Origin of the sequence: Kamptonema animale CS-326 (genome assembly GCF_028330895.1) — a bacterium.
Lineage (GTDB): Bacteria > Cyanobacteriota > Cyanobacteriia > Cyanobacteriales > Microcoleaceae > Kamptonema > Kamptonema formosum.
Map to the genome: position 1 here is coordinate 1 of NZ_JAQMUA010000250.1, position 57,671 is coordinate 57,671.

Sequence of the window (57,671 nt, forward strand, 5' to 3'; positions counted from 1 at the left end):
ATCGCAGAGACTAGGCGATTGCTTCGCGGAGCTCGCAACTGCGCTGCGCTTGGCTCGCAATGACAATAAAGGGGGTAGTAAAGCCGGATTTGGTATAATTAGCCATTAGCCATTAGCTATTACCAATTACCAATTACCAATTACCCTGTTCTGATGGAAATTAAAATTACTATAGCTGCATTTGTTAATGTTGTTCTGTTTCTAATTGCAATTGGGCTTTTACTTCCGATTGCAGTTCTTTTTCTAGAATGCAGTGCAGCCTTTTTGCGGAGCTTCCGCAAAACAGCAGAGACTGCAATTGTGCGTCCTCCTGTAGCGGTTTTAGTTCCTGCTCACAATGAAGCTATCGGAATTGGTGCCACTCTTTCGGCATTATTGCCACAGTTAACAACTCAAGATCGCCTGATAGTAATTGCGGATAATTGTACTGACGGAACAGCCCAGATCGCACGCAGTTTCGGTGCAACTGCAATCGAACGCTGCGATCTCGATCGCTTAGGAAAGGGATATGCTTTAGACTATGGACTGCGGTTTCTGGAAGCCGATCCGCCGACAGTGGTTGTCATCGTTGATGCAGACTGTATTTGCCAACAGGATACAATCGAGCGACTGGTTAGTGTTGCAGTTACTTCATCACAACCAGTTCAGGCAATTTATTTGATGGAAAAACCGCCCTTACCAAGTCCGAAAGATTCAATTTCTGCCTTAGCTTTTACGGTTAAGAATTTAGTCCGGCCGAGTGGATTAGCTCAGTTAGGCTTCCCCTGTTTGTTAACAGGTACGGGGATGGCTTTTCCCTGGTCAGTAATTCAGGAAATTTCCCTGGCTAGCGGTAATATTGTGGAAGATATGCAGCTTAGTGTCGATTTAGCGATCGCGGGACATACGACTATATTTTGCCCAGAGGCAAAAGTAATAGGTTGTCTCCCCCAGCAGCAGCAAGCAGCAACAAGCCAAAGGACTAGGTGGGAACACGGACACTTACAGACTTTGCTTACTCAAACTCCGAGACTGCTAAAAGCTGCGATCGCTCAAAGGCGCTTTGACTTATTCGCGATCGCTCTCGACTTATCCGTACCTCCCCTCTCCCTCTTAGTAGCGATTTGGGTTACAGCTTTGGGTGGAGCGTTATTAGCCGCAATGCTAGGAGCCTCTTGGCTTCCCGCCCTGATATTAGCAATCGAAGGACTTTTGATTTTAATTTCGATTGTCGCAGCTTGGGCTAAGTTTGCACGTAATGATATCTCAGCGAGAACTCTTTTAGCTGTACCTTTTTACATTCTTTGGAAAATCCCTCTTTATCTGAGTTTTCTGGTGCAGCGTCAGACAAAGTGGATTCGCACAGAGCGAGATGCAAGCTAGCCGCGTCTTCCCCTAGTCCCTAGCTATATGTTTGAGAAACGAGAGATCCACAGTACCAAAATTAACAACTAAAGCTACATTGAGATTTTCCAGAGATTTGACCAACCACCGCATATCATCTAGAGCTTTACCTTCATAGTGATTAAACAAAATAGAAAATCTCTTTTCTAACTCAGGTTTAACTTTGCGCGAAAGCAACGCAATTTTGAGCAAAAGGCTTGTTGCTCTCACGGGGCCCAGGTTAGAAACCAGATCGTAAAATACATAGTGGTTGGGACGTTCAGGGCTTTCTACTACTAGAAAGTCGAACAGATAGCGGCAAGTCTCAATTAGTAATAAGTTATTCAGCTTCTCAGAATCGCTCTCAGGAAAAGTGCTTTTTAGCTGCTTATATAAACGGTCATTAAATTGGCGTTTCCCGTAAGTAGGCTTAATAGAAGATATCAAATACTCATATAAATCTTCCTTAAAAGCTGCGTAGGATTGAGTCTTTCTCGTGCGGACGAGGAAAAACTGAGCTGATTCTCGGTAAGTCTGAGAACCTTCAACTTTTCCTGCAAATTCCTTGACAGCAAAGTTCAGTTCAGCATCGGTCAAAAGGGTAGGGTTCAACACTGACTGCATTTGGCTAGCTGTATTTTGCGATTGCCTGACTAAATAAGTTAAATATTGGGACAACTCCATTTCAAATTGCCACTGTTTTTGAGATTGAATGTGTCGGATAGTTTGCTGATCTTCGTAAGAGCTATCTCTACTTAGCAAACAATGACTGTACAAATAGGGATAGCGATAAATTAATTGACCTACAGAAGAATTAATCTCTGGTTTATTTACCTCTGCGTCGGGGTCTACTACTTTAACTAACCGCTCTAGAGCTAGATATTCTTCACTTTTTGTAAATAATTTTACCTGTTCTTGTAAGCGTTTAACTATATAAAATTCTACCCCATTGCGGGGTATATTATTCTTAAATAAAGCTATTAAATCTGCAATCGCTACTTTATTTCGGGCGTGCAATTGCCAGCGGTTAATTAGGATGTGGCAGCAGCGGTAAAGGATATATTTAAACTGTAGATCCTCGCGTTTCACAGAAATAATACTATATAAAGCTGCTTCTACTTTCCGATCGGGATATCCTCTGCCGTCTATAAACAACTTGCGAAAGCGCTCTATTATTTCCGGTGGCGACTCTGTTTGTACGCAGTAAACTAGATGATCGTACAACATTTGCTCATCGCTAGAACCAGATTCGGATTCATACAAACTTGGAGCCATAATCGGCTTAAATTCTCTCGGTGGCTCAAGTTGTGTCGGTTCTTCAACAATTTCTGTGGGGATTACATCTCCGCTACTTTCGGAGATTTCAGAATCAATAAATTGACCCATTGAAACGTCATCATTAGGAGAATTATCTTGAGGTTTTGCTGCCACATTTTGACTGGAGATCAAAAACTTATAGTGTTCTCCACTTAATTTTTTATCTGCTGTCCAGACTAAGGCCTTCTGTAATTCTTGCCCTCTCAAGAGCCGCGAATCATCCACACAGTCTGAAGCTAACCACCCTACAAATGCTTCCCGATAGGGAGCTAGGTTTTCCAGTTCTTTTTCAACCCAGTTAGAATTAAAAACAGACTCATAAATGGGATTATAAACTTTTAATTTATTCTGATGCTTAACTACTAATCCTGACAGGCGCAATTCTATTTGTTCGGGAGAGTCATCAGCAACTACCCCCCCTTGCCCCCCCTTACTAAGGGGGGGTATATTGAGCCCCCCCTTAGTAAGGGGGGGTTGGGGGGGTAGCAAAACTTGCTGGTATAAAACCAGTAGCCGACAAGTATTATGGCGACTCCGCAAAATGCGATCGCGAATTGTCTTTAAATGTTCTGGTTCATCTTGTGCTTCCCAGTTGTTAATAATACGCTCTTTTACCAAGTCCTCAATGTATTGTGCTTCACCACCTTTGGGAATAAATGATGAAGAGGCTAGTACAAATTTGCAAAGTTTTTGGGTGAGAAATGGTTTCCCGCCTGTCCAAGTTAATATTTCTTTAAGCACTATTCGTGGCTGAAAGGCTTTCAGAGCTAATCCTTTGGTTAAGGCCAGACTTTCCTCTAGTTGAAAACCACTTAAGTGTATTGCTCGACCAATATTAAAAGGGGTACGGTTTTTGTCTTGAATTAATTCAGATGGAGTAGCTACTCCCAAGAGAGCGAAGGTCAGACGATTATATTCCGGCTGATCTGCTCGCTGATTGTAGCAAGCGCGAATCAAAGCAAAAAAATCGTCTACATTAAAGTTTAAACTGAGTATACTGTCGATTTCATCTATAAAAATTACCAGATTTTTAGTAATTTCTGTGAGTAATACTTTGCGAATGAATACATCTAATCGCTTGACGGGAGCAAGCATTTCATGGTCGCTCCACCAGCTCACGACATCAAATCGATCTAATAGATTAAAACTACTGGCGATGCTGTAGATTAGTCCTGCATACCACTGTTCAGGCTTGATGTCTTGACAGCCAATTGTGGTCAAGTCAATTGAGGCACAAACAAGACCTGAATCTTGCAGCCTTTTCATAGTTTGCACCCGCAAACTAGATTTGCCCATTTGTCGGGAATTGAGGACATAGCAGAATTGTCCAGCCTTTAGGCCTTCGTAGAGTTCATCATCTGCTTGTCGCCTTACATAAGTAGGAGCGTCTATTGGTAGACTTCCCCCGACTTGATATTGATAGGTTAAGTTTAGTTCTGTCTTCATCGATTGAGTCTCTAAAAAACTCCCGTATCATTTCCCCAAGTTTTTGTCAAGGTATGTTTAGTTTGATGAAGGGCGATGCCTGCGGACTTCGGCGTGAGCGCTCAGTCGAACGCTGGCGTAGCTGCGGCGCGGCAGCTAAATTTTTTTATGTAATGCCCGCTCTGTACAGTTCTTTTACCGCCCAGAGAGCGGGGTTACAAACAATAAACAAAGTAATAAACTAAGTATAGTTAAACTGTTCGACTTTAGCTGTAATATTGTAAACATCAAACCCACAATACTTCAGTTTGGTAACAATATTCGCTCGGTGTACTAAAAGCAGCCAATAAAAAACCTCAGCAAGTTGCTGAGGGCAGCGAGTATGCGAAAAATCGTTAATGACTGCGTTCTTCAATTTACGTAGGATTGCATGGCTCCCTATGTTTTTTGAAGATACACCCTGATATATTAACTACCCGATGGATTAACACCCTGATGGTTTAACTCCCTGATAGATGACCGCCCTGATGGCTTTCACTCCACTACCCAAAAAAGCAGGGTGGGTGGAAGATCGTGGACACTACTAACACTTCACTTCCGGCTTTTCTGGTCGCTCAGGTGTGCCTGTCTGGATTAATTATTGCAGACAGCATTTCCTGGATACAAGAGGTCTATTGCACAGACCCACTTTACCCGACCGACCTGCCAAAAAGTGATTTGTTAGGTTCATCAGGGTCATCATCATGAAAAAGAGTATCTTAGTTTTAGGGTTCATAGCCTCCGCAGGCTTCTCCTTTTTCACTTTCCCTAGCCTCCGAGCATCTGCATCCGAGCCATCAGCGAGCGTCACGACTGTACAGAAGAGTTGGACTCAGGTCAACTACACTGGAACGAATGAGGACGGCGATAAAGAGGACGTAAAGACAGGTAAAAAAGGGAAATAGTTCCTGCTCTCCTGCGTTCTGACAACCGCCTCAATCGGTCGAAGGGTACAACTCCTGCCCATTCAAAAAGTGATGCAGAGCCGCACCCTGCGTTCGTGAAGGGGATGAGAGGATAGGATAATGGGATGGACGAGAAAATTTATTAACAGGGCTAGTTTGGGGACGTTTCTACATCCCTTGCTCCCTCCATCCCCACCCTCCTACCTTTTTGGCCTCTGAAGTTCCTGACCTTCTTTTATGCCCCAATCGTAATTCCTCCAAAAACTCCAATGGAAAACTCTCTCATCACTACCCGCAGACAGCGGAACTCGACAAAAACCCAGGAAAGGCGGCAGGCGACACCGAAAGAAAAAAAGTTAATTCACCTGTTGGCGAATCTGGGATGTAGTTTGGTTCGCTATGACTACAAGCACTCAACTACCAAAGGAGTGATTCCGCCCGATGAACGGAAGCATTTAGCTGAGTGGCACTATCTCCGACTTCAGCAAATTCGCAGGGTTGAGCGCAGTTTAGAACCTGTAGCCACTCTCAAGCGCGTTTACTACAAGAGCATTCTCAGCCCTAGAGACCTCAAGTCGCTGAAACTGCTTTGGGTTGATGAGGAGGGCAAAAATAGGGTTAAGCGCGTCGATCCAGATTTGGATGTGGTGCTTACGGAAGCTCTCGATCGCGGAGATACTTTGAAGCAAATTTTTCACACTATTGAAGCAAAAGAACGCCTTTTTTCGCCGACTCCCGCTGGCGGCCCAGTGCCTTTTTGGGTGCAAGAATGGGAAAGTTCAGGCTACGATATAAACTTTTTCCCTCCTTCATTCCCTGCATGGGCTTCTATTGTTGATGATTAAGCTAATAGTTAACTGTTAACTGTTAACTGTTAACTGTTAACTGTTAATTCTTGCGAAGATAGGGGATGTTAATGATGTTTGGCGTAAGCAATTAGCAATTAGCCATTAGCAATTAGCCATTAGCAATTAGCCATTAGCAATTAGCAGTTACCGCTGCCGCACTGGCATTTCAATTACAAAATCTGCGCCGTTTCCAGGTGTAGAAATGCAGGTAATTTGACCGCCGTGCTGCTCGACTACGATTGAATGAGCGATTGACAGTCCTAGTCCAGTTCCCTTACCTACGGGTTTAGTGGTAAAGAAGGGGTCAAAGAGTTTTTGGCAAACAGATTCTGGTATGCCTGGCCCATTGTCAGCAATCGATATTCCTACGCGATCGCGCTCTGCAAGATAAGTACGAATGGTGATAGTAGGAGTGCGATCGCCTGCAATCGCTGCTTCTCTTTTACTCTGCTCTTCTAAAGCATCGATCGCATTCGCCAAAATATTCATCACTACCTGATTCAACTGACCGCCGCAGCATTCTACTTTGGGCAGTTTGGCGTAATTTTTAACTACCATTATTTGCGAAGTGCTGCCTTGAAAGTTCAGGCGGCTTTGCAAAATTAGCAGCGTACTCTCGATGCCTTCATGGATGTTAACCAACTTCATCTCTGCTTCGTCTAGGCGAGAGAAAGTCCGTAGGGATTTGACAATTTCTCTGATCCTTTCTGCTCCCACTTTCATGGAATTAAAAAGTTTGGGTAAATCGGTAGAAATATATTCCAAATCTATATTCTGTATTTTTTCCGATATTTCTGCGGTTGTTTCTGGATATTGGTGCTGATAGAGGTGAACCAGTTCCAACAGCTCAAAACTGTAATCTTTGGCAGGACTGAGATTGCCGTAAATAAAGTTGACAGGGTTATTAATTTCGTGAGCTACACCAGCAACTAACTGCCCCAAACTCACCATTTTTTCGTTTTGAATTAACTGAGATTGAGTGTTTTTCAACTTCTGCATAGCAACTTCTAGCTGCACGGCTTTTGAGCGCTCTCGTGCTTCCGAATCTCGCAAGGCTGCAAGAGCTTGTTTGCGCTCGGCAATTTCAGTTTGCGCCTGTTCAAACAGTGTTGATTGCTGGATCGCGATCGCTAATTGCCAGCTAATTTGTTTGAGACATTCGATCTCAGGTTCTTGCCATACACGGGGGCCACTACACTGATGGGCAATCAGTAAACCCCACAGCTTTTGACCTTGCAAAATAGGAGCCACTAAATTAGCTCTAACCTGCAAGCTAGCAAGTAAATCCACATAACATTTATTGCGATCGCTATTGAGAATGTCGCAGTTTACATTAACCAGACCTTCTAGGTAGAGTGGGATATATTGTTCGATAAAGCAGTTATCTTGAATATCAAGACCTAAGATCGGCATATATCCTGACTGCACTGATTCCACCACGACTACTCCCGTCCAGTCGGGGTGAAAGCGGTAAATTACTGTACGCTCAGTTTGCAAAAATTGCCGCACTTGTTCTACAGTAGTCTTCAGGATTTCCTCTAAGTTGAGAGAGGAGCGCATTCGCTCTAAAATTGTCCCTACTAGCCTTTCCCGCTTTAATTGCTGCTGTAAGGCAAATTCGGCCTGTTTGCGGTCAGTAATATCCATTGCTGTCCCGAATAGCCGCACGACCTGACCGGATTCATTTTTAAATGCTTTTCCCTTACTATTAATATGCCTGATTTCTCCGTCGAGGCGATAGATGCGGTGGTCTAAATCATAAGAGATACCTTCAGTTATTGCTCTTTCAACTAATTGTTGAAATTCGGTTCTGTCTTCTGGATAAATTTGTTCTAAAAGTTGGGCCCAAGTTGGTGTTTGCCCTAGCTTGTGCCCGTAAATTCGGAAGACCTCCTCAGACAAACTAATTGTTCCCGCTGCGATTTCAAATTCCCAATTGCCGATGTGGGCAATTCTCTGAGCTTGCTGCAACTCTTGCGCTAATTGAAAGGCAGCTTCTTCTGCTGCTTTGCGATCGCTAATGTCTTTGTGCGTACCCGACATCCGCAGGGGTGAACCCCACTGATCGCGCTCTACCACTTTACCCCCAGCTAAAATCCATTTCCAAGGGCCTGCTTTACTCAGCATCCGAAATTCAATTTCATAGGCGGTAGTGCGACCTTCCACATAAGCTTTTAAAGCCGCTCTCACTTTCGGTAAATCTTCAGGGTGTATGAGATTTTCCCAGGCTTGATAATTGTTTTCAACCTCATCTATTTCATAGCCCAACATTTTCTTCCACTGGGGATCGAAATAAGTTTCTGCCGTCGCTATATTCCAATCCCATAACCCCAAAGCGCTACCCTCTATTGCTAACTGCAACCGCTGTTCGCTGATCCGCAAGGCAGACTCTTTTTGTTTGAGTTCAGTGATGTCGGCAATAACTGCTATCATCCCTACTTTATTGCCTGCATTGTCTACTATACAATCAGCTCGTAATTGAGTTTGTACAATCTCACCCTGCTTAGTTTTGAGTTCAACTTCGCCGCTCCAAGAACAGCCTTTACGAAGGCTTTTAAATATCTCTCTCAATACGCTTGATTTAGCGTGAATTAAGGCTGGCCCCCCAGCTTCATTTAGTTCCTCAACGGTGTAACCATAGCGGTGAATAAAGGCTTGGTTGTGGTAAATTGAGTTGCCGTCCAAGTCAGCGATCGCAACTGCATCGCTAGCGCTTTCTACAGCAGCTCTAACTTGCAGTAGAGCAAGTTCTGCCTGTTTGCCAGGAGTGATGTCAAAAATGAGTCCATCTAGCCACAAAATCTCGCCATTTTGAGATAATTTTGCCCTGCCTTTTTCAGCAATCCACCGCACTGAACCGTTACAATGAATAATTCGGTATTCCAAATTATAGGACTCTCTGGCTGCCCTTGCCACTGCAACTTCACGACTGACCATTTCTCTATCGTCAGGATGAATAATGCTGGCAAAACTTAAGCGGTGATTTTGAATGAAATCGACCGCTGGATAACCACTAATTGCCTCAATTTCATCACTGATAAATTCCATTGTCCAATCCGCGTCGCATAAGCCTCGATAAATTGCGCCGGGAAGGTTTTCTACCAGAGAGCGAAATCTTTCCTCACTCTCGCGCAAAGCTACTTCTGTTTGTTTGCGCTGAATGTGAACGCCTAACTGAGTCGCCGCCGCATTTACGAGTTCAACTAAACGTGATTCTTTTGTTGTTTGAGTTTTCTTAAAGAAAACCAAAACTGCTAATACCTCAGAACTACTACAAATTGGCACACCAAAGCTGGTTTTTAATCCCATTCCCAGGGCAATTTGCGTCCTCAGAAAAACCGGTTCTTTAACCTCAGAAACATCTTCTATCCATTCGGACTCGCCAGACAACCAAATTCGCCCTGGTAGTCCAACTCCAGGCGCAAATGTTAAATTTCGACTTTGGTATCCGAATTCATCTAAATTTTTATCGCTAGCATACCAAATTTCGCTGTATTCTAAAACTTTACCGTTAGTATCAGGAATCCATGCTTCCCCAAAATTCCAGCCAATTGTCCTGCACAATAACCGCAGGACATCTGCTAAGGCACTTTGAAAGTCTTCAGATTGACTAATTGCTTGAGTTGCTGTTAGCAACAAGCGAATTTCTTCTTCGGCTTGTTTGCGTTCTGTAATATCAGTTGCCGTTCCTAAAATCTGGGTGAGTTGACCTTCTGAGTTCCTAGAAAAGGCAGTATCTCTGCTAATTAACCAGCGCCAAGAGCCATCTTTGTGTCGCATCCGATATTCGATTTCAAAGATCTCGCCATCGAGTCCATTTTCTATTTGTTGCCAATATTCAGGAATAATAGCAAAATCTTCAGGGTGGATCGTTGTTTGTAATATTGGCTTTCCCCTTTCTGCAACTTCTTCTAATGTATAACCCATAAGTTCGCCTAGACAGCAATTCGCATAGATATTCCGGTTTTCGCGGATGTCATAAACGTACAGAATATTGGGGCTGGAACTGGCTATTTTTTCAATGAAACGTTGGCTTTCTTCTAGTTTGGCTTGCTGCTGTTTGTAGCTAGTAACATCTCTAATTGTGCCGACCAGCATTTTACTACCATCTGTATTTTTAAAGATAGTTTTCTTGGTGGAAATCACCCTTTCTGTGCCATCCACACCGATCAATATTTCCTCATTTTCTTCAGCACTACCCGCTGTAAATACTTGGTCATCTTTGCCCCAAGCAAGATCGGCTTTTTCTGGGGTAAAGATATCATAGTCTGATTTGCATAAGAGTTCTTCGCGGGGCTTGCCTAATAACTGACAAAAAGCGTTATTAAAGACGATTAAGCGGCGATCCTCGTCTTTAACAAATATGGGGTCAGCAATTGCATTCAGAGTATGTTTGAGGAAGTCTTGGGATGCCTGCAATTGCTCTTGGGCTAATATTTGGTGAGTAATATCGTTCAGGGTACCCGCAGTACCGGAGATAGTGCCATTGGGGGCAAAGGTTAGACGCGCTTGCACTTCAATCCAGCGAAATTTTTCTTCTTTAGTTAGGTAGCGAATTTTATAGCGACAGGCTTCTTTTTGGCCTTCAACTAATGGTTGTAAATACTCTATATTCCTTTGCCTATCTTCAGGATAAATATAGTTTAAAAATGGAGTACCCAAACTTTCGGGTATCCCAAATCCTGTAATTTCTGTCCAAGCGGCATTCAAAAATACCCAATTGCCGGCGGTATCTACTTGGAAAATTACTTCTTTGATATTATCTACTAGAGAGCGATATTTTTCTTCGTTTTGCCGCCAAACTGCTTGTCTATTCTGACGGGAAATCGCGTTGCGTAAGGAACGCATCAGCAGTTTACTGTTAACTTCTCTTTTTACCAGATATTCCTGAGCTCCAGCTTGAATTGACTGGGTAGCTACTTCTTCATCGCTGTTGGCTGTGAGTACAATAATCGGAATATTTAAACCATATTCTTGCAGTCTAGCAACTGTCTGAAATCCTTTGCTATCAGGAAGTGAAAGGTCTAGTAATATTGCGTCAAAAGTTTCGTGGCGCAAATGTTCTAGAGCTTGACTGAGCCGAACTACTGAAGTCAACAAAAGTGATTGTGTACTCCTATTTTCTAATAGTAATTCTTGAATCAGTTCAGCATCATCTGCGTTATCTTCGACTAGGAGAACTTTTAAGGATGTGTGGGTGGAAGTCGGTTTAAGAGCTGATGTCATGGGTGCAAGTTACCAAGAAAAATCTCAAAATCTGCGATCGCTACAGTTAGCTTGCCTGCTGTAATTAATACTAAGTTGCATTCAAATTGGCTATCACATTTTGCACCCTCATCACTAAGCCGCTAATTTTGACTGGAATTTAGAGGGGCAAAAGCAGTGCACTTGTCAAAACTTATCTCTATTATATCAAAAAAAATCTCAATGTAAACTATACCTCTTACCAAAATATTTTAGAGGTTGGGCACAGCCTGCCGTTAGCTTAATATTTGACCAGCAAATTTTAAATTTTATCAATAATGGACTTCGGCAGAATTACGGTAAAGATACTGCCCTTACCAAGCTCAGATTTAATTGTAATTTCGCCTTGGAAAGGTTTTAAAAGTTCTAGACACGTATAAAGCCCTAATCCTGTTCCTGTAGGTGCTCCCTCTTTTTCTTCCTCGCCTTTAGCTGGTTTGGATGTGTAGAAAAAGTCAAACACATTTGGCAGGTGTTCTGGTGCTATACCGCAGCCAGAATCTTCTATATCCATGTAGATCCTATCTTCATCTTGTCTGGTAATAATAGTCAAGTTTTGGTTTTTCATGTTCCACATAGCATGGAGTGCATTATCTATTAAATTGTGGAATACCTGGGAAAAATAAGAATAAATTAAAGGCAAGCTGGGAAGGCTGGGATCAAATAAATATTTTTTATTAACCTTGTGCTTAAAATGTAAATTTGACTCTAAAAGTTGCAGTTCTCGCTGCAATAAATCATTCAAATTCACAGGCTGCAACTCTCCCTTTTGATCTTTAATACTTTTGAACATTAAAGTTTCCATGATTTCATTAATTGCAGCTACTGAACGATTAATATATTTGCTATAGTTAAAAAGTGACTTGTCATCCAATTGTGCCGCCTTAGCTTCAATCAAATCAACGCTAGTCTGGATGATTTGTAATGGGCTTCTCAAGTTGTGTACCATTCCTTGGGTTAATCGCCCGACGATCGCAGTTTTTTGCTGCTCTATTAGCTGTTTGGTTTTTTGTTCTACTAGCTTTTCTAGATTACCGTTAAGTGCAGCGAGTTGTTCATTCTTCTCTTGGAGTTTTTTTTGCAATTTGCAGATAGTCAAATGGGTTTGAATGCGGCTCAATACTTCTTCATGCTGAAACGGCTTAGTAATGTAATCAACAGCTCCCGCTTGAAAACCCCTGACTTTATTTACTGTATCAGAAAGGGCAGTCATAAAAATCACTGGAATGTCTTTGGTAGCTGGAATTGCTTTCAGCCGAATGCAAGTTTCAAACCCGTCAATTCCTGGCATCATTACATCTAAAAGTATCAAGTCTGGTCGAATATATTCAAGTTGCTCGATCGCACTTTCACCATCGAGTGCTACTAATACTTTAAAGTTGCAACTCCTTAAAAAGTCGAAAAGTACATCGAGATTAGTTTGATTATCATCAACGATAAGAATGATACTTCTTTCTGAATTTTTGATGTTCATATTTTTAGATTAACTTCAGTTTTATAAGTCGATAATTAACAGCAGATTCCAGGTTGATTAATTCCAGTAACAGTAGTTTGTAAACCAGTTTCGTAGGTGCTATAGGATTTATAGTTTACTCTATTCACGCCACATCTACTATATGATAAAGATTTATTTAACGCTGCCCTAGCTGGCTAATAAACCGCTCAGAGGGCGATCTTACAATTGTGTAAGGCATATACTTATCAGTCTACTTCAGATATTGCTTTAAAAATTCTCGGATTTGTTTGAGCTGAAACCCTTTAGCAAGTTGGCGCAAATGGGTGACAAATGGAACTAATTGTGGGTCAACTATTTCCAGTCTGCTAATTTCCTCCAAAATAGCTTCGATGTCGCCAATCGCGACCAGTTTAAGCAATGCAGAAATTGACTCAGAGTCAGGAATATGGAGGAAAGGAGGATAGTTAAGAGATTTTTTTGATTCCCCTTTTCTCCTAATTCTTTCTTCCAGATCTTCATAAATCCATTCTAAATCCAAATGTATCCGTAGCCGTTCTAAAAGTTGTGATGCTTCGACAGGTTTGCGGAGAAATTGATCGCAGCCTGCGATTAGACTTTCTTCTTGAGTATTATGAAAAACGCTAGCACTCAGGGCAAGCAAAACTACATTTTTTAGTTCTGGTATCATCCGCAGACACCTGGTGGCTTCAAAGCCGTCCATAACTGGCATTAGCAAGTCCATTAAGATGACGTTTGGTAAAAATTCTACTGCTTTTTGTAAGCAGTCTTTGCCGTCTGTGGCCTCCATAATTTCAAAGCCAATGCGGGAAAGTAACCTCCGCAACATCGCGCGATTGATATCGTTATCATCTACTATTAGCACTTTCCGCTTATTGCCTGTGAAACCGACAATTCTGCCTTTTTCTGGGGGTGCGGCTAATTCGCAGTAAGTGCCTGCTGATGGCAACTCTAAATCTATCCAGAAAACACTCCCTTTGCCCAAACTACTTTTGACACTGATTTCACCTCCCATCATTTTCACTAATTTATAACTAATAGAGAGTCCCAAGCCTGTGCCTTCAATAGAATAAACGCGATCGCTAACTTGGTGGAATGGCAAAAATATTTCTTCTAATTTGTTTTCCTCTATGCCGATACCGGTATCTTCTACTTGAAACCGAATTTTGGTAATTGGTAATGGGTAGTTGATAGCTGTTACTTGTTCGGTTTTAGTTGTTGCTTGTTCTTTTTTACTGGTAATTCCCAGTCCCCAGTCTCCAGTCTCTCCCCAGTCTCCAGCTTCTACATAGCCAACTCTAAAAGTTACGCTGCCACTGTTGGTAAACTTCACTGCATTACCCAGTAAATTAATCAAAACTTGCCGTAACCTTTTATCATCACCACAAACATAGGTAGGTAGGGAAGATATTTGCTCGCACGTAAAGGCAATATTTTTTTGTGCGGATCGCATCTGAAATAGGTCAGCAATATTTTTGACAAAGTTAGGTAAATTAAACTCTACGGGAGAGAGTTCCATTTTCCTAGCTTCAATTTTCGATAGGTCTAAAATATCTTCAATTAGCGTGAGTAGATGTTCGCCGCATTGCTGAATATTACCAAGGCTTTCCTGTTGGTCTTCAGTAATATTTTTGTCGGCTTTGATCAATTGAACATAACCTAAAATTCCATTTAAAGGTGTGCGGAGTTCGTGACTCATATTCGCTAGAAATTCGCTTTTGGCGCGGTTAGCAGCTTCTGCGGCTTCTTTCGCTTGTTGCAAGGCTGATTCTGCCTGCTTGCGATCGCAGATTTCAGTTTGAGCCTGTGCAAATAAGGTCGATTGTTGGATGGCAATCCCCAACTGCACGCACAACTGTCTCAGAGATTCTATCTCAGATGGTTGCCAGAGGCGCTGGCCCGTACACTGGTGGGCAATCAGCAGCCCCCACAGCCGAGTTTGGATTGGGGATTTTGAATTCTCCTTGTTATATTCTGAATCGGGACTATTTTGCAGAATTGGTACTACCAAAAAAGCTTTCACCTGCAACTGCATCAGCAAATTCAGATAGCAAGCATTTAGATCGCCAGCATTAATATCTTCTACGGCTTGAATTCTCCCTTGCTCGTAGAGAGGAATATAGACTTCCGTAAAGCAATTATCTTGAATATCTTGACCAAGAATAGACATACAACAATCATCAACCGACTCGACAACTACAAAGCCACTCCAATCAGGATTGAATCGGTAGATAATCGTGCGATCTATTTGTAAAAATTGCCTGACTTCCAAGACGGCGGTACTGAGGACTTCTTCGAGGTTAAGAGACTGACGAATGCGCTCAACGCTGGCTCCTACAAGTCGTTCTCGCTTTAACTGCTGTTGCAATGCAACTTCGGCTTGTTTGCGTAACCGCAGCTCGTTATAGACATCGCTGATGTCGCGAGCTACCCAGATTACTGAATTTTCCGACACGGGGGAAATGGTGGCAAAAAACCACAATTCACAGTTGCCTGCGAACAAGCTGTACTCAAAATTAACTGTCTGCTTTGTTTCTAGAGCTTGCCGAATTTTAGTCAAAAAAAGCTCGTCCCTAGAGTCGTTTAAAAATTTTTCTATTGTCGGGGTAATAGTATCAATAGCATCAGCATAAAGGCGAGCAGGATTTGTGGGGGCAACTTTTACATTAGTCGCTTCCGCATCAATAACGAGTATAATGTCTGTCATTGCTTCAAACAGAGCGTTCATTTCCGCATAGGAATTTTGTAGTTTTTCTTCGAGAATTTTGCTGTCGCTGATGTCTTTATGAGTACCAGTCATCCGTAGCGGTTTGTTCCACTCATCGCGAACTGTTACTTTTCCGCAATCGGAAATCCACTTCCATGCGCCAAATTTACTCAGCATTCTATATTCTGCTTTGTAGAATTCAGTTGCACCTTCTAGGTGGCTATTCCTGGCGGCAAGTACACTTTCTTTATCATTTGGATGTAGCAGTTTTTCCCAGGAGTTAATACTTTCTTCGATTTCGTCAACTTGATAGCCGAGCATGGTTTTCCACTGAGCATCAAAATAGGTTTTGCCCGTGCTAATATTCCAATCCCATAGTCCGAGAGCGCTAGCTTCCATTGCTAAGTAAAAGCGCTCTTCGCTCTCCCGTAAAGCTGCTTCTGCATTTTTGCGCTGGATGTGAAAACTCAACTGAGCCGCAGCAGCTTTTACCAGTTCAACTAAATGAGGTTGGTAGACAATATGATTGCGGTTAAAGAAAACTAAGACAGCAAAAACTTTTTCTCCCTCGCAAATTGGTACGCCAAAACACGCTTTTAATCCCATTTGAGCGGCAATTTGGGAGCGCCTAAAAGTTGACAATTCAACAAGGGTAACATCTTCTATCCATTCTGGCTTACCTGTCACCCAAATTCGCCCTGCTAACCCCATTCCCGGTGGATATTGAAAATTTTTGCTTTTGCGCCGAAACTGTTCTAAAGCGCGATCGCTGGCATACCATCCATCGCTACATTCTAAAAATGTGCCTTCAGCATTAGGAATCCAAGCTTCTGCCAAATCCCAGCCAATGTTAGCACAAAATAATCCCAAAATGACTGTTAAAGCATCCTGAAAATCCAAGGAGCGATTAATCGCACCAGTTGCTGTTAGTAATAATCGGATTTCTATTTCTGTTTGCTTTTGTTCGGTGATGTCGGTCGCAGTACCAAGAATTTGTTTGAGCTTACCTTCTGGGGTTCTGGTGAAAGCTGTATCGCGGCTGCAAAGCCAGCGCCAACTGCCGTCTCGATGTCGAATGCGGTATTCTATTTCAAAAATGTCCCCATCACTGCTATTTTCTATTTGTTTGATGTAAGCAGGTATTCTGACTAAATCTTCCGGGTGCATTAGAGTGCGGAAAATTTGAGCGCCTATTGCTTGAATTTCTATTGCTGTATAGCCGAGAACCTGGGAGACACCAGAAGAAACGTAAGGACAAGATATTGAACCGTCTGGTGATAGTTGGAATTGATAAATTATTCCTGGTATGTTAGCTGCTAGTCTTTGGAACCTAGCTTCACTTTCTTGTAAAGCTTTTTCTTGACGCTTAGACTCTGTAATGTCTCTAATCGTACCTACTAAAAACTTACGACCATCTGCTTGTTCAAGTATAGTTTTTTTAGTGGAAATTATGTGCAAATTCCCCTGACCATCCGTAAAATTTTCTTCGTTTTCATTGGTTATGCCTGTCCTAAATACCAGTTCGTCTTTTTCTCGAAAAATATCAGCTTCTTCTTTAGGAAAACAATCATAATCTGATTTGCCAATTAGTTCACTATGAGGCTTTCCCATGAGCTGGCAAAAGGCATTGTTTAAAATAATCCAGCGATGCTGTTCATTTTTGACAAAAATAGGGTCAGGATTAGAATTAATTATGTGGTTTAAAAATTCTTCTGAGGATTTTACTGGTAGTTCATGGCAGACCTTATTCCGAGCATTATCGATGCTATTTGACGGGGGAATAATGGCTATGCTTACTAGGGTGTTATCAATCCCAGACGGATATTTTTCTTCACTTTGCTGTAAAATTTGTTGACTATGTTGGCGCTCGACTGCGTAGCGTAGAGAGCGAATTAAAATTTCGCTGTTGATTTTGATCTTTATTAGATAGTCTTGAGCTCCAGCTTGGATTGACTGAATGGCTAATTCTTCATTGGTATTCGAGGTCAACACTACGATGGGAGTGTTTAGGCTGTATTTTTTTAGCCGCGCAACGGTATCTATTCCTCGACTGTCAGGGAGTGAAAGGTCTAATAAAATTACGTCAAAATTTTCTTGATTGAGGAGTTGCTGCGCTCTGCTGACGCGCTCTGCTATGGTAATAGATAAGTGCGGCGCAAAATTGCTAGCTAATAAAAATTCTTGAATTAATTCGGCTTCCTCTAAATTATCTTCTACTACTAGAAGTTTCAATCCCTGGTTTGTTAGATCTGTTTTAAAAAATGTTGTCATTTTTATTAACCATAAATGTTAAGAGAATTATCTACATTTGTAAGTAGGAGGACATCATTAAACCTAAACATTGCTTCTGAAAGCAGGGTAACTCAGTCTTTTCTCTGGCGCTCTTGTATATAACTAAATTTTTCTGCCTTCTGCCTTCTACTTATCAAAAAGTATGTTGTCAAACAGTTGCTTTGTCAACAAAACTTTAAACTATTTTAATTATTTTGCTAAGTTACTGGCAGCAGCTATTTAAACCCCGGCGGGTGAGAATTAAGGCTTGGAAACTACTTGGCAAATCCGATTTCTGCCTTTGGCTTTGGCTTGATAGAGCGCGCGATCGGCACTCTGAATTAGGGTGTCGGGAGAGGCATCAGCAAGGGGAAGTGCGCTAGCAATTCCAAAACTGAGGGTGATGTACGGGTTAATACTGGATTGGGGGTGGGGAAGTTTCAGTATTTCTACGGAGGTGCGAATTGCTCTGGCGATCGCGATCGCGCCTTCGATGGTTGTGTTTGGCAGTAGTATCGTAAATTCTTCGCCGCCGTAACGAGCCGCTAAATCGGCCGGACGTTTAATAGAGGTGGCGATCGCACAGGCAACTCGGACTAAACAGGCATCGCCAGCAGGATGGCCCCAGCAGTCGTTATAAAGCTTAAAAAAGTCGATATCACAGATAATTAAAGATAGCGAAACTAGCTCGCGCGCGCACCGCCGCCATTCCAAGTTTAAGGCGCGATTAAATTGGCGGCGGTTGGCAATTCCGGTTAGTTCATCCGTAGTCGCCAGTCGCTGCAATTTGCGGTTAGCTATCTCTAAGTGGCCGTAAAGTTCTGACTGCTGAATAGCAAGCGCTACTTGATTTGCCAACTGCTGCAAAAAATCTACTTCCCACTGTTGCCACTGCCTAGAACTACTACAATGATATACTGCCAAGATCCCCCAAAGCAGATGTTGGTTGGGCGAACGATCGAGTAAAAATTTCTCCCCTTCTCCCCATTTTTCTATCTCTTCATCTCCCCATTTTTCGCTATCCCACTTTCGCGTTCTCAGTTCTGATGTTTGCCATATAGGTACTGTCAAAACTGCTTTAATATGAAATTCGGCAAACAATTTTTTCTCTTCTGCATCTAGTTGTGCCGCACTGATATCTTCCACTGCTACAAAAGATTCCGTCTTGCTTACCCAGTCACAAGAAAGAGCTAAAGGTGCATCAATATCTCGGCTACCAACATAGCAGTTAAAAGACCCATCAGATGCGATCGCAGCACCTTCTCTTTCCTCTTGTCCTGCTTTTGTGGAACCTCGGCACCGATAAATTATAACACGGTCAGTTTTCAGAAATTGTCGCACTTCTGCTACTGTCTTATGAAGAATATTGGCTAGTTGAATAGAACCACCTGCAAACACGCTTGCCGGCACATCAGAGTAGTAATCTAAATCGCTATTGGGTAGAGAAATTGAAATAATTGAAGAGCGTATCCGCTCGATCATTCGCCCTAAAAGTTGCTCTCTTTGGGCTACTTGCCGCAGGGCTTCCTCCGTTCGCGATCGCGCGATCGCGTAATGCACAGCACGAACTAGCAGTTGCCCTGAAAACCCCCTTTTGACTAGGTAATCCTGTGCTCCGCAGCGTACTGCTTCAATTGCCATATTTTCGTCATTGAGTGAAGTTAAAACGACTATTGGAGCGGTTGACGCTTGTGCTTTCACGCTTTTGACAGTATCAATTCCAAAGCTGTCCGGTAAAGACAAATCTAATAAAATCGCATCAAACTCTCCCTCTAGCAGACTTTTTAGCGCTAAGCTGAGGCGAGCAACTGTTTTGACCCGAATCTCGATATTACTGACTGAATCTAAAAACTCTTCTATCAGTTCGGCATCTACAGGGTCATCCTCCACCAAAAGAATTTTAAGCAATTGGTTAGGCGGAAGCACCACTTTAGCAGTGCGATCGGTGGGACGATATATCATCAGCCTATAGAGAGTATTGGTCTTTAGCAAGTCTGTTAATACCTACCACTCACAATATACCTAAAATATGCACATGAGCGAAAATTTAAAAAATCTTATAAGTATTTGGCTCTAAATTAAACCTAAAATGCCGATTCTGAAAAAGCGCGCCGATAATAGTCACTTCCCTTTTGGCTTAGCCTGAGCGTTATTTGAGCCTTCTACTTAGTAAACTCTCTAATCTCTCTAATTGTATGCTAAACTAATGTGATTAAAATTGGCAGCCTCATAAAATCAACTCCAAACTCCCACTTCACCACTCAAAACTCAGGTGGTAGGGAGATGATTTCAAACCAGTAACGGCACAAGGTGTTCATCACCTCAACTAACGCCTCAAAAGTTATAGGTTTAACTATGAAAGAATTAGCACCCAAGCGGTAGCAGTGAAGGATATCTCCATCTTGCTGTGAGGTAGTTAGTATCACTATTGGGATGTGGCGGAATTTGGGATCGGACTTAATCATCGCTAGGGCCTCTCTACCGTCCAACTTCGGCATATTCAAATCTAGTAAGATTAGATTTGGGTAGGGTGAATTATTAGGCTCGCCATATCGATCGCGGCGATACAAATAGTCTAGCAGTTTTTCCCCATTTTCAACACAGTAAAATGCGATCGCTAATGGAACTTCTCGCACCGCCTCCTGCACTAGAAAGCAGACATCCTCGCTGTCATTAGCCATCAAAATAGTAAATGTTTTTATCTCAGAGGCCACAGCTTTATTCACTCGTGCTGACTTTGTGGCCCTACGCCAATTTGAATAATTATCAATTATGCGTCGGGCGACAACCTGGATCTTAGAAATAAGCTGATTCTGCACGGCAGAGTGTATTAACTAACAAACTTCTCAAGAGTTTATTGGCGGTGTTTATAATCATAGCTGGTAGGTTCAGTGCCATCCGTAATCACAGCCATTTATTACGAATTTATACATAAATAATACCTAGCCTCTAGATACCGCCCAGCTTCGCCCACTATCCCCTAGTCGGTAATTATAACAGTAGATTACAGTTTAATATAGGGCAGAGTAAAATAAAAAGTTGCGCCAGCACCTAGTTGAGATTCTACCCAAATTTTGCCGCCATGACGTTCCACAATTTTTTGACAAATTGCTAAACCAATACCAGTACCAGTATATTCTTCTTGTGTATGCAGTCGCTGAAAAATTTGGAATATTCGCTCTGAATGTTTGGAATCAATGCCAATTCCATTATCGCTGACAGAGAATAACCAGTCGGTTTCCCGGCGCTCAACACTAAGGTGAATTATCGGGGGATAGTCGCGGCGATACTTAATAGCATTCCCAATTAAATTCTGAAACACTTGCACCATTTGTGAACAATCCCCGATGACTATAGGTAAGTCACAGCGGCTAACAGTGGCTTGATTTTTGCGGATGGCTAAGTGTAAATTCCCACAAGCTTCTTCAAAAATTTGATTGCAATCTGTTGCCTCAAAATCTTTACTTTTTTTACTAACCCGCGAATATTCTAGCAAATCATCAATTAGCGACTGCATACGCACAGAGCCTTTAATCATTTTCTGAATAAACTTCATCGCATTAGCGTCAATTTGGTCTCTGTAGCGCCCTTCTAAAAGTTGAGCGTAGCTGGCTATTGTTGATAGAGGTGCTTGCAAATCGTGGGAAGCAACATAAGCAAACTGTTCGAGTTCCGCATTAGAACGAGCCAATTCTTCTTCTGCTTGTTTGCGTGCTGTAATGTTGTGAAAAGTTACTGCGAAGCCGTCATTTAACTTAACAGCAACAATTTGCAACCAACAAGGACTAAGCTTTTCCTGTTCGTAATAAAACTCTGTATCTAGTGGCTCTCCTGTTTCGACTACAGAAACATATAAATCAAAGAGACCATTTTTGCGATGCAGAGGCATTTCTTCTAACAAATATTTACCAACTAGCTCTTCTGATTTGAGAGCTAAGATGGCTTCAACCGAGTGATTCACCAAAATCCATTGGAAATCAACAATCTTTCTCTCTTTGTTCCTGACAGTAGCAAAAGCGGCTATCCCGTCGAGAGAGCTGTTCAATATACTTGCTATAAGTGACTGCGACTGTTGCAAGAGAGCATTTTGCTCTTCTAATTTATTTTGCAGCTTTTGAAGGGCAATTTGGGTATCAATTCGAGCTAAAACTTCTTCCACTTGAAACGGCTTAGTAATATAATCTACGCCCCCCACTTGAAAAGCTTTAATTTTATATTGAACATCATCTAAACCGCTTAAGAAAATGATGGGAACTGAGCGAGTTGATTCCATAGATTTCAGCTTTTGACAAAGTTCATAGCCGTCCATATCCGGCATCATAATATCAAGTAAAATTAAATTGGGTGGAGAGCCAAGCGCGGCATTAAGCCCTAATTGACCAGAGATCGCCCTTTTAACGTTATACCCCTGATCTGTCAGAATCTTTGATAAAAACCGTAAATTACTGGGTTGATCGTCCACAATTAATATTTTGAGCTTATTATTATCCATGGTCTTCATATTAAATTGGCTATACAATAGCTAAATCAAATAGTTTTTAGGAATTGGTAGTAACTACCAGCGAGCATCATCAGCTTATTCATGCCCCAGTTCGGATTCTATAGTTGATTGAGTTATACGCACTATTCTATCAAGACGGAAATCCTCTAACAAATCTTTTAAAGCCTCACCTAAAGCCATAAAATTTTCTGGTATTTTGTCAATTAACTGGCAGACTAAATCTTCATTAACTTCGTTAGCGGCCTGATTTAGCTGTTGTACCCAATTCAAGGGCATCTGACCCAGCAGAGGCAAAAAGAAGGAATCTGGTCTTTCGCTGATAAAATAACGTAGACCTGGGGTAGTGTTTATAACTGGGGGTAACTCCTCGTAAATATAGCGCACTCCTAAGAACTCCGTCATCTTTTCAAAGATTACCTGTTCTTGGAAAGGTTTACGAACAAAATCATCGCAACCTGCTGCGATAATTTCGTCCCGCCTTTCTTCAAAGGCACTGGCAGTTAGAGCAATAATTACAGTACGAAAACTATTAATTTGAGACTGATTATTGATTAAAACTTTCTCTTCTTTCTCCCTTTCTTTAGCTCTAATTTGTATAGCAACCTCCATACCATCAATTACAGGCATCCGCGTATCAAGTAAAATCAAATGTGGCTGCCAACTATCCCAGAGAGTCAGTGCTTGTTCGCCATTTTCAGCTTCTAGAACTTCAAAACCTATGGGTTGAAGCAACTTAACTAATAGCAAGCGATTTTCGTGAGTATCGTCAACTACTAAAATCCGATAACTTTCTTGATCTGCCTCTAATGTACTTACCCGTTGCGGGGATTGCTCTATGACTTCATAAGCATCTGCTTGGCTAATTTGGATATTAAATTTAAAAATTGTTCCTTTATTTAAAGCACTAACTGCTGTAATATTTCCCTTTAATAGCTGTACAAATTTTTTAGTAATAGTTAAACCTAACCCTGTGCCTTCGGCGGACTTACGACCAGCTTCGCTTTGTACAAAAGCATCAAATAAACTGTCAATTTCTTCTGGTGCTATTCCCACACCAGTATCTTCTACTTCAAAAGTAATTGGGAATTGTTCGCCATCGGAAACTGTTGTATGCACTAATACAGGTCTTGACTCTATCCCACCCAAATTTACTCGTAAAGTAACACTACCATTTTCAGTGAATTTAATTGCATTTCCCAGCAAGTTAATTAAACATATACGCAATTTTTTTTCATCAGCTTTGATATAGTGAGGCACATCAGGATGTACGGTAAATCTCAGTTTTAAACCTTTTTTTTCTGCTTTGAAGTGAAACATCTCTTCAAGAGTGTCAAGGAGTCGATATAGGTCAAAGCTGGTTTCAGATATCGTAATTATACCGGCTTCGATTTTGGACATATCCAAAACATCATTAATCAAATCCAGTAAGTGTTCGCCACTGCGGTTAATAATCCTCAGATTTTCCAACTGATCCGTACTGAGGAAAGGGTCGCGAATCATGACTTGGGTAAAGCCTAAAATAGCATTGAGAGGGGTACGTAATTCGTGGCTCATATTGGCGAGAAATTCACTTTTAGCTTTGGATGCAGCGGCGGCAGATTCTTCTGCTTTTTTGCGTTCGACTATTTCTTTTTGCAGTTGTTCATTTTGCTGAATCAGTTGTTTTTGCAGCCTTTGGATAGTCAGTTGATGTTCAACTCTGGCAACAACTTCTTCTACTTGGAATGGTTTGGTGATATAGTCTTCGCCGCCGACCTGAAAAGCCTTAACTTTATCCAATACTTCATCTAAAGCGCTAATAAAGATTACGGGAATTTTTGAGGTCTGGGAATCAGCTTTTAGTTCTTCGCAGACTTCATAGCCATTCGTGTCGGGCATTCTGATGTCCAGTAAAATTAGATCGGGGGGAGCTGAACGTGCTGCTCTGACTGCCATTTTCCCATTAATTACGCCTCTGACTTTATACCCACTTTCAGACAAGGTTGCAGATAAAACTTGTAAATTTTCTGGGGTGTCGTCAACGATTAAAATGTTACCTTTATTAATTTCTGTGTGGTTGCTAGTCATTATTACTGGTTGATTGCTAATTTTGGGGTTTGATCGCAAATCGCTAATCGCTAATTGCTTTCCTCCGATTAGCTATTAGACAATATTAAAAAAAATACTTACCTACAAATTTCTAAGTTCCTCAATTAAATCAAGAATTTTATCACACCGGAAGTTATTAACTAGCTGTGCTAATGCTTTACTCAAATTAGCGCGATCGCTAGGTATTTCGGAAAGCAACTGAAAAATGTTGTCGTTATCAACAGAGTCAGCCGCATCATACAATTTATCGATCCACTCAAGAGGCATCCCTTGGAAAGATGAAGGCTCTAAAATAAAGGACGAATCTGATTGTCCGCTTTCTGATACCTGATTTGTTAAAGATGGGGATCGCCTTCCCCTTGGGGAGGAAGATAAAACTTGTTCTTCATAAAGATAACGTACTCCTAAATATTTAGCCATCTTTTCTAAGATTACCTGTTCTCGAAACGGCTTGGCTACAAAGTCATCACAACCTGTTGACAAAATAATAGATCGCTCTTCATCAAAAGCACTTGCTGTCAGGGCAATAATTACTGTTGCCTGACCTTTTAAATGGGCTTTGATTTGTTTTGTGGCTTCATACCCGTCCATCACGGGCATCCTCATATCCATCAAGATGAGGTGGGGTTCCCAACTCGACCACAAATCAACAGCAACGGCTCCATTTTCGGCGGCGCGAACAGAAAAGCCTAGTGATGTCAGCAATCTTACTAGCAGAAGGCGGCTTTCAAGACGATCGTCAACGGCTAAGATCCGGTATTCTGGTTGTCCCGCTTCTAGTCCAATGACACGCCTAGTTGTTTCTGACCCTTGAATTTCAACTAGATCAGGAAGACTAATTTCGATGTTGAATTTAAAAATACTTCCCTTATTTATATTGCTATTGACTGTAATATCCCCTCCCATTAATTGCACAAATTGTCTGCTAATTGGTAAACCTAAACCAGTTCCTTCTTGAGCTTTCATACCTGATTCTGTTTGTACGAAAGGCTTAAATAAGTTGTCTATTTCTTCGGGTGCAATTCCCAAACCAGTATCTTCGATCTCAAACTGAAGGAAGAAGGAAGAATCATCAGAAAAGCCGATCGAATTTTTTGTATTTTTATTTGACTCTGTTGACTCCAAATTGGGAATCTTTTCCTGATTTTCGGCGATCTCTATTGACTCTAAATCTAGGGTTTTTAAGTGTTTTACTGGGAAAATCTCTTTTTCGCTTATTCTTTCATCTTCTTTATTTTTTATTGCTTCTTCTTTCATTCTAACACGCAATGTCACTCCCCCTTCTTGCGTAAATTTGATTGCATTTCCTAAAATATTAATCAAGGTTTGGCGTAATTTACTTTCATCTGTTTGCACGTATTGGGGAAGATCGGGGGCAATATCAATAATTAGCTGCAAATTCTTTTTTTCTGCTTGTAACTGAAACATTTTCTCTATACTTTCCAGCAGGTGGTAGAGGTCAAAATTGTTTTTGTTGACTGTCACCTGACCTACTTCTATTTTGGACATTTGCAGAATATTGTTGATCAGGTTAAGTAAATGTTCTCCACTACGGCTAATAATTCCTAAGTGTTCTTTTTGCTCGGATTTGAGGGACGAATCACGGGCTAGCAATTGGGTAAAACCGAGAATAGCATTCAGAGGAGTACGCAGTTCGTGGCTCATATTTGAGAGGAATTCGCTTTTAGCACGGTTAGCTTTGTCAGCGGCTTCTTTTGCCTTTTGTAGCGCTATTTCTGCCTGTTTTCGATCGCTAATATCCATCATGATTATCAATAGTTTCTCTATCTGTCCCTGCTGACTAAAAACTGGTTCTCCTCTTGCTTCTATATGGCGAATAGAACCGTTAGAGCGTACAATACGATATTCTATTTTATGGGTTTTACCTTCAACAAGAATGCTGTTAAAAGTTTTTTCCCAAAGTTCTCTGTCGTCGGGATGAATGTACTGGCGAAATTCCTCACAAGTGGGTTTAGGTTGATTTGGGTCAAGATCAAAAATTCGGAAGAGTTCTTCTGACCAAGTAGTATTATTACTCAATAGATCGACTTCGCAACTACCAACATGGGCTATTCGTTGAGCTGCTGCTAAAAAAGCTTCTGAAGCGCGAAGTTTTTCTTCTGCCCGTTTGCGATCGCTGATATCCTGGCTGACAGAAATTACGCAAGTTTGTCCTTGGATATCAATGATCTCTGCTGATAGGAGTGCTGTTCTGACTTCGCCTGTTTTCGGGCAAAATTGAAATTCATAGTTCCTAACTATACCTTGTTTTACTAATCCTTGAAAAAGGCGAGCGCGGTCTTCTTCATTTGCCCAAAGACCTAGCTCAATGGCAGTTTTACCAATGATTTCTTCGCAGGTGCAACCAACCATAGCGCAGAAAGCATCATTAACTTCGATATGTTGGCCGTCGCTAAGTCTCGTAATAGTAATGGGGTTGGGAGAAGATCGAAAAGCCTTGGCAAACTTTTCCTCGGAAAGTCGCAGTTCTGCTGTCCGCTGCTCTACCAGTGTTTCTAGTTCCTCATTTAGTTGCTGGAGTTTAACATTTTGATCGGCGAGTTGTTTATCCTGAGAATAACTGCGAATTGCTTCTCTTACGGTCAAAATTAGGTCTGACTGGTGCCAAGGTTTAGCTATGTAGCGATATAGCTGAGCATATTTAATAGCATTGGAAACAGCTTGTAAATCTGCTTGGCCTGTGAGCAAAATTTTGATAGTTTTCGGGGAAATACTGTGAATCTGCTTTAATAATTCATCCCCTTTTATATCGGGCATGAAGTAATCCGAAATCACTAAAGGTACTTCGTATTTCTCTTCTTCAATCAGCTCAATTATTAACTCTAAAGCATCTGCCCCTCCTTCCGCAGTTTCAATTGTATATTCTTCTCCCAGCGCTTTTTTTAGCTCAATTTTCAAACTTTCTAAAATTGTCGGCTCATCGTCAACACAGATAATTACAGGTTTATTCATAATTTTTTCAACCCAGATTTTATTATTGAAATCAATTCCTTACTGTCCCAAGGCTTGTGCAAGCAAGCGTGTAGTTCCGCCTTCTTTTTGGCACGATCGATCGCTAACTCATCAGCTTGACCCGTCAACATCACCTTAACAATATTGGGATATTTTTCATGAACTTTAATTAGAAATTCGTCTCCCTTAATGCCGGGCATTAACCAATCAGAAACAATCACTAAAATATCCGTGTCTTCATCTTTTAGTTCTTCAATTACTTCTAATGCTTCATCGGCACTTTCTGCCCCTTCATAGGCATAATCATCCCCAAATTCTTTTTTTAGTTGGATTTTTAAACTATTTAAAACCACTATTTCATCATCCACACATAGAATTGCTGACTTAGACATGAATTTCCCTCCTAGTTTTGATTGAGCGGTAAAGAGACAGTAACTCTAGTTTGTTCTACTGGGCTATAAACATAACTTTTACCTTGATGCCGATCCTATAATTTTTCTCGTACTATCTAAACCAAAATGGCTGTCAGATTCTGGGATTTTGTGGTAAGAATTTGAGCGAAAATTATCGGTAGAAGTTCTGGGGGAATGCCCTTACCGCCAGTAATGTTTACCAGTAGATTATTCGCCTGCCAACTTGCAATCGTGTTTAAAGCCCCCTTATTATCCATCACTTGCCAAGTATTATAAATCAGATGTATTCACAATCGATTGAGTTCCTCAAGATAGCATAACATAACTGGCAACTCTGCTCCATAGTTTCTGTGCAGTTCCCTACTATCTTGGAGTTGGGTTGCACTCCATAGTTCTAGAGAGTATTAAATATATTGAGCGACTCTAGGTAAGGCTTTTAACTCGTTGTTCTCCCGTCAGCAGCAACAATTTACCAGAAAATTAAATGATAACAAATTATGTTTCGGTGCTTATTTAGAGGGGGTTTTGGCTAAAATAAGTCTATATCTATGGTTATTTTACTTGCTTTTAATTTCCCAGTGAAATGATTTTAGTTGGAATTTAGGGGCAAAACCACAGTGAATTTAGTTTTTCCTGACCAGGATTCTACTTGAATTTCGCCCTGATGTTTGTCAATAATTTTCTTGACAATATCTAACCCTAAACCGCTTCCTTCCCCCGGCGCTTTAGTAGTGAAGAATGGTTCAAATATTCTGGGCATAATCTCTGGAGGGATACCTTTCCCCGTATCGATGATGCTCACTAATAAGCTTGGCTCCTGTTGCTTTACTTCAATGTGTAAAGTGCCTCGATAATTCATCGCTTGCAAAGCATTATAAAGCAAGTTTGTCCAAACTTGATTCAGTTCATCAGGATAGCACAGTATATATGGCAAATTAGGGTCGTAGTTTCTAACTACTTCAACACCCTGTTTGATTTGGTAGTGGTAAAGAGTTAATACGGTTTCTATTCCCTCAGCGATATTTGCAGATACTTTTTCGCCAGAATTATCATACCGACCGTAACTCTTTAATGCAAATACTATTTTAGCAGCGCGTTCTGTGGCAGTGGCAATCGTGCGGGTACTTTTCTGGACTGTAGCGAATTGATAGGCGGCTTGTAAGATAGTTTGACTATCGGCCGCTTTTAACAAAGGTAAAAAAGGTTCGATTTCACCGCCGACACCGATATCTGCTAAGGTACAGGCAAGACTGTCTGCTTCTGCAATTTCTTGGGATTCTAGCTGACGCTGCAAAGCTTTTCTGAGCTGGCGTTTTTGTTTACTTGATAAGGTATCTGCTTGCTGGGTTGACTTTTGCAGAAGGGTAAAGAAATACTGCTGGCGTTCTAAGGATAGTTCTTGAAAAAATCTTGGTAAACGTTCTAAATTTTCTGTGAAAAACTCTAATATATTCTGTACAGAGGAGCGAATTGCGGCTAAAGGAGTATTGATTTCATGAGCTACTCCAGCAATTAGTTGTCCCAGAGCTGCCATTTTTTCTGAGTGAATTAACTCTTGTTGTGCTGCTTGCAAATTGGTAAGGACTAGCGCTAATTCTTGGTTGCTTGCTGCCAGTTGTGCCGTGCGTTCTTGCACTCGTTGTTCGAGTTCAGCGTTAAGGCGACGCACTTCGGCTTCGGCTTCGGCGCGATCGCAAATTTCCTGCTTGAGTTGAGCGTTAGCTTGTCTCAGTTCCAGGGTTTGGTGTTTAATTTGTTCTTCTAAACTTTCATTTAACTGCCGCAACTTCTCTTCTGCCTGTTGCCGTTGCGTTGCTTCCTGTTGCATTTTATCATTAACTGTTCTCAACTCTTGAGTTTTTTCTGCGATAGTTTGCTGCAAAATTTCGACAGTAGCATACATTTCGATGGGATCTATGGCATACAATAGGGTAGATTGCGTGACGATTCCTACTAAATATCCATCTGTATCTACTACCACTAACCGCCTAATTTCGTGCCTTTCCATCATCTCATGTGTGTGCCAGAGATTAGTATTGAGTTGTACTGGTAGCAACGGAGAACTCATCAATTTTTCGGCGGGAATTTGGGCAATATCAAGTCCAGTTGCTGTAAATTTAACTAGATCTTTTTCCGTAATAATGCCAATAGGTTTGAGAGGTTTACCATTAGCAATGGCTTCTGAATAACCGCAAGATTGACAAATAACTACGCAGCTTTTTCTGTTGGTTGCCATCTGCTGAGCGACTTCAAAAACTGAAGCATTTGCAGGAGCAGTAATTACCGCCGTCGTCATAATTTCTCCTACGCGCCCCATTTGCAGTAAGTCGGTCGGTTTGAGAACCTGTCGCAAACTATCGGGGGTGACAACACCAATCGGATATCCTTGCTCGTCTACGATGGGCAGGTGGCGAATTTTGGAGGAACGGAACAGGGCTAATACTGAGTAGATATCGCCAGCTTCTACAACGGTGATAGTAATCAAATTTTGCGTCATTACTTGGGAGATAGCAACTCCTTCTAAAGGAGTTTTACTAGCAGTGAGTTTGACTACATCTCGCTCTGTAAAAATCCCCAGTAAATTCTTTTTTTCTACTATCAATGTATAGCTAGCGCCAGAGTAACTCATGGCTGCGATCGCCTCTGTAACGGGAATCCCCGGAGCCATTAGCAATGGATTGCGATCGATTGCTTGCTCTAGTAAGCTTTGGGTATCAGAAAGATTTTGTGACATGGGAAAGCCCTAAAAGGTGATCGGGAATGACACAGTAAATATCGTTTTACCAGGTATGGAGTTAACTTCTATTTTACCAGTATGCCTTTCAATAATTTTTCTGACAATATCCAATCCCAAGCCGCTACCTTCGCCAGGTAGTTTTGTGGTAAAAAATGGCTCGAATATTCTCGGTATAATCTCAGAGGATATGCCTTTACCGCTATCGATGATATTGACTAACATAGTTCTGTTCTGTTGTTTTACTTCTATTGTTAAGGTTCCTTTGTAGTCCATTGCTTGCAGCGCATTGTGAATAAGATTTGTCCAAACTTGATTGAGTTCATCGGGATAGCAGAGAACAGACGGTAACTCGGGTTCGTAGTTCCTGATTACTTCGACTCCCTGTTTAAATTGGTTATGATAAAGAGTTAATACAGTTTCAATTCCCTCCGCGATATTAGCTACTACTTTTTTGCCAGAATGATCGTAACGAGCATAATTTTTCAACGCAAACACTATTTTTGCTGCTCTGTCTGTGGCTGTCTTAATAGTAGCAGCACTTTTTTGGATGCTCGAAATTTGATATGCTCGCTGTAAAATCCTAGCGTTGCTTTGGTCTTGTATACATGGCAAAAAAGGTTTTACATTATCGTAAACTCCGATATCAATTAGCGTGTCAGCAATCGTGTCAGCTTTTTCAATGGCGTGGGCTTCAAGTTCCCGAATTAAAGCTTTTTTTAATTGTCGTTTTTCTTTACTAGATAAGGTCGTTTGTTGGTGGGTAGAATTTTCCAGCAAGGTAAAGAAATCAAAGTAGCGCTCTGGTGATAGCTGTTGAAAAAATTCGGGTAACTCCGAGAAGTCACTCGCGAAGAAATCGATAATATTTTCAACGGACGAGCGAATGGCTGCTAGGGGAGTATTAACTTCGTGGGCAACTCCGGCAATAAGTTGTCCTAGTGCAGCCATTTTTTCTGATATAATTAATTCTTGTTGTGCGGCTTTGAGATGTTCAATAGCTTGGGAGAGTTCTTGAGTGCGTTCTTGCACTTCGATTTCTAAATTGCGGTTGTATTCTGCTAATAATTTCTCTGCTTGTTTGCGCTGGGTAATATCTGTAAAAGCTGCAAGCGCGTAAGCAATATTTCCCTGTTCGTCATATATAGGAGTTCCCCAAACTTCTATGGGAATAATCTTGTCAGGTTGGTGGATTTCCATATTGTCAATGTTGACACTTTTTCCTTGCAGCGCACATCTAATAGGATCGTATTCTTTGGGGTAAATTTCTTTACTGTCCGCGAGATACATTTGGTAGATTTCTCTTAATTGGTCGGCAGTAGCATCAGCAACTAAACCTTTTGCTAGCAACTGCTCAGCGTGAGAATTCACATAGTAGGGTTGACCCTGATCGTTGACAATAAACACGCCTACAGGCATCGCTTCCAGAAATTGAGCCAGCCGTTGTTCGCTGTCTTGCAATTTCTTAAAATACCTTTGTAATTCCTCCGCCATCCGGTTAAAAGACTGAGCTAACTCCCCAAATTCATTAGAAGTAGCAATATTAACTCGACTGCCAAACTCGCCTCCACTAATTCTAGATGCAGCAGCAGCCAGGTATTTTAAGGGAATAGTAATTGACCTAGAAAAAATGATTCCCAAAGCAACTGCTGCCAGCGCAGATATTAGAGTAGCGCCGCCCATTACTAACACCATTGAGCGCACGGGAGCATAGGCTTCCGATATGGGGAGTTCTACAGCAACCATCCATTGTACCCGTCGCACTATGGTAGCTGTTCCGACAACTTCTTCGCCGTTTAATCCTTGATAAACAATAGCTGGCTGTATCTCTGGAGATAAGGATAATTTGAATAATTCTCGCACAAATGGACGGTCTTTGAGGTTTTGCAGGTTAAATCTACTGGGGTTGCTATCTTTTCTGGCGATTAAAACTGAACGGTTGTCTAAAATATAGGCATAGCCAGTTTTTCCAACTTGCGTCCGATCCACAATTTGAGTCAAAAAATTGAGATTGATTTTGGCAAATAAGATGCCAGCAATTTTATTTTGACTGTTGCGAATGGGCAGAGCTAAAGTAGCGACAGGCAAATTTATTTCGGAGTCCATTTCCACTGGACTGATATAATTTTGACCCATTCTAAATATCTCTAAAAACATTGGTGAATTACCAGATATTTGCAGTAAAAGTGAACTGGAAAAAGATATAGGTGCGTAGGGTGACATTGCCTGCACGACTTGACCGCGCTCGTTGAGAATGCCAACTATTTCATAGGCGCTATTGCTATTTGCCAATCCATCTAGAATCCGGCGCTGAGTTTCCGAGTTAAAATCTGTTAAGCCGCGCAGTTCAGAAAGATAGTTGAGCTGGCGTTGCAAGTTGTCCAAATAACCGCTAATTTTGTTAGCTGCTCCCTGCGCTCGCTCTTGCTGAAGTAACCTGGTCTGTTCTGCTTGTTCGCGAAAACTGAGATAGGTTAATGCACTTCCAGCTATTAGTACGCTGGAGACAACGATCGCAACTAAACCATAACGGAGTTGATTAGCGATTGACAGCATTTTATTTTTGTGACTTACTATTTTAGCTTCGTTCATTGAAAGGGGCCCCATTGACTAAATCCCTGCTTCCATACAGCATCCTCTACCCAAATTCGCTTTTTAAGTAGCCCTAAACGAAAAAAGGTTTCAGCAATCCGCTGCTGTTCTTCAATCGCTCGATCTTGAATGGGTATTGCGTCATAGCGGCGGCTTTTAGTTACTATTAAAGCTGTGGCAGGTTTCATCCTCATGCTAGTAGTTAAAATTTGAGCAGCTTGTTCGGGGTAATTAGTTATCCAAATGCCGATCTTATGCGCTTCTTCTATTACAATTTTGATAATCTCCGCACGGTCGTTCCCGAAGGAACGAGTCGCGACATAAAAATTTCTGTCATTCATTAGCCCGTCGGTATTAGTCAGGAGGCGAACGGGCGTATTTTCTTGCAACTCAGCTAAAAATGGATTCCAGCCAGCCCAAACATCGACTTTTCCCTGCTTAAATGCTGCCTGTCCTTGAGGCGGTAGTAAATCTACAAATTCTATATCTTTTAGTGTCAAACCACCTTTACTCAAGGCCTGAATTAAAAGATATTGACCTGCGGATGCCTTTGTTGCTGTTATTTTCTTTCCTTTTAGATCCGCTAGCGTGCGAATGGGCGAATCTTTAGGAACTAAAATACCCATACTTTCAGGCGTTGATGAATCATTAGCAATATAGACAAAATCTACCCCGTTAGCTTGAGCAAATATGGGCGGGATAACTCCAGCATAACCCAGATCGATTTTTCCTTCTCCCATTGCTTCTAGGATCTGTTTGCCTGCGGAAAATTCAGTCCATTCTACTGAAAAACCCATTGGTGCTAAGCGCTTTTCGAGAGTACCTTGAGTTTTGAGATAGAGTAGGGTTCCGTGAGGTTGATGACCGATGCGAATAATTTTTGTTTGGGAGTGGAAGTTTTGGAGTTGGGAGGTGTTAAGTGAGTGTGGTAAAATGTAGCTGCCGAGAATTAAACTCAAGCATAAGCCCAGAAGAAATAATACTAAAAAGGTGAATTTCCAATGCTGTTTAATTTTAGTTAAAACAGATAGGAATGAGGAACGAAGCCGCGAACCAGCCATTTTTTTATTAATTGGTAATTGTAATGCTCTAATTTAAACAGGCATTACACATTTATTATGTAAGATTGCTCAAAACTTTTCCAGCTTGAGGGTCAGGAAATATGATGGGCGAACTTAAGGGAGTTAATTAATTATTACACCTCAACTGCTTAGTGCGTCAATACCTTTCCCGACAAGGTATACAAGATTTTACCCCATAAATTTTCAGCCATTTTACTAACTCCCTAATCTTCCCGACAACGATCTTGCTTAATTTTTTAAAGTAGTAGTAATCTTAACGGACAGCGCTTGTTACTATAAATGATTCAATACCTAAAATCAATTCTTACGGCCTCAGCCATTGTCTTCGTAAGTTCCGCTCTAGCAAGCAGTCCCGCTATCGGCCAAACCGCTACATTTTTCTGCGGTACTTCCAGTAGCAATCCAGCTACAATTGCTACCCAAGAAGGCAAGAATATTCCTGTTATCTTGTGGGTAGCTGATAACTATTTCTCGGAATCAGGAGAGGATGCTATCACCAGATGTACGCGAGTGTCAGGAATTTTAAATACTTACCGTCAGCAAGGAAACTGGAATAATATTATTACAACCACTAAATCTAAAAATGGAGAGTCGCTTATTTGTGCAGCTAATTCTCAAGATGGTTCCTGTAGATTATTGTATCAAGTTCCCAAAGGTTTAACTCCCGAACAAGCCCGACAAGAACTGATTAAAAGAGTTAATAATCCTAGTTTGAATGCAGCACCTATTCAGGTAAATTGATTGATTAATTGCAGGACTTACGCACCCAACCAAAGAAAACCAAAGAAACCGGGTTTTTTGACTAAAATACTTCGCCCGGACTCACAGATGCTCTCAAAAACCCGGTTTCTGAAACGACCTGTGTAAGTCCTAGATTGATTGAACGCATAAAAAAGTCCGCTTAAGCGGACTTTATTTATTTAGTAGCGATTTTAATCGCCAGATTTTTAACGTCAAGCCCCGGTTTTGGCGCTTCAATTACACCCAGAGGATGGGATTATTGGTGACTTTCAATCGCCGGAGCTCTCAAAGAAACAAATTTCTCACTCTTAGCTTTCGCCACCAAAGAAGGCACGGAATCTCGCAACCTTGCTGTCAACTGTACAGTAGTTGCGTCATAAACCTGAGTCAAAATCTTCGGATACAAACCAATCCCAATAATGGGAACCAACAGACAGGCAATAATAAACACCTCTCGCGGTTCCGCATCCACTAGAGCTTCGTGTTCCACCAACTCCTTATTCTCAGGCCCATACAAAATTTCGCGCAGCATAGATAGCAGATAAATCGGAGTCAAAATTACCCCAACCGCCGCTAAACATACCACAATCACTTTAAACGTAGGATTGTAAGCATCACTCGTGGCAAAGCCTACAAACACCATTAATTCTGCTACAAAACCGCTCATTCCCGGCAAAGCTAAAGATGCCATCGAGCAAGCAGTCCACATCGCAAAAACTTTCTTCATTTTCTTACCCACACCGCCCATTTCATCGAGCATCAGCGTGTGAGTGCGGTCGTAAGTACAACCCACTAAAAAGAACAAACTTGCCCCAATTAAACCGTGCGAAACCATTTGCAGCACCGCACCACTGATGCCCAACTCTGTAAACGAACCTAGACCAATCAATACAAACCCCATGTGGGAAATTGAAGAATAGGCAATTTTGCGTTTTAAGTTACGTTGAGCAAAGGAAGTAAGCGCTGCATAAATGATATTCACCACACCTAAAATTACCAACATTGGCGCAAACACAGCGTGAGCATCTGGCAGCATTCCGGCATTCATCCGAAACAAAGCATAGCCGCCCATTTTCAGCAGAATACCTGCTAGCAACATATGCGCTGGTGCTGTCGCTTCTCCGTGAGCATCAGGGAGCCAAGTATGGAGCGGGAAAATCGGTAACTTTACGCCATAAGCTATGAGGAAACCCCCGTATAACCATAACTGCAAAGTCAGTCCGATATCTTTATTTGCAATTGCCCGCATATCAAAGGTGACGGTATCGCCATAAAAGGCCATCGCCAATGCGGCAAGCAAAATAAACAGGGAGCCACCTGCCGTGTAGAGGATAAACTTAGTAGCAGCATAAAGCCGCTTCTTGCCGCCCCAAATTGATAAAATTAGGTAAACTGGTACTAATTCCAGTTCCCAAACTAAGAAAAACAACAGCATATCCTGCACGGCAAAAACTGCAATTTGTCCGCCGTACATTGCCAACATCAAGAAGTAGAAAAGCTTCGGCTTAAAAGTGACCGGCCAAGCAGCTAAAATTGCTAAAGTAGTAATAAAACCTGTCAGCAAAATCAGCGGCATTGACAAGCCATCAGCACCCACAGACCACCTTAAGTCTATTTGCGGAACCCAAGAGTAACTTTCCACCAATTGCAGTCCTGGGTTATTAATGTCATACCCAGTGTAGAAAGCACTGACAATCAGAGCAAAATCAATCAGTCCTACAATCAGCGCATACCACCGTACAGTCTTGCCGTCCTTATCTGGAATGATAGGAATGAACAGCGATGCGAAGATAGGAAACAGGATTACGGTTGTTAGCCAGGGAAAATTAGCTGTATCCATTGTGTTCTGAAATTAACTATTGCTTATCAGCTTGAGACAGCTTTTGGGCATTATAGCCTAAACTTTATACTTTATTTAGATTAAACTGATAATCAACACTCTACGATTGTGTAATAATTAATTCTACGAGCGGTGGAGCGAGCGCCCGAAACCTATCGCTATTGCCATCACCAATGAAAAATTATTAAGAGAATTTGAGAATTTTTAATTCTTTAGATAGTTGGATAACAAGGCGGGGTTCACCAACCTACATTGAGTTTATCTTAAACTTTTAATTAAGTTTTTAAGTTTAAGTTTTTAAGTTTTTAATTGAGTAGAGTTGGGTGAGCAAAGCGCCACCCAACCTACATTCTACTATTAGCTGTTTTGTTTTACTTAAAGGGAAATGGTAGTTACCCATTTCCCATTTCTTAATATCAACTCATCCCAGAAACAACCACAAAACCCAAAACTGCGACAAACACAATCAGGGCATAAAATTGAGCGCGACCGTTCTCAAAATACTTCAAAGCTTCGCCACTAATTAGCGTCACTAAACCAGTCAAATTGACTAGACCATCGACTACTTTAAAATCGACTTCCATGACTTGCCGAGCTAAGCGGCGGCTGCCTTTAACAAATAGGGCATCATTGATATCATCCAAGTACCACTTATTGAGGGAGAACTCGTAAAGTGGCTTGATTTTTTGGGCGATCGCACTGGGATCGATCTTCCGGCTCAAATACATCAGAGAAGCCAAAGTAATGCCGATTAAAGCAATACCAACGGAACTTCCCCCCATAATCAAGAATTCCGTCAAATCGAACTCATGGGCTGTTTCCAGCACTTCTCCGGGAGTATGAACAAACTCCTCAAAGTAATTGGCAAACGGCGTACCCACAAAACCAATCAGCATTGAAGGTATTGCCAATACCATCAATGGCCCCGCCATAGTTAGCGGTGACTCGTGAGGGGAATGGCTGTGTCCGTGTTCGTCGTGAGAATGCTCGTCCTTGGTATGATCCAATTCCTTGACGTGCATGGCACCGGGGCCGAAAGCCATAGCAGGCATCATTGGTTGCAGAAGTTGCTGCTTAATTGCCTGATTATTGCCTCGGAATTCGCCCTCAAAGGTGCTGAAATACATCCGAAACATATAAAAAGCGGTCATGCCTGCCGTAATCCAACCCACAATCCACAGAGCAGGATTAGCTTCAAAAGCCTTGCTGAGAATCTCATCCTTCGACCAGAAACCCGCAAAAGGCGGAATTCCACAGATGGCTAAATTGCCAATGAAGAAGCATCCAGCCGTAATTGGCATATACTTCCGCAATCCACCCATCATCCTCATATCTTGAGCGAGAACGGGGTTATGGCCGACCACTGCTTCCATGCCGTGAATCACTGAGCCAGAGCACAGGAACAGCATCGCCTTAAAATAAGCGTGGGTCATCAAGTGGAACAGGCCAGCGCTATAAGCGCCAACGCCCATCGCCATCACCATGTAGCCTAATTGGGAAATGGTAGAGTAGGCCAAGCCTTTTTTGATGTCGTTTTGGGTGATAGCGATCGTCGCACCCAGAAACGCCGTGAAGCAACCCGTGTAGGCGATGAGATTCATCACCGAGGGTACAGCTTCAAATACTGGATACATCCGAGCAATGAGGAAAACGCCGGCTGCTACCATCGTTGCGGCGTGGATCAGAGCAGAGATCGGCGTTGGGCCTTCCATTGCATCTGGAAGCCAAACGTGCAGGGGGAATTGAGCTGACTTTGCGGCGGGGCCTAAAAATACGAGGATGCCGAAGATAGTAGCGAGAGCAACGCTCAAGGTACCGGATTCGATCAGACTGTGGAGGCGATCGCCCATTACCTCAAAATCAAAACTACCAGTTGCCCAGTAAAGTCCTAGTATGCCCAAAAGTAGACCGAAGTCACCGACGCGGTTAACCACAAAAGCTTTTTGGCAAGCATCCGCCGCTGCTTTGCGATCGTACCAAAAACCCACCAGCAGGTACGAACACATACCCACCAGTTCCCAAAAAATATAAATCTGAACTATGTTCGGGCTGACTACCAGACCCAACATCGACGAGCTAAATATGCTCAGGTAAGCGTAAAAGCGCACGTAACCGTCATCGTGAGCCATATAGCCGTCGGTGTAGATCATCACCAACAAGGCAACTGTCGTCACGATCGCCAGCATCACCGCCGTCAAATGGTCGATGGTGTAGCCCATAGTCAGTTTGAAGTCACCAGCCGCAGCCCACTCAATGACGCGGGTATAGGGCGCATGACCATTAATTTGACTCCAAAGCAATGCAAAAGAGAGCACCATCGCCACCCCTAGCAGGGAGACGATCAACACGGCATTAGCTTGCCGGAGTTTATTGGTGGCTCCATTAAACGAAATCAGCCCTAAGCCGACTAGCATTGCGCCTGCCAGTGGCAGGACTGGAATCAGCCACGCATACTGATAAAGCTGTTCCATGACTGATACTTACTTTCTACTTTGTAATGAGGTTGCCGTAACTGTAAACAATTGTGACACACGACAGCCAGAGCTGAGCATAAATACTTCCTTAAACTGTATTCTATGCAACTCACAAGACTTACGCAGGGGTGGCTTGCGATCGCGAAACGAAGCGCCGTGAAGTTACTAAAAGAGGACTTACGCACCAACCAAAGAAACCGGGTTTTTTGACAAAAATACTTCATTGGCACCCACAGATTCTCTAAAAACCCGGTTTCTGGAGCCATGAGCGTAAGTCCTATAAAAAAGAACGCAGGTAAGGGCGGAGTTACAAAAAATATAGAAAAAGCCCGTTAGCGTTGGTCGAGCCTGCCATAGGCATAGCTTGCCTTAGACATCGCCTCCAATTTATGCCCCGCGAACGGCTGACTGTGGTTGCAGGATTTGGCTTTGAGGGCTGGGTTGATAACTCTGCATGAAAGCATCGAGAGTCCGTCGCAAATCCTCTCGCCCTTGGAATTGTTCAAAACGAAACAGCACTTTACCTCTGTCAAATAGGATCAGTGTGGGTAAAGTGCTGAGTTTATAAGTGCTTGCCAATTTCAAACTAGAGTCAGCATTAATTCCGACTAGCTTCACCTGACCAGCCCAGTCAGCTTCAAATTGCTTCAGCAGCGGGTCGATCAGGCGACAAACCCCACACCAGGGAGCCCAAAAATGGACGAGCACGGGAGTGTTGGATTCAAAAACTTCTTGTGTAAATGTCCGCTCGCTAACCGACAAAATCATGATCCCTCGTAATTTATTAACTTTTAATATTCTGGGATCATGCTACCAGGCTAAGCTACCTGTCGCACCAATTAATAAAGGATGAATTTTCCACAAAATTAAGGTAAAGATTGCTACGCCCAAGTACGCAGGGCGCAAAAACTCCCAAATGTCAAGGGTTTGGCGATTTTGAAGGATCGCCAAAAACGGAATTACTGAAGTGCGAGATGTTAAGGCTTCAAAAGATTCGCCGTAACGGGCTCGCATCCGCCTGTCGCCATGCCACACTGCAAACAGATGGTGCAGCACTAAGCCGATGGAGGTAAGGAGGGTGAAGCTAGTACCAATCCAGAGCGTGTGGGCGATACACCAAATCACCTGACCCACCATTTGGGGATGTCTGGTAATCCGGATAATGCCGGTTTCGTAGAGGTGAACTTGGGGCTTTTGGATCGCGGCGATTTCTAGTAGGTTGAAAGTAGCGGGGTAAAGGAATAAGAACGAAATCGCCGAAAGCGTCCAAACTAAAGGTTTAACTGCGGGTAAACCTTGTAACTGCCAGAGTTGCAAACCGTCGTAGCGATGGTTGAAGAAGTAAATAATCAAAACTGTTGCTAGAGGGATGCTAACTAAGGCAAATAAAACCCGGTAGAGTCTGGCACCGATTAGTTTTTCTCCTTTGGGGCGCAAAGCAGCTAACCCACTGTGGGCGATCGCAAAACCCAGTAACAGCCCCAGCATAATCAAATGGCTGGGAGTTAGCCAGTCGTGTGTCATTGTTGTCACTATTAAAGAAACTTATTGATTCTTAGCTCTCGTTGTGTCAGAAAGTATCTAAAAGAGCGGTTGTGGGGAATGGGGTATGCAGTATGGGGGTTGGATCGTCAGAATTGTCTGAAATTTCAAGTGTACGGGTATCCGCTACCTGTAGGCTGACCCAACAGACGTTCTGCTCAATTCCCCATCGACAGTTTCCCATTTCTCCTGCCAAATCCTCGCACGTTTCAGGTTAAGCAATATGTCTGACCTTCCTTTCACTTTAGATCAGTTACGAATTCTCAAAGCGATCGCCTCTGAAGGAAGCTTCAAGCGCGCCGCTGACAGTCTCTATGTGTCCCAGCCAGCAGTCAGTTTGCAGGTGCAGAACTTAGAGCGACAATTAGATGTCCCTCTATTTGACAGAGGTGGGCGACGAGCCCAACTTACGGAAGCGGGTCATCTCTTGCTCAGTTATGGCGAGAAAGTTTTATCGCTTTGTCAGGAAACTTGCCGAGCTATTGAGGATCTGCAAAATCTCCAAGGCGGTACTCTGATCGTGGGTGCATCTCAAACTACTGGGACTTATCTCCTCCCCCACATGATCGGGATGTTTCGCGAACAGTATCCGAATGTTGCGGTGCAATTGATCGTTCATTCCACTCGCCGCACTGCATGGAGTGTCGCTAATGGGCAAATTGACCTCGCGATCGTTGGTGGTGAAATTCCTTCTGAGCTCCAAGATTCTTTACAAATCATTCCTTACGCTGAAGATGAGCTAGCTCTGATTCTGCCCATCTCTCATCCTCTAGCGAAAACTGAAGCGATACCAAAAGAAGACCTTTATAAATTGCAGTTTATTTCCCTAGATTCTCAATCCACAATTCGCAAAGTTATTGACCAAGTGCTGACTCGTAGTGGCATCGATACTCGCCGTTTAAAAATTGAAATGGAACTCAATTCGATTGAAGCGATTAAAAATGCTGTCCAGTCAGGTTTGGGTGCTGCTTTTGTTTCCGTTTCAGCTATTGAAAAGGAGTTGCAGATGAAGGTACTTCATAAAAGCCAAGTCGAGCAAGTTGTAATCACTCGAATTTTGTCTTTGATTTACAATCCCAACCGCTACCGCTCGAAAGCGGCAGAGGCTTTCAGTAATGAAATTTTGCCCCAGTTTGCCTCTGAAGGCTTTACTAAGGAGAGAAAGGAACTTCCGCTCAAGGGATTAGATAATCTAGAGATACTGGCTCCCAATTCGTCGGGAAGTTAATCTAGATCTCAAGTTGCTAATGGTTAATCATTAGTGGTTAGTGGTTAGTGGGTGATGGCTAATTGCTAATTGCTAATAACTAATTGCTAATAACAAATGACCAAAATCCGGCTTTGGCGGCACAGAATATCTTCTGTTTGGTGTGTTTAGTGAAGGCAGCAAGCACGGTATGTTTCCCGATCGCAGGGCTAAGCTATTGTTTTGGAACCCAAACCCAAGACAACATTTTAGTTGATTGGCGCGTGATGACATTGCTATTGGGTATGATGCCAAGTTGGTGCTGCTGAAACCTAATGAAACCTTTGTCGTTTGTGCTGCCGAGTCGGAGCCGCAGGCAGGCTAAACTATGTCATTGTCCTGTGGCAAGATAGCCCTCAACTAAGTTGCACCGCCGTTAATATGATTTTAAGTACTTCTTTTTGGCTACCTTAAATTGCCTGGTAGCCATTAAAAATTAAAAATGAAGTATTAAAAACGCTCGATTTAATTTTTAATTTTTACCTTTTAATTTTTAATTTTAAGGCAAGGTTATACTTCAACTAATCAGAAACTACTATATTTTTTCTATCTTATTACAGAGCTAAACTTAAATTTGAAAGGCTATAATACATTTACTGCAATATTTCTTAACTTGACTTTAGTGACGCTATTAAAAATATTCAGGGATTCCGTAGTGCCAGACATTCTGGGGGAATCTCAATCCCAATCTGAGGGCGATCGCAACATCTTAGTTACTTGGCCTGCGACTCTGGTCTTCAACTGGCACAAAATTCAGAAAATCATTGAACAGTTATGTCTGGCAGTAGTCATGGGCTTTCTGTTTGACTGGTTCGATGTCCCTGTCGCCTGGTTGCTTGGCCCCCTGGTAGTTGGCATTGCCTATGCTTCTACTCAACACGGCCCCAAACCCTTTCCTTCTATTTTCATTACTGTTGGCAAGGCAATCATTGGTATCTCTTCGGCGGCCCGCTTTTCTCCTGAAACCGTTGCCTTGGGAAAAATCTACGCTTTGCCTCTGTTGGGGTGCATTCTAATTACAGCTAGTTTGAGTATGGTCAATGGTTATCTGTTGTCGCGGTGGACTCGAATCGATCGCACTACAAGTTTTTTAGGCTGTATTCCCGGTATTGCTTCTACTGTTGTGGCGCTGAGTGAAGAACTAGGGGCCGATAGTGTTTCGGTTGCTGTCCTTCAGTATATTCGCATGATACTTGTGGTCTTACTCGTTCCCTCAGTAGCGAACTTTTTCTCTCCGGTTATTGCAGGAAGCGAGACTTTGACATTGTTGCCAGTCGCAGCAAACTCTCATCCAGTACCCATGTTTGTTAATTTACTGGTATTGGCGGGATGCTGTAGTTTGGGAATTTTCGCAGGCGATCGGCTGAAGCTACCGACATCTGGATTTTTAGGAAGTTTCTTGCTTGGACTCGTCGTCTTCTGGGGGTTGCCTTACGAATTTCAGATACCGCGATCGCTATTTATTGGAGCACTCTTGCTGGTGGGACTATCCATAGGTTTGAAGTTTAATTGGCAAAATGTCCGTCTGATTGGGAAAGCTGTATTACTGGAAATCTTGCTTGTAATTGTACTGATGGTCTGCTGTCTTGCGATCGGATATGAGTTTCACATTATTACTCATGTCGATATAGTGACAGCAATTTTATGCTTTATGCCAGGAGGAATGGAAGCAATGATGGCAACAGTGACGCAGTTAGGTGGTGATACTGGATTAGTATTGGCTGCACAGATTGCTAGGCAGATGTTAATTATCGTAGCTATTAACCTGTTGAATTTGTTTTTGAATCCAGCAAAGCGTGCAGTAACTTGACACTCTTATAGCAGGAGGCAGGTGGCAGAAGCAGCAGCCATAAAACAAAGCCTATTTGTTCCCATTAATAAGAGCAAATAGTTTTTTTTGTTATATGGATAAACAAAAATAATAAGACTTAAGCTCATGGCTCTAGAAACCGGGTTTTTGAGAGCATCTGTTGGTAACAACGAAGTATTTTCGTAAAAAAACCCGGTTTCTTTGGCTGGGTGCGTAAGTCCTGAATAACTTACTTTTAATTTTTAATTTTTAATTTTTAATTTAATTTACTGGCGTTACACATACTTTTGCGTAAGTCCTGAGAGAGAAATGCTCTCCATAGTCATATCCCTTCTGCTTTCTGCCTTTTTGTTAAAAATAACACTATAAATCTATCGGCTAATCGTAGTATAATGGCTGAAACCGTTAATATTCGATAAAAATGCTGCTGTGGAATTATCTTCTAGAATCGAGTACGCGCTGCTAGCGCTTTTAGAATTGGCAAGCCGCCAACAGAAGGGATCGCCCTTGACAGTTAATGAGATAGCTGCGTGTCAAGCAATACCAGAGCGTTACCTTGACCAAATTTTGACCCACCTGCGGCGCAGCGGTATACTGATTAGCCAAAGGGGGGCTAAAGGAGGTTATTTACTAGCGAAAGAGCCTTGGCAAATCACCTTGCTGGAGGTTGTCGCCTCTGTAGAAGGTGGCCATAGCGCCAAAGAGGGAGACATCGCTGACTCTCAGACGCTAGAAAAAACTGTAGTGGTTGAAATTTGGCAGCGAGCGAAAAAATCAACTGAGTCAATTTTGGCGAGTTATACACTTCAGGATCTTTGCCAACAGCGGGATACTTACCAACAGAAAAATCCCATGTACTACATTTAAAAAGATCAATGGCATTAAATATCAAAATCTCACATCTAAAATCGTTACAAGTGCTTGCCCTGTCAAGCCTAGACCGAGTAGCATCACGCACAAAGCACTGACAGCAGGTAAGACTCTAACTATCCCCATTGTTTCCTGGCTCTGCTTAAAAATGTCCATTTTCTCAAAGATCCGCCGTGCGTAGACGAGTGTTAACCCGATCGCACTTAGCACTCCGGCGAGTCCCAAACTAAATGCCAATACCAGCGTCAGTCCCAAGCCCGCCTGACCCACAGCCGTAGCGCTCAACAGCATCACCAAGGCTGACGGACAGGGAAGCAACCCCCCAGAAATGCCCAGTGCAACTAGGCTCTGCCAAGTAACAGGGCCGTCAACTCCCGGTGGTAGATGATGGTGGTGATGTCCGTGACTGTGGGAGTGGTGATGTCCGTGACTGTGAGAGTGACCCGCACTCACCGTGCTATATTCTCTCTCCCAAGTCCCTCGGCTTAATAAATCTACCGTTGGCTTCCTCTGAGGAAGTATCTCCCGCAGTCGGTTACTGGACAAGTTCAGACCGATCGCCACTACCAGTAAACCTGATATTAGGCTCAGCCAGGGATAGAGCCCCTCTGGGGAAATCCACTTAGAAGCAAAAAAAGTCCCTGCACCCAGAGCAAACACACCCAAAGTATGAGTAATTGTCGTTGTCAGTGCCAATAACAAAGCGTGTTGAGGAGTGGCCCGGGAACCTACTAAATAAGCGCCAACGATAGTTTTTCCGTGCCCTGGCGATAAAGCGTGCATTGCTCCCCAGATAATAGAACCTGCGATCGCCAAAAGCCAACTCCAACCCCACAGCCGAAAAGTTCCCCCAACTGAGAACTCCCTATTTTTAGGAGTGAAAACAAAACTTGTTACTTGGTCAGCGTATAAAATCGTAGCTTGACAACTGGCGGTAGATACTCCCGGCAAAAACAGATTATAGTTAATCCGCAATTCACTCACAGGCTTAGGCCAGGTGTAATCTAAAACTAAAGTGCTGTGGGTACTAGGCTGTAGATTCAGGCCTGATGGTGTGCCTGCCAATTCTAAGGGTTTAACAGCAAGGCTGCCCTTCAAGCCAATATCATTGGTCATGCGGATGCGATCGCTCAAAAAACTCTGAAGTTGCGCTTCATGGGTGCGGACTTCCGCAGGTAGTAATGAACCGTCTCCATTATTATCCGCGAAAGCCACTAACCCAGTCGGAAAAGTCAGCGTCACTTGAGCTGACCCCTGATTGACAAGAATCTCAGCGACAGCTAAATCAGCCCAGTGAGAGTAGCTAGGAGTTGCCGTAGCTAACCAGAAGAATAGCGTTCCCAAGAGCGAAAATAGTAGGTGATAAACAAAACGACTTTGCGATCGAGGAATATTGAGAATAGTTTGTAACCTTATCCTTGAGAATTTTTGTCTTCCAGAACGTACTGCAATCCAACTTGAAAACTGGCTAATCTTCCTTGATAGCACTGCCGTATCCTCATATACATTCCGTTGCTCTATCAGTTGAAAATTTCCATATCCAAACCCAATGCTTCCCCAGTTACTGCATCTAGGGTAGAATCTACTTTAGTAGCTTTCCTAATATAAACCTCCGACTGGGTAAGATTTCCTAAAGCCTTCTCGATCGCCCCTACCCGGTAAAACATCGCCGCATCTCGAACACCCCAACGCAGTGCCTCAGCCATAACTTTTCGAGCTTCTTGCCATCGGCCAGAATTAGATAGCGCCCAAGCCAAAGTATCCAAAGTTTGAGCATCGCGCCGAATCTTTACTTCCTCCTGCATTAAAGCTAAAGCTTCCTCCACATCTGCTTTGCGCCCTCTCTCCAGCAACAGACGGGCGAGTTCCCGGCGATGCCCAAAACCGCCATTAACATTTTCCACAGCAGTTTCCTGACGCAGCAGCGCTTCGGCTTTGTCGTACCATTCCTTTGCCCCTTGAGCGTCCCCTTGTAAATTCCTCAGCCGAGCCCTACCGCGATCGACGATATGATCGAAAACTGTAGCTGCTCCCTGGGAATAAACGCTAACTTGACTGTAACGCTCTTCCGCCGCCCGGTACTGCTTTTGCCTTGTTTCCAGCTCAGCCAGATGTACCAAAGCTAAGGGATATCGGGGTACCAGCCGCAGAGCTTCCTCATAGAGAGCCTTTGCCTGAGCTAACTGCCCCCGGCGAGCGTAGAATCTGCCTAGATAAGTGCGAGTTTTGGCAGAACTACCAACCTCTCCAGGTTCCTCAGCGGCTAAAGCTTTCTGATAATCTTTGATAGCTTCTGCATCTCTTCCTTGAGCTTCGCGTACCATTGCCCGCAAAGTTAAAGAGCCTAAAGTGGGAATTCGGTTAACCAGAGCTTCGGCTGCTTTATTTGCCTCGTCTACTTTGCCGAGCGCTAAATTTGATGTTACTTTAATTGCGATCGCATCATCCCCGGTAGCTTGCTGCGCTCGCTGTAGCGCTGTGACAAAATCGTGCCGAGCTTCGGCAACGCGAGCTAGCACGATGACGGCAGTATCATTGTTAAATGGCAACTCACTTAGCGATCGCTCAGCCGCCTGTTCCGCCATTAAATACCAACTTCCGGTTCCTGTAGCGCCAGCCATTTTTAAATAAGCCAGTGCCAGCGAAGCTCTATCTAAGCTACTTTGGGGAGCCAGGGCGATTTTTTTTTGATAAAAAGCAATCTCTTGCTGTAAAGCCTGTTTTGGACTGAGAGCGCCCTTTAAAGTTTGTGGAAAGTGGTAGTGATAAGCCGGGTTAAGTCCCGATGGGATTTGTTCTGATACGCTCCCTTTCCAAAAACGCAGGTTTGGTGACAAGTTAGTGGCCCCAATAGTGACAATAGGCAGTCCAATTAACAGCACTAACCATAAAATGTCATTTATTTGTTGCCTTTTGTCTGTTTTCATTGTCAATAAGGAATTTTGCAAAATCGAAAATATGAGGACTTAGGCATAATTGTTTGTAACGCCGCCTCTGGGCGGTAAAGATACCGCCAGGATGGCGACGTTACGTAAAACGTGCGTAAGTCCTATCTAATTCGGTTGAGCCAAGTAAGGGAAGTTAGACTCTAACGCCTTGTGTCCCTGAGCTGGGTTTCCAGGCGTTCCCTCATAGGAAATGTTATCACCCACAGCAGCTCCTACCAAAGCCGAAAGGGTAATGTCTATCACATCATCTGTGAGTTTCCGACCCCCAATTAGGCTCCCTTGAGCATTAGTGGCGCTAGCGTAGCCGCTCTGCTTGGTCGTGTCAATCCGCATCACGTCGGGAAGAAAGGCTGTAGCAATCGCATTAGCATCAACTGTTCCTCCGCCCAATCGACCAACTGCTTTAATAGTGGCGAGTGCTTCTTGACGCACGGGAGCCGCCGCAGCGCTTAAGTCCAGTCTGGGGGGAATGCTGTTAAAGGCTTCCAGATAAGCTGGACTGACTATCAAACCTTCGTTGATCGCAGGTCGCGCTAGTCGCTCAAATTGTTTAAAATTACCAGCAGCATCTTTAACTGAAATCGTTGTCCAAACATCAAAGGTATTTGCTGCGGTTCCTCCCTGCAAGAAGGCTTTGGGAACTCGCACGGCGATCGCATTGACGTTGTAACCTTTGGTAAAGTCAATCGCTTGGTCTGCTTGGCGAAAACCTACGCTGGGCCCGCTGCCCAAAACTCCCGCACGGACTCGGAAAAATTGCTCGACATCAAAGAAAAATGGGTCTTCGCGCAAACCAGCAAATACGGTAAGATTGGAACCACCCAAAGAGACTGTATTGGCGATCGTGTTATTATTCAGCGGTGTTGTAACGATTGGGCCGCCACCAGTTGTTGTCGTAGCAGTTGTGGTTGCGCCATTCCGAACTGCCGTAATTGTCACAGCTTGAAGGCCTCTTTCATTAGGCGGACTAAAGGCAAACCGTAGGATGACATCTCCTTGACCTGTCGGCGTAGCATTCACATCTCCCACTTGGGTGACATGGAATTGGTAAAGGGCATTCGGGCTAAAATAATATTGATAGCGGGCTAGAGAGCGAGGGTTGGAATTCATAATAAAAACTAAATCCCCTTCGGCTCCACCAGAATTTTGGTCTTGCTCCCGGAATACATACAGGTCAGTTAAATTTACAGCGCGACCTTTGGTATCCACTTCACCATCGTCATGGTCTGATGCTCCGATCGTTGCTGGAGTTAGCATGGCGAGTAAAGCCACTTCGAGTACGAGTAGCGATCGCCACACTGTATTTTTTAGCTTCATTGTCATTACCTTACTATTTGTTATTAAAAGTTGGGCGCAACTAACTCAAATAAGGGATAAAGGGCTTCCTGACTGAGCCAACCGCACCCCAATTAGCGTTAGTTTAAATTGTTTGAAGTTGTGGCGCAACCTCAAACTCTACACTGCTGTCTCACTATCTACAGTAGTTGAGAAAATAGTTTTGAGTCGGACAATCTCTTTACACTTGAGCTTGAGTGACAGTTTACCACAGCGGTGTGACATCTAATCTGACAAAATTCTCACAAGACATTAAATTTTATTAATATAGCTAAGAAAAGATAATTTTTATCCTGATTTATGGTATGATATATCGACTTAATATCTAGTTTGATTGGCGATCTAAAGTTCATTGAAGAGTATGGTGTTATGCTGAGTTACTTGCGTTTGATTGGTACTTTAGGAATTATTTTGATTCAATTTCTGCCTTACAGCCACAATGCTACTAATGCTCAGGAGTATGAAGGGTGCTTTATGGTTAATAATGCTGGAGAAGTTGTTTACTTAAACGATTTTTGTAAATCTGAGAGTCAAGCCGCTATCACAAGTGACGATGAGAAATTTATTGAAAATTACAAGCGTTTAGCAAAGCGATATTCTCCAGCAACAACGGATTATTTGTTACAAGGAATTGGGACATCTCCTGCAAATAAGATTGCGATTGCCAAAAAGATTTGTGCTGATGCAAGGGCTGGGATTTCCATAGCGGAAGGAAAGTTGAATGCAATTAACGAAGCTCAAAAGATGGAAAATCCCACTGTTAGAGAGGCGTTTCTTGCGGATATGGATTTAATAAGTACCCTTGCTCCTAGCTACTATTGTCCTGATATAAGTAATATCTAAACGGGGTAATGGCTAATTGGTAATTGGTAATTGGTAATTGGGAAAAATTCTCCCCATCTCCCCCATCTTCCCCTAGCCCCTTCTTCTATAACTGCTATAAATCAATCAATAATAATATCTTCCGACGGCTCTTTCTCTAAATTGTGCCGCCAGTTGATATCAGGAATGCGGTCAAAAGCTTCTCTTAGAGAAACCTCCCACATCTTGCGAATCTCCGCCAAATAAGGATCTCCCAGACGCAATAACAACCGATTCCGAACAACTAAGCTATCGGTTTCATACATTACCAAATTAATCGGTGGCCCTACAGAAATATTCGATTTCATCGTAGAATCAATGGATAGCAGAGCACATTTAGCTGCCCCTTCCAATGGAGTTTCAAAACTAAGAGCGCGATCTAAAATAGGTTTGCCATACTTAGCCTCTCCAATTTGCAGGAAAGGAGTTTCTGAAGTGGCTTGAATACAGTTACCTTGGCTGTAAATCATAAACAATTCCGGTTCTTGACCTTTAATTTGTCCTCCCAAAAGTAGACTGCATTTAGCATCAATGCCGTCTTTTTTTAGCCAAGCTTGGTCAAGTTCAACCATAGAACGGATTTTCCCTCCAATATAGCGGGCAACTTCGTATAAGGAAGGAAGAGTATGGAGATTCATATCGGCTGCGACTTTAATATCTTTATTCAGTCCACTAATTACCCCTTGAGTCATGGATAGGTTGCCTGAAGTACAGACTAAGATTACCCGTTCTCCCGGACAGGAAAAGTCAAATAATTTTTGGTAAGTTGAGATATAATCGACTCCTGCATTAGTGCGGGAGTCCGCAGCCATCACCATTCCATAGCGGGTAATAATACCAAGGCAATAAGTCATATCGATTTTAGATTTTGATTTTACATTGTGGGATATTTTCTTTTCCCGTTTCCTATTCTCTCATTTAATTGAATTAGTATTTCATCTTTACCTCAATTTTTCTTTAATTTGTTTAACCTGTTTTTGAAATTCCCTACCTTTTTCAGGATCGACCATTGCCACAAAGTTAGCAAAACCTTGAATTGAGGCAATGACATCGGAAGAATTACCCCAGCGTTTACCTTCGGGGCCATCTTTTTCTATTTGATATAAGGTAGCACGAAAGCGTTTTAGCTCTTTTTTAGCAATACTGGGGCGGTCATTAACTACAATGCCGGTAACTTCTTGTTGTCGATTCTTTCGCAGGATTCTAGTTTTTTGTTGATTAATAGTAAATCCCTCATGTGCTACAATCGATTCTGTGCGTTTAAGAATGTTACAAATATAGCGAAGGCTATCACCTGAAGCTGAAAATGTTAGGTCATCGGCGTAGCGGGTGTAAACAAATCCCAAGTCTTCAGCCATTGTAGTCAGGCGGTTATCGAGACGGCGACATAGTAGATTTGTAATGGCTGGACTGGCGGGCGAACCTTGAGGTAAGTGGCGTTCTGTTAATGCTACAAAGTATGTTTTGCCGTCTAGTTCTACTTGTTCAATTTCTGGTTCTGTACACAGCAAACCAAAAATTGTAGCGGCGGCTTCTGCATAGCCGAAGGATTGAAAAAGTCCTTTGACTCGCTTATAAGAAATTGATGGGAAAAAGTCTTTGAGGTCGAAGTTGATAATAACTTCTGCTTTGACATGAGGTAAGGCGTTTGTAACGATTGAATGGTGGGGACGAAAGCCGTGAGCTGCTGTGTGCAGTTCCATTTTTTCTAGTATATTAGCAAGAATCCAATGCTGTGCTTTTTTAAGGCGCGGCATGGGTGCAGAAATGAGGCGATCGCCTCCTGTTTTCTTAGGGATTTTGAAGCGGATATAGTGGGAGATTGTAGAAGTTTTGCGCGAAAAAGCTAGAAAGCGTAATTCTCCGATGTTAATGTTGATGGCGGCGGCAATTTGTTCGGCGGTATTGCAAATGGGTAATCCATAGCTTTGTAAGCGTTCGATCTCGGCGTTAAAGTTATTTAATCCGCCGGAGATACCATCGCCAAGATAGAGGATTTCTTGCTGTTTTCGCTGTTGCCAATTCTCAGCTTTTTGTTGTCTTTCTCTTTCCCGGCGTTCTTTTGTTTCCTGCTGCTTTCGCCGCGATTCTGCTAACCGTTGCTGAAGTGCTTGTTTGCGGAGTGTCTTTTCATTTTGGAGTTGACGACTTTGCTGCTGGAGTTCATTAAGTTCTCGCCTAATTTCTCCTTCACGACGAATTTCATCGGCGGGATCTTGGGGAATTTCGCCTTGGGCGGGCCAAAATCCATAGCGGATCATTTCTTCCAGAATGAATTCTTCTCTACCAATTTCTCGGATGCGATCGTATAATTCCTGGCGGGTGCGGGGTTGGTCTGTCATAAGAAGGCAGGAGGCAGAGGGCAGGAGGTAGGAGGCGGAAGACAGAGGCAGGAGGCAGAGGGTAGGAGGTAGAGGGAAGAATGTTTATAAACCCAGCTTTTTAGTTCTTCTTAATAAGAAGTTTTACCACTCAAGGGCAACTGCATACCTATTGTCACCGGTAAATCCAATATAGCCCAGAACAACCAGGCGCTTACAAGTGCGATCGCGCGATCGCACTTGTAAGCCCCGGAAAATCATTATTTCTACGGGGTTTACTTTTAGGGGGATAATTCACTACAGTAAAAGTTCAGTCTAAAATCAATTGACGGTTTCCCTACACGCCTTGTAGGTTGGATTATGATGCCCTCAGCAGGAGTTTTACCTTAAATGTGCGGAATCGTTGGCTATATCGGCACCCAAGCAGCAAGTGAAATTTTACTGGCGGGGTTGGAAAAACTGGAATACCGGGGCTACGATTCGGCTGGCCTCGCTACGATCTGGGAAGGACAAATTAATTGCGTGCGTGCGAAGGGTAAACTGCATAATCTGCGGGAAAAGTTAGCTGGGGCGGAAACTCCAGCCGCGATTGGCATTGGGCACACTCGCTGGGCGACTCACGGGAAGCCAGAGGAGTATAACGCCCACCCGCATCTGGATAGCGATCGCCAGGTGGCAGTAGTCCAGAATGGGATTGTAGAAAATTATTGGGAGTTACGGGAAGATCTCAAGGCTAAGGGACATAAGTTTATCTCGGAGACGGATACTGAGGTCATCCCGAATTTAATTGCTGAGTTGATGGCAGAAGGCAGGAGGCAGGAGGCAGAGGGGGAGACGGGGAGTGCTGATTCCTTAGAATTGCGCGATTCAGAGGCTTTTTTAGAGGCGGTGTTAGCGGCGGTGAATCAATTGCAGGGGGCGTTTGCGATCGCAGTTCTTTGCGCTGACTATCCCGATGAGTTAATTGTAGCGAGACAGCACGCTCCTCTAGTCATTGGCTTTGGTTCTGGAGAATTTTTCTGTGCTTCTGATACGCCCGCATTGGTAGCGCACACCCGCGCCGTACTATCTTTGGAAAATGGGGAATTGGCGAGGTTAACGCCGATGGGTGTTGAAGTTTATAACTTTGCTGGTGAGAAGCTGAAAAAAAGCCCTCGGATATTGGGATGGAACCCGATTCTGGTTGAAAAACAGGGCTTTAAGCACTTCATGCACAAGGAAATTTACGAACAGCCTACAGTTGTGCGCGATTGTTTGGAAGCTTACGCCGATAGCGAGTGGATGGGAAATGGGCGATCGCCAATTAATCTAGGTTTACCAGTAGAATTATGCGCTGATTTAGAACATATTTCTATTTTAGCTTGCGGCACTTCTTGGCACGCTTCTCTAGTAGGAAAATATCTTTTAGAACAGTTAGCAAATATTCCCACAACGGTGCAATATGCTTCTGAATATCGCTATGCACCGGCACCATTGATGGCAAATACTCTGACAATTGGTGTTACTCAGTCTGGCGAAACTGCCGATACGCTGGCAGCTTTGGGCATGGAAGAACAGCGCCGTGCTGGTTTTACTGACAAATTTCGAGCTAGAATGCTGGGTATTACTAATCGGCCGGAAAGCTCTCTAGGTCATACAATTCCGCATATTATTAATACTCATGCTGGAATGGAAATAGGCGTTGCCGCTACTAAGACTTTTGTAGGTCAATTGATGGCATTTTATTGCTTGGCTTTAGATTTGGCTTATCAGCGGCAAACTATCACCGAAAGTAGATTGAAAGAAATCATGGCAGGTTTGCGACAGTTACCGATCGCAATGGAGAGGTTTTTAGAGATTCAGGAAAGGCAGATTGAGGAACTTTCCCACGAGTTCAATGAAACGCGCGATTTTATCTTTTTAGGGCGAGGAATTAATTTTCCTATTGCTTTGGAAGGGGCTTTGAAGTTGAAGGAAATTAGTTATATTCATGCTGAGGGTTATCCAGCAGGGGAGATGAAACACGGGCCGATTGCCTTATTGGATGCTAAAGTGCCGGTGGTGGCGATCGCTATGCCTGGTAGTGTTTATGAAAAGGTGCTTTCTAATGCCCAGGAAGCTAAGGCGCGAGATGCCCGTTTAATTGGGGTAATGCCGAAGGAACTTTTGACTGGGGGCGATGTTTTTAACGATGTTTTGCCTGTACCGATGGTGGATGAGTTACTGTCGCCAATTTTGACAGTAATTCCCTTGCAATTGCTGGCTTATCACATTGCGGCGCGGCGGGGTTTGGATGTGGATCAACCGAGGAATTTGGCGAAGTCTGTGACTGTGGAGTAGGGGGTTGGTGTGGTGTGCATTGGTGTCAACTGCCATCTGAAAGCCCGCTAGGGACTTAAGTCTCTGGCTAATAAATTAAGTCCTCTGAAGAGGACTAACTAAATTTAAAAGTTTTCTTAGTCCTCTTCAGAGGACTCGATCTTTGAGACAGGGGTTTTAACCCCTGTCGGACTAGACGAAAGAAGGATAAAGTTGTACACTAGCCCCAAAGTCCTATTAAATATTTCTTTTCCCTAGCCCCTAGCCCCTAGCTATTCCTTACCTACGGATCTACCCAACGGTCATCTGATTTAATCAAATTAATCAACTCTTCTACACCTCGATCTTCAGGCACTCGCTTAATCTCTTCCCGACCGCGATATAGAGAAATATAACCCGCCTGTTTCCCCACATAACCATAATCAGCATCGGCCATTTCCCCCGGCCCATTGACAATACAGCCCATTACTGCGATATCCAAACCTGTGAGATGTTTAGTAGCTTCTCTCACTTTGTGCAGAACTTCTTCCAAATTAAACAATGTGCGACCGCAGGAAGGGCAAGCCACATATTCTACCATTGTTTTCCGCAATCCCAAGGCTTGCAGAATGCTGTAACAAACAGGAATTTCTTTCTCCGGGGCCTCCGTAAGTGAGACGCGAATCGTGTCGCCAATGCCATCAGCTAACAATGTAGCAATACCAGCGGTGGACTTAATCCGACCGTATTCGCCATCGCCAGCTTCTGTAACGCCTAAATGTAGAGGATAATCCATGCCGTGCTCGTCCATCCTGCGGGCCATCAACCGATAGGCAGCCAACATTACAGGTACTCGCGAGGCTTTCATAGAAATTACGATATTGCGAAAATCCAAGGATTCGCAAATTTTGATAAATTCTAAGGCGGATTCTACCATCCCTTCAGGCGTATCGCCATAAGTAAACAGCATCCGTTCGGCGAGGGAACCGTGATTAACCCCGATTCGCATCGCTTTGCCTTGATCGCGGAGGGAAACTACCAAAGGCTCTAAGGTTTCGCGGATTTTTGCGCCAATTTCTTCAAATTCGTCTGGGGTGTACTCGCTTCTATCAGCTTTCGGCTTTTCAAATACATATAGTCCCGGATTAATTCTCACTTTGTCTACGTGCTTGGCCACTTCTAGAGCAATTTTCATGCCATTGTGGTGGACATCGGCTACGAGAGGTACTACTTGGTAGGTTGCGTGCAGTTTTTGCTTAATTTCGGCTAAGGCTTTGGCGTGGGCCATGCTGGGAACGGTGACGCGGACGATTTCGCAGCCAATCTCGTGGAGGCGGCGGATTCCGGCTACTGAACCGTCGATATCGAGGGTATCTTCGTTAATCATCGACTGAACGACGATGGGGTAGCCACCGCCGATGGTGACGCTACCGACTTTGACCGGCCGGGTTTTGCGGCGGTGGATGGTGGTGTCAAAGGTGGGTTGGCTTGATGCGGGTTTGGTTGGGTTGGGTAAGGTTTGCATGGTATGCAGGGTAGATTTTTGTAGCGAAAATCTCTGATTTGTGTCTCCTGCTTTTTAGAGTGCCATAGAAGGGGGCCGTTTGGACGCAGGGATGGGAAGAAACAGAGGTAAGATTGCGTTTTAGGACTTACGCAGGTCGTCCCAGAAACCGGGTTTTTGAGAGAATCTGTGGGTAAGGGCGAAATATTTTCGTAAAAAAACCCGGTTTCTTTGGTTGGGTGTGTCAGTCCTGTTTTTATTTTGATTTACTGTTGCAATTCGATCCCAATTATGAAAAGTATTGCTACAATTCTGATGTTGGGTTTCACTTCGTTACACCCAACCTCCGGCTACAACTATTACTATTGCTAATTATTTTAGGAGCGCAAAATCATGGGAATTGAGCGGAAAATGTGGCGAGGAATGTTTGCCCCTGGTGAAGTAGTTCAACTCAAACAGCCCTGTTTTACACCTGGACGATTGTTTGAACCAGGGAGATATATTGTTGGAGATTTACCAGATACTGCTTTCGACATGGGTTTAGTGGAACAATTACCACCCGTTAAAGGCAAGAGTGCTGAAATTAGGAATAACGAACCTTCCCCAGAAAATGAGGTCTCTTAAATTCACTCATTCAACTTTGTAACGCCGCCGTCCCGGTGGTTCTTTTACTACCCAGAGGGCGGCGTTACCAGCAATGTTAATTAACCATTCTGATTAATTTGTGCGATCAACTCTTTTAAAACTTCCTCTGCTTTGTCATTATCTATCTGACAAGTCCCTGCATTCTGATGTCCGCCGCCGCCGTATTTCAACATTAACTCCCCTATATTTGTCTGAGAAGTTTTGTTAAAAATTGACTTGCCAACTGCAAAAACTGTATTTTGTTGCTTCAGTCCCCAAAGTACATGAATTGATATATTGCATTCTGGGAACAAAGCATAAATTGTAAATCTGTTGCCCGCATAAATCACCTCTTCATTCCGCAAATCTAAGACTACCAAATTCTGATAAACCTTTGCACATCGCTGGATTTGATCTTTAAACTTCTCTTCTTGCTCAAAGTAAAGGTCAACTCTCTCCTTCACATCTGGCAATTGCAATATTTCCTGAATAGAATGAGCTTTGCAGTAATCTATCAATTGCATCATTAGCTGATAATTCGAGATTCTAAACTCCCGAAATCTCCCCAACCCCGTCCTCGCATCCATCAAAAAATTTAACAACACCCAATTTTCAGGATGCAAAACTTCTTCTTGAGAAAATTGGGCAGAATCCGATTTATCAACTGCCTCCATCATCGCTTCAGAAATCTCAGTAAACTTTTCTTTGCCGCCATAATAACTATACAATACTCTCGCCGCCGATGGTGCATCTGGATCGATAATATGGTTATCTTGAATGTCCTGATTTCTGATAGTTTCGCTGAGGTGATGGTCGAAGGCTAAATAAACTCCTTCGATGTATGGCAAATTTGTGGTAATATCATTACTTGTCACTTCAATTTTTCCATCCTGCATATCTTTAGGATGGACAAACTTAATTTCATTAATCATGTCCAGTTCCTTTAAGAGAACGGCACAGACAAGACCATCAAAATCGCTGCGGGTGACTAACCTGTATTTTTTAGGGCTTCGCATAAGTTTCTCAGATGAGGGGGAAGTTAACATCAGATAATATAACGTATTTCCCGGACTTTTCCACTATGCCTGCTGACGCTTACGCTTGGATAGATAATTCTCTGGCTACTATTCACCGAGCTGAATGGTATCGGTCGGTGCAAACGATTCACGGCCGCCCCGGTGCTACAATTTTGCTAGAAGGTCGCGAACTTGTCAACTTTGCTAGCAATGATTATCTGGGATTGGCGGGTGATGAAAGGCTAATTCAAGCAGCAATTTCTGCTGTTAAAGAATTGGGAACGGGG

At 42.9% G+C, this 57,671-nt stretch carries 35 protein-coding genes (1 of these 35 running past the window's edge); 10 read left to right on the plus strand and 25 right to left on the minus strand.

The features are described from left to right. The first annotated feature begins 153 nt into the window (after positions 1-153). On the plus strand, positions 154-1,362 hold the full coding sequence (locus PN499_RS14625; protein ID WP_272032717.1) for a glycosyltransferase family 2 protein: 1,209 nt from the start codon (positions 154-156) through the stop codon (positions 1,360-1,362). A 12-nt stretch (positions 1,363-1,374) separates the two neighbouring features. Here PN499_RS14625 and PN499_RS14630 read toward each other — a convergent pair whose 3' ends face one another. Continuing rightward, positions 1,375-4,125 (minus strand): AAA-like domain-containing protein, encoded by a 2,751-nt coding sequence (locus tag PN499_RS14630; protein ID WP_272032718.1) that lies wholly within the window; start codon positions 4,123-4,125, stop codon positions 1,375-1,377. A 1,192-nt stretch (positions 4,126-5,317) separates the two neighbouring features. Here PN499_RS14630 and PN499_RS14635 point away from each other — a divergent pair. Further along, positions 5,318-5,893, plus strand: a complete 576-nt coding sequence (locus PN499_RS14635; protein ID WP_272032719.1) for a hypothetical protein — start codon at positions 5,318-5,320, stop codon at positions 5,891-5,893. A gap of 147 nt (positions 5,894-6,040) precedes the next feature. On the opposite strand, the gene PN499_RS14640 is transcribed toward PN499_RS14635, so the two are convergent. The 13 genes from PN499_RS14640 to PN499_RS14700 all read right to left on the minus strand — a co-directional run bounded on the left by PN499_RS14640 (position 6,041) and on the right by PN499_RS14700 (position 33,954). Beyond that, positions 6,041-11,122 carry a PAS domain-containing protein gene (locus PN499_RS14640; protein ID WP_272032720.1) on the minus strand — a complete coding sequence of 1,694 codons (5,082 nt, stop codon included), beginning with the start codon at positions 11,120-11,122 and terminating at the stop codon, positions 6,041-6,043. A gap of 280 nt (positions 11,123-11,402) precedes the next feature. Next, positions 11,403-12,614 (minus strand): hybrid sensor histidine kinase/response regulator, encoded by a 1,212-nt coding sequence (locus PN499_RS14645; RefSeq protein WP_272032721.1) that lies wholly within the window; start codon positions 12,612-12,614, stop codon positions 11,403-11,405. 232 nt (positions 12,615-12,846) lie between these two features. Further along, positions 12,847-17,592, minus strand: coding sequence for a PAS domain S-box protein (locus PN499_RS14650; protein WP_272032722.1), 4,746 nt, complete (start codon positions 17,590-17,592; stop codon positions 12,847-12,849). A 261-nt stretch (positions 17,593-17,853) separates the two neighbouring features. Then, complete coding sequence (locus PN499_RS14655) at positions 17,854-19,554, minus strand: diguanylate cyclase domain-containing protein (protein WP_272032723.1); 1,701 nt, start codon at positions 19,552-19,554, stop codon at positions 17,854-17,856. 299 nt (positions 19,555-19,853) lie between these two features. Next, positions 19,854-20,306, minus strand: coding sequence for a response regulator (locus tag PN499_RS14660; protein ID WP_272032724.1), 453 nt, complete (start codon positions 20,304-20,306; stop codon positions 19,854-19,856). Between the two features lie 290 nt (positions 20,307-20,596). Further along, entirely contained in the window at positions 20,597-22,084 is a 1,488-nt protein-coding gene (locus PN499_RS14665; protein WP_272032725.1) for a response regulator, read from the minus strand. Between the two features lie 84 nt (positions 22,085-22,168). Beyond that, the gene (locus tag PN499_RS14670) at positions 22,169-24,160 is read right to left on the minus strand and encodes a response regulator (protein WP_272032726.1); all 1,992 of its coding nucleotides are present in this window, start codon (positions 24,158-24,160) and stop codon (positions 22,169-22,171) included. Between the two features lie 102 nt (positions 24,161-24,262). Continuing rightward, on the minus strand, positions 24,263-27,154 hold the full coding sequence (locus tag PN499_RS14675) for a response regulator (RefSeq protein ID WP_272032727.1): 2,892 nt from the start codon (positions 27,152-27,154) through the stop codon (positions 24,263-24,265). After that, on the minus strand, positions 27,151-27,546 hold the full coding sequence (locus PN499_RS14680) for a response regulator (RefSeq protein WP_272032728.1): 396 nt from the start codon (positions 27,544-27,546) through the stop codon (positions 27,151-27,153). The genes PN499_RS14675 and PN499_RS14680 overlap by 4 nt, the downstream gene beginning before the upstream one ends. 116 nt (positions 27,547-27,662) lie before the next feature. Further along, on the minus strand, positions 27,663-27,824 hold the full coding sequence (locus PN499_RS14685) for a hypothetical protein (RefSeq protein WP_272032729.1): 162 nt from the start codon (positions 27,822-27,824) through the stop codon (positions 27,663-27,665). A gap of 332 nt (positions 27,825-28,156) precedes the next feature. After that, on the minus strand, positions 28,157-30,301 hold the full coding sequence (locus tag PN499_RS14690; RefSeq protein WP_272032730.1) for a CBS domain-containing protein: 2,145 nt from the start codon (positions 30,299-30,301) through the stop codon (positions 28,157-28,159). A 9-nt stretch (positions 30,302-30,310) separates the two neighbouring features. Further along, positions 30,311-32,893: a cache domain-containing protein gene (locus PN499_RS14695; RefSeq protein WP_272032732.1), complete on the minus strand. Its 2,583-nt coding sequence runs from the start codon at positions 32,891-32,893 to the stop codon at positions 30,311-30,313. Continuing rightward, the gene (locus tag PN499_RS14700; RefSeq protein WP_272032733.1) at positions 32,890-33,954 is read right to left on the minus strand and encodes a sulfonate ABC transporter substrate-binding protein; all 1,065 of its coding nucleotides are present in this window, start codon (positions 33,952-33,954) and stop codon (positions 32,890-32,892) included. The genes PN499_RS14695 and PN499_RS14700 overlap by 4 nt, the downstream gene beginning before the upstream one ends. A 300-nt stretch (positions 33,955-34,254) precedes the next feature. On the opposite strand from PN499_RS14700, the gene PN499_RS14705 reads away from it, so the two are divergent. Beyond that, positions 34,255-34,716, plus strand: coding sequence for a COP23 domain-containing protein (locus tag PN499_RS14705; protein WP_272032734.1), 462 nt, complete (start codon positions 34,255-34,257; stop codon positions 34,714-34,716). Between the two features lie 256 nt (positions 34,717-34,972). Here PN499_RS14705 and ndhD1 read toward each other — a convergent pair whose 3' ends face one another. From ndhD1 to PN499_RS14725, 4 genes are all read right to left on the minus strand, one after another. After that, positions 34,973-36,556, minus strand: a complete 1,584-nt coding sequence (gene ndhD1, locus PN499_RS14710) for a photosynthetic/respiratory NAD(P)H-quinone oxidoreductase subunit D1 (protein ID WP_272032735.1) — start codon at positions 36,554-36,556, stop codon at positions 34,973-34,975. A gap of 416 nt (positions 36,557-36,972) precedes the next feature. Further along, positions 36,973-39,027: an NAD(P)H-quinone oxidoreductase subunit 5 gene (locus PN499_RS14715; protein WP_272032736.1), complete on the minus strand. Its 2,055-nt coding sequence runs from the start codon at positions 39,025-39,027 to the stop codon at positions 36,973-36,975. Between the two features lie 390 nt (positions 39,028-39,417). Next, complete coding sequence (locus PN499_RS14720) at positions 39,418-39,798, minus strand: thioredoxin family protein (RefSeq protein ID WP_272032737.1); 381 nt, start codon at positions 39,796-39,798, stop codon at positions 39,418-39,420. Positions 39,799-39,840: 42 nt separating this feature from the next. After that, complete coding sequence (locus PN499_RS14725; protein WP_272032738.1) at positions 39,841-40,554, minus strand: NnrU family protein; 714 nt, start codon at positions 40,552-40,554, stop codon at positions 39,841-39,843. Between the two features lie 241 nt (positions 40,555-40,795). Between PN499_RS14725 and PN499_RS14730 the strand changes: the two genes are divergently transcribed. The 3 genes from PN499_RS14730 to PN499_RS14740 all read left to right on the plus strand — a co-directional run bounded on the left by PN499_RS14730 (position 40,796) and on the right by PN499_RS14740 (position 44,495). Further along, a complete protein-coding gene (locus PN499_RS14730; protein ID WP_272032739.1) occupies positions 40,796-41,800 on the plus strand; it encodes a LysR family transcriptional regulator in 1,005 nt (334 codons plus the stop codon). A 673-nt stretch (positions 41,801-42,473) separates the two neighbouring features. After that, positions 42,474-43,628, plus strand: coding sequence for an AbrB family transcriptional regulator (locus PN499_RS14735; protein WP_272032740.1), 1,155 nt, complete (start codon positions 42,474-42,476; stop codon positions 43,626-43,628). A gap of 429 nt (positions 43,629-44,057) precedes the next feature. Further along, a complete protein-coding gene (locus tag PN499_RS14740) occupies positions 44,058-44,495 on the plus strand; it encodes an RrF2 family transcriptional regulator (protein WP_272032741.1) in 438 nt (145 codons plus the stop codon). Positions 44,496-44,516: 21 nt separating this feature from the next. Here the strand turns inward: PN499_RS14740 and PN499_RS14745 are convergent, their stop codons facing one another. The 3 genes from PN499_RS14745 to PN499_RS14755 all read right to left on the minus strand — a co-directional run bounded on the left by PN499_RS14745 (position 44,517) and on the right by PN499_RS14755 (position 48,763). Next, entirely contained in the window at positions 44,517-45,986 is a 1,470-nt protein-coding gene (locus PN499_RS14745) for a nickel/cobalt transporter (protein WP_272032742.1), read from the minus strand. A gap of 32 nt (positions 45,987-46,018) precedes the next feature. Then, entirely contained in the window at positions 46,019-47,425 is a 1,407-nt protein-coding gene (locus tag PN499_RS14750; RefSeq protein ID WP_272032743.1) for a tetratricopeptide repeat protein, read from the minus strand. A gap of 126 nt (positions 47,426-47,551) precedes the next feature. Then, positions 47,552-48,763: a DUF4331 domain-containing protein gene (locus PN499_RS14755; protein ID WP_272032744.1), complete on the minus strand. Its 1,212-nt coding sequence runs from the start codon at positions 48,761-48,763 to the stop codon at positions 47,552-47,554. Between the two features lie 387 nt (positions 48,764-49,150). Here PN499_RS14755 and PN499_RS14760 point away from each other — a divergent pair, with 387 nt between their 5' ends. Further along, on the plus strand, positions 49,151-49,624 hold the full coding sequence (locus PN499_RS14760) for a DUF732 domain-containing protein (protein WP_272032745.1): 474 nt from the start codon (positions 49,151-49,153) through the stop codon (positions 49,622-49,624). Between the two features lie 101 nt (positions 49,625-49,725). Here PN499_RS14760 and PN499_RS14765 read toward each other — a convergent pair whose 3' ends face one another. Together PN499_RS14765 and PN499_RS14770 are read right to left on the minus strand one after the other, a co-directional pair. Beyond that, positions 49,726-50,496 (minus strand): proteasome-type protease, encoded by a 771-nt coding sequence (locus PN499_RS14765; RefSeq protein WP_007356454.1) that lies wholly within the window; start codon positions 50,494-50,496, stop codon positions 49,726-49,728. 87 nt (positions 50,497-50,583) lie between these two features. Continuing rightward, on the minus strand, positions 50,584-51,984 hold the full coding sequence (locus tag PN499_RS14770; RefSeq protein ID WP_272032746.1) for a reverse transcriptase family protein: 1,401 nt from the start codon (positions 51,982-51,984) through the stop codon (positions 50,584-50,586). A 369-nt stretch (positions 51,985-52,353) separates the two neighbouring features. Between PN499_RS14770 and glmS the strand changes: the two genes are divergently transcribed. Then, the gene (gene glmS, locus PN499_RS14775; protein ID WP_272032747.1) at positions 52,354-54,282 is read left to right on the plus strand and encodes a glutamine--fructose-6-phosphate transaminase (isomerizing); all 1,929 of its coding nucleotides are present in this window, start codon (positions 52,354-52,356) and stop codon (positions 54,280-54,282) included. A 262-nt stretch (positions 54,283-54,544) separates the two neighbouring features. Here glmS and ispG read toward each other — a convergent pair whose 3' ends face one another. Next, positions 54,545-55,765 (minus strand): (E)-4-hydroxy-3-methylbut-2-enyl-diphosphate synthase, encoded by a 1,221-nt coding sequence (gene ispG / locus PN499_RS14780; RefSeq protein WP_272032748.1) that lies wholly within the window; start codon positions 55,763-55,765, stop codon positions 54,545-54,547. Positions 55,766-56,137: 372 nt separating this feature from the next. Here ispG and PN499_RS14785 point away from each other — a divergent pair, with 372 nt between their 5' ends. Further along, positions 56,138-56,368 carry a hypothetical protein gene (locus PN499_RS14785; RefSeq protein ID WP_272032749.1) on the plus strand — a complete coding sequence of 77 codons (231 nt, stop codon included), beginning with the start codon at positions 56,138-56,140 and terminating at the stop codon, positions 56,366-56,368. A gap of 80 nt (positions 56,369-56,448) precedes the next feature. On the opposite strand, the gene PN499_RS14790 is transcribed toward PN499_RS14785, so the two are convergent. Continuing rightward, complete coding sequence (locus tag PN499_RS14790; protein ID WP_272032750.1) at positions 56,449-57,384, minus strand: DHH family phosphoesterase; 936 nt, start codon at positions 57,382-57,384, stop codon at positions 56,449-56,451. 65 nt (positions 57,385-57,449) lie between these two features. Between PN499_RS14790 and bioF the strand changes: the two genes are divergently transcribed. Continuing rightward, on the plus strand, positions 57,450-57,671 hold the 5' end (the start) of the coding sequence (gene bioF, locus PN499_RS14795; protein ID WP_272032751.1) for an 8-amino-7-oxononanoate synthase. The gene runs 1,023 nt beyond the window's last position; the window shows 222 of its 1,245 coding nt (coding positions 1-222); its start codon is at positions 57,450-57,452; the stop codon falls past the right edge of the window.

Excerpts from the sequence above, each read along its gene's own strand:
- ispG (WP_272032748.1), bottom strand. The coding sequence starts at position 55,765 with ATGCAAACCTTACCCAACCCAACCAAACCCGCATCAAGCCAACCCACC.
- PN499_RS14785 (WP_272032749.1), top strand. The coding sequence starts at position 56,138 with ATGGGAATTGAGCGGAAAATGTGGCGAGGAATGTTTGCCCCTGGTGAA.
- PN499_RS14625 (WP_272032717.1), top strand. The coding sequence starts at position 154 with ATGGAAATTAAAATTACTATAGCTGCATTTGTTAATGTTGTTCTGTTT.
- PN499_RS14705 (WP_272032734.1), top strand. The coding sequence starts at position 34,255 with ATGATTCAATACCTAAAATCAATTCTTACGGCCTCAGCCATTGTCTTC.
- PN499_RS14725 (WP_272032738.1), bottom strand. The coding sequence starts at position 40,554 with ATGACACACGACTGGCTAACTCCCAGCCATTTGATTATGCTGGGGCTG.
- PN499_RS14750 (WP_272032743.1), bottom strand. The coding sequence starts at position 47,425 with ATGAAAACAGACAAAAGGCAACAAATAAATGACATTTTATGGTTAGTG.
- PN499_RS14630 (WP_272032718.1), bottom strand. The coding sequence starts at position 4,125 with ATGAAGACAGAACTAAACTTAACCTATCAATATCAAGTCGGGGGAAGT.
- PN499_RS14685 (WP_272032729.1), bottom strand. The coding sequence starts at position 27,824 with ATGGATAATAAGGGGGCTTTAAACACGATTGCAAGTTGGCAGGCGAAT.
- PN499_RS14655 (WP_272032723.1), bottom strand. The coding sequence starts at position 19,554 with ATGATATATCGTCCCACCGATCGCACTGCTAAAGTGGTGCTTCCGCCT.
- PN499_RS14680 (WP_272032728.1), bottom strand. The coding sequence starts at position 27,546 with ATGTCTAAGTCAGCAATTCTATGTGTGGATGATGAAATAGTGGTTTTA.
- PN499_RS14755 (WP_272032744.1), bottom strand. The coding sequence starts at position 48,763 with ATGAAGCTAAAAAATACAGTGTGGCGATCGCTACTCGTACTCGAAGTG.
- PN499_RS14770 (WP_272032746.1), bottom strand. The coding sequence starts at position 51,984 with ATGACAGACCAACCCCGCACCCGCCAGGAATTATACGATCGCATCCGA.
- PN499_RS14790 (WP_272032750.1), bottom strand. The coding sequence starts at position 57,384 with ATGCGAAGCCCTAAAAAATACAGGTTAGTCACCCGCAGCGATTTTGAT.
- PN499_RS14700 (WP_272032733.1), bottom strand. The coding sequence starts at position 33,954 with ATGGCTGGTTCGCGGCTTCGTTCCTCATTCCTATCTGTTTTAACTAAA.
- PN499_RS14720 (WP_272032737.1), bottom strand. The coding sequence starts at position 39,798 with ATGATTTTGTCGGTTAGCGAGCGGACATTTACACAAGAAGTTTTTGAA.
- PN499_RS14760 (WP_272032745.1), top strand. The coding sequence starts at position 49,151 with ATGCTGAGTTACTTGCGTTTGATTGGTACTTTAGGAATTATTTTGATT.
- PN499_RS14645 (WP_272032721.1), bottom strand. The coding sequence starts at position 12,614 with ATGAACATCAAAAATTCAGAAAGAAGTATCATTCTTATCGTTGATGAT.
- PN499_RS14765 (WP_007356454.1), bottom strand. The coding sequence starts at position 50,496 with ATGACTTATTGCCTTGGTATTATTACCCGCTATGGAATGGTGATGGCT.
- PN499_RS14650 (WP_272032722.1), bottom strand. The coding sequence starts at position 17,592 with ATGACAACATTTTTTAAAACAGATCTAACAAACCAGGGATTGAAACTT.
- PN499_RS14640 (WP_272032720.1), bottom strand. The coding sequence starts at position 11,122 with ATGACATCAGCTCTTAAACCGACTTCCACCCACACATCCTTAAAAGTT.
- glmS (WP_272032747.1), top strand. The coding sequence starts at position 52,354 with ATGTGCGGAATCGTTGGCTATATCGGCACCCAAGCAGCAAGTGAAATT.
- PN499_RS14675 (WP_272032727.1), bottom strand. The coding sequence starts at position 27,154 with ATGAATAAACCTGTAATTATCTGTGTTGACGATGAGCCGACAATTTTA.
- PN499_RS14670 (WP_272032726.1), bottom strand. The coding sequence starts at position 24,160 with ATGACTAGCAACCACACAGAAATTAATAAAGGTAACATTTTAATCGTT.
- PN499_RS14715 (WP_272032736.1), bottom strand. The coding sequence starts at position 39,027 with ATGGAACAGCTTTATCAGTATGCGTGGCTGATTCCAGTCCTGCCACTG.
- PN499_RS14635 (WP_272032719.1), top strand. The coding sequence starts at position 5,318 with ATGGAAAACTCTCTCATCACTACCCGCAGACAGCGGAACTCGACAAAA.
- PN499_RS14730 (WP_272032739.1), top strand. The coding sequence starts at position 40,796 with ATGTCTGACCTTCCTTTCACTTTAGATCAGTTACGAATTCTCAAAGCG.
- PN499_RS14690 (WP_272032730.1), bottom strand. The coding sequence starts at position 30,301 with ATGTCACAAAATCTTTCTGATACCCAAAGCTTACTAGAGCAAGCAATC.
- PN499_RS14695 (WP_272032732.1), bottom strand. The coding sequence starts at position 32,893 with ATGAACGAAGCTAAAATAGTAAGTCACAAAAATAAAATGCTGTCAATC.
- PN499_RS14665 (WP_272032725.1), bottom strand. The coding sequence starts at position 22,084 with ATGGATAATAATAAGCTCAAAATATTAATTGTGGACGATCAACCCAGT.
- ndhD1 (WP_272032735.1), bottom strand. The coding sequence starts at position 36,556 with ATGGATACAGCTAATTTTCCCTGGCTAACAACCGTAATCCTGTTTCCT.